This is a genomic window from Streptococcus sp. sy004 (assembly GCF_007859205.1).
GTDB lineage: Bacteria > Bacillota > Bacilli > Lactobacillales > Streptococcaceae > Streptococcus.
The window spans coordinates 1-57409 of record NZ_VOHP01000007.1 but is presented as its reverse complement, the minus strand read 5'-3'; the positions used below and the strand labels follow the sequence as shown (position 1 = coordinate 57409).

The 57409-nt window shown below is 39.5% G+C and carries 63 protein-coding genes and 1 pseudogene (1 of these 64 cut by a window edge); 62 read left to right on the top strand and 2 right to left on the bottom strand.

Annotated elements, in window-relative coordinates; genetic code table 11:
- The 15 genes from mutL to FRX54_RS06015 form a co-directional block, all read left to right on the top strand.
- Positions 1-1331, top strand: the 3' portion of a protein-coding gene (gene mutL / locus FRX54_RS06075; protein WP_146462111.1) for a DNA mismatch repair endonuclease MutL. The gene continues 616 nt to the left of window position 1, outside the view; only the last 1331 of its 1947 coding nucleotides appear in the window; its start codon lies off the left edge, out of view; its stop codon occupies positions 1329-1331.
- A gap of 19 nt (positions 1332-1350) precedes the next feature.
- The gene (gene ruvA, locus FRX54_RS06070; RefSeq protein WP_146462109.1) at positions 1351-1935 is read left to right on the top strand and encodes a Holliday junction branch migration protein RuvA; all 585 of its coding nucleotides are present in this window, start codon (positions 1351-1353) and stop codon (positions 1933-1935) included.
- 9 nt (positions 1936-1944) lie between these two features.
- The gene (locus FRX54_RS06065; protein WP_146462107.1) at positions 1945-2517 is read left to right on the top strand and encodes a DNA-3-methyladenine glycosylase I; all 573 of its coding nucleotides are present in this window, start codon (positions 1945-1947) and stop codon (positions 2515-2517) included.
- Between the two features lie 13 nt (positions 2518-2530).
- A complete protein-coding gene (locus FRX54_RS06060; protein ID WP_146462105.1) occupies positions 2531-3772 on the top strand; it encodes a competence/damage-inducible protein A in 1242 nt (413 codons plus the stop codon).
- Positions 3773-3815: 43 nt separating this feature from the next.
- The gene (gene recA / locus FRX54_RS06055) at positions 3816-5024 is read left to right on the top strand and encodes a recombinase RecA (protein ID WP_146462103.1); all 1209 of its coding nucleotides are present in this window, start codon (positions 3816-3818) and stop codon (positions 5022-5024) included.
- An 84-nt stretch (positions 5025-5108) separates the two neighbouring features.
- Entirely contained in the window at positions 5109-5507 is a 399-nt protein-coding gene (spx, locus tag FRX54_RS06050; protein WP_146462101.1) for a transcriptional regulator Spx, read from the top strand.
- A gap of 67 nt (positions 5508-5574) precedes the next feature.
- Entirely contained in the window at positions 5575-6132 is a 558-nt protein-coding gene (locus FRX54_RS06045; RefSeq protein ID WP_186652512.1) for an SP0191 family lipoprotein, read from the top strand.
- 99 nt (positions 6133-6231) lie between these two features.
- A complete protein-coding gene (locus FRX54_RS06040; protein ID WP_146462097.1) occupies positions 6232-6501 on the top strand; it encodes an IreB family regulatory phosphoprotein in 270 nt (89 codons plus the stop codon).
- A complete protein-coding gene (gene ruvX, locus FRX54_RS06035; RefSeq protein ID WP_146462095.1) occupies positions 6498-6917 on the top strand; it encodes a Holliday junction resolvase RuvX in 420 nt (139 codons plus the stop codon). Before FRX54_RS06040 ends, ruvX begins: the two co-directional genes overlap by 4 nt.
- A gap of 11 nt (positions 6918-6928) precedes the next feature.
- Positions 6929-7240 carry a DUF1292 domain-containing protein gene (locus FRX54_RS06030; RefSeq protein ID WP_146462092.1) on the top strand — a complete coding sequence of 104 codons (312 nt, stop codon included), beginning with the start codon at positions 6929-6931 and terminating at the stop codon, positions 7238-7240.
- Between the two features lie 52 nt (positions 7241-7292).
- Positions 7293-7415 (top strand): hypothetical protein, encoded by a 123-nt coding sequence (locus tag FRX54_RS06425; RefSeq protein WP_261379754.1) that lies wholly within the window; start codon positions 7293-7295, stop codon positions 7413-7415.
- Between the two features lie 42 nt (positions 7416-7457).
- A complete protein-coding gene (locus FRX54_RS06025) occupies positions 7458-9062 on the top strand; it encodes a DUF2079 domain-containing protein (RefSeq protein WP_146462090.1) in 1605 nt (534 codons plus the stop codon).
- Between the two features lie 176 nt (positions 9063-9238).
- Positions 9239-9385 carry a hypothetical protein gene (locus tag FRX54_RS06355; RefSeq protein ID WP_186652510.1) on the top strand — a complete coding sequence of 49 codons (147 nt, stop codon included), beginning with the start codon at positions 9239-9241 and terminating at the stop codon, positions 9383-9385.
- Positions 9386-9394: 9 nt separating this feature from the next.
- Positions 9395-10339 (top strand): Gfo/Idh/MocA family protein, encoded by a 945-nt coding sequence (locus tag FRX54_RS06020; RefSeq protein WP_146462088.1) that lies wholly within the window; start codon positions 9395-9397, stop codon positions 10337-10339.
- Positions 10340-10353: 14 nt separating this feature from the next.
- Positions 10354-10857 (top strand): GNAT family N-acetyltransferase, encoded by a 504-nt coding sequence (locus FRX54_RS06015; RefSeq protein ID WP_146462086.1) that lies wholly within the window; start codon positions 10354-10356, stop codon positions 10855-10857.
- Between the two features lie 15 nt (positions 10858-10872).
- Here the strand turns inward: FRX54_RS06015 and yaaA are convergent, their stop codons facing one another.
- Complete coding sequence (yaaA, locus tag FRX54_RS06010) at positions 10873-11601, bottom strand: peroxide stress protein YaaA (RefSeq protein WP_146462084.1); 729 nt, start codon at positions 11599-11601, stop codon at positions 10873-10875.
- A gap of 120 nt (positions 11602-11721) precedes the next feature.
- Here yaaA and FRX54_RS06005 point away from each other — a divergent pair, with 120 nt between their 5' ends.
- The gene (locus FRX54_RS06005) at positions 11722-16119 is read left to right on the top strand and encodes a PolC-type DNA polymerase III (protein ID WP_146462082.1); all 4398 of its coding nucleotides are present in this window, start codon (positions 11722-11724) and stop codon (positions 16117-16119) included.
- Between the two features lie 118 nt (positions 16120-16237).
- Positions 16238-17584 (top strand): glucose-6-phosphate isomerase, encoded by a 1347-nt coding sequence (locus FRX54_RS06000; RefSeq protein WP_146462080.1) that lies wholly within the window; start codon positions 16238-16240, stop codon positions 17582-17584.
- 33 nt (positions 17585-17617) lie between these two features.
- Here the strand turns inward: FRX54_RS06000 and tyrS are convergent, their stop codons facing one another.
- Positions 17618-18874, bottom strand: a complete 1257-nt coding sequence (gene tyrS / locus FRX54_RS05995; protein WP_146462077.1) for a tyrosine--tRNA ligase — start codon at positions 18872-18874, stop codon at positions 17618-17620.
- Positions 18875-18983: 109 nt separating this feature from the next.
- On the opposite strand from tyrS, the gene pbp1b reads away from it, so the two are divergent.
- The 45 genes and pseudogenes from pbp1b (at position 18984) to FRX54_RS05775 (ending at position 57211) form a co-directional block, all read left to right on the top strand.
- A complete protein-coding gene (pbp1b, locus tag FRX54_RS05990; RefSeq protein WP_146462075.1) occupies positions 18984-21287 on the top strand; it encodes a penicillin-binding protein PBP1B in 2304 nt (767 codons plus the stop codon).
- A 280-nt stretch (positions 21288-21567) separates the two neighbouring features.
- A complete protein-coding gene (gene rpoB / locus FRX54_RS05985) occupies positions 21568-25140 on the top strand; it encodes a DNA-directed RNA polymerase subunit beta (RefSeq protein ID WP_146462073.1) in 3573 nt (1190 codons plus the stop codon).
- A gap of 85 nt (positions 25141-25225) precedes the next feature.
- Positions 25226-28855: a DNA-directed RNA polymerase subunit beta' gene (gene rpoC, locus FRX54_RS05980; RefSeq protein WP_146462071.1), complete on the top strand. Its 3630-nt coding sequence runs from the start codon at positions 25226-25228 to the stop codon at positions 28853-28855.
- Between the two features lie 102 nt (positions 28856-28957).
- On the top strand, positions 28958-29320 hold the full coding sequence (locus FRX54_RS05975; protein WP_146462069.1) for a DUF1033 family protein: 363 nt from the start codon (positions 28958-28960) through the stop codon (positions 29318-29320).
- A 76-nt stretch (positions 29321-29396) separates the two neighbouring features.
- A complete protein-coding gene (gene comGA / locus FRX54_RS05970) occupies positions 29397-30350 on the top strand; it encodes a competence type IV pilus ATPase ComGA (protein WP_146462067.1) in 954 nt (317 codons plus the stop codon).
- Complete coding sequence (gene comGB / locus FRX54_RS05965) at positions 30262-31311, top strand: competence type IV pilus assembly protein ComGB (protein ID WP_146462065.1); 1050 nt, start codon at positions 30262-30264, stop codon at positions 31309-31311. The genes comGA and comGB overlap by 89 nt, the downstream gene beginning before the upstream one ends.
- A gap of 23 nt (positions 31312-31334) precedes the next feature.
- Positions 31335-31649: a competence type IV pilus major pilin ComGC gene (gene comGC / locus FRX54_RS05960; RefSeq protein ID WP_315897723.1), complete on the top strand. Its 315-nt coding sequence runs from the start codon at positions 31335-31337 to the stop codon at positions 31647-31649.
- Positions 31600-31827, top strand: a pseudogene (locus FRX54_RS06420) (competence protein); the annotation flags it as partial. The gene comGC and the pseudogene FRX54_RS06420, both read left to right, overlap by 50 nt.
- A gap of 11 nt (positions 31828-31838) precedes the next feature.
- On the top strand, positions 31839-32174 hold the full coding sequence (comGG, locus tag FRX54_RS05955) for a competence type IV pilus minor pilin ComGG (RefSeq protein ID WP_146462061.1): 336 nt from the start codon (positions 31839-31841) through the stop codon (positions 32172-32174).
- Between the two features lie 193 nt (positions 32175-32367).
- On the top strand, positions 32368-34149 hold the full coding sequence (spxB, locus tag FRX54_RS05950; protein ID WP_146462059.1) for a pyruvate oxidase: 1782 nt from the start codon (positions 32368-32370) through the stop codon (positions 34147-34149).
- A gap of 252 nt (positions 34150-34401) precedes the next feature.
- The gene (rpsJ, locus tag FRX54_RS05945; RefSeq protein ID WP_146462057.1) at positions 34402-34710 is read left to right on the top strand and encodes a 30S ribosomal protein S10; all 309 of its coding nucleotides are present in this window, start codon (positions 34402-34404) and stop codon (positions 34708-34710) included.
- A gap of 105 nt (positions 34711-34815) precedes the next feature.
- Positions 34816-35442, top strand: coding sequence for a 50S ribosomal protein L3 (gene rplC / locus FRX54_RS05940; protein ID WP_146462055.1), 627 nt, complete (start codon positions 34816-34818; stop codon positions 35440-35442).
- A gap of 25 nt (positions 35443-35467) precedes the next feature.
- The gene (gene rplD, locus FRX54_RS05935; RefSeq protein WP_146462053.1) at positions 35468-36091 is read left to right on the top strand and encodes a 50S ribosomal protein L4; all 624 of its coding nucleotides are present in this window, start codon (positions 35468-35470) and stop codon (positions 36089-36091) included.
- Positions 36091-36387 (top strand): 50S ribosomal protein L23, encoded by a 297-nt coding sequence (locus tag FRX54_RS05930; RefSeq protein WP_146462052.1) that lies wholly within the window; start codon positions 36091-36093, stop codon positions 36385-36387. Before rplD ends, FRX54_RS05930 begins: the two co-directional genes overlap by 1 nt.
- A 17-nt stretch (positions 36388-36404) precedes the next feature.
- Positions 36405-37238, top strand: a complete 834-nt coding sequence (gene rplB / locus FRX54_RS05925) for a 50S ribosomal protein L2 (protein WP_146462050.1) — start codon at positions 36405-36407, stop codon at positions 37236-37238.
- 113 nt (positions 37239-37351) lie between these two features.
- Positions 37352-37633, top strand: coding sequence for a 30S ribosomal protein S19 (gene rpsS, locus FRX54_RS05920; protein WP_000533766.1), 282 nt, complete (start codon positions 37352-37354; stop codon positions 37631-37633).
- Between the two features lie 15 nt (positions 37634-37648).
- Positions 37649-37993, top strand: a complete 345-nt coding sequence (rplV, locus tag FRX54_RS05915) for a 50S ribosomal protein L22 (RefSeq protein WP_146462048.1) — start codon at positions 37649-37651, stop codon at positions 37991-37993.
- An 11-nt stretch (positions 37994-38004) separates the two neighbouring features.
- Positions 38005-38658, top strand: a complete 654-nt coding sequence (gene rpsC / locus FRX54_RS05910; RefSeq protein WP_146462047.1) for a 30S ribosomal protein S3 — start codon at positions 38005-38007, stop codon at positions 38656-38658.
- A 3-nt stretch (positions 38659-38661) separates the two neighbouring features.
- Positions 38662-39075 carry a 50S ribosomal protein L16 gene (gene rplP, locus FRX54_RS05905; protein ID WP_146462045.1) on the top strand — a complete coding sequence of 138 codons (414 nt, stop codon included), beginning with the start codon at positions 38662-38664 and terminating at the stop codon, positions 39073-39075.
- Positions 39076-39084: 9 nt separating this feature from the next.
- Positions 39085-39291: a 50S ribosomal protein L29 gene (rpmC, locus tag FRX54_RS05900; protein ID WP_146462043.1), complete on the top strand. Its 207-nt coding sequence runs from the start codon at positions 39085-39087 to the stop codon at positions 39289-39291.
- Positions 39292-39317: 26 nt separating this feature from the next.
- Positions 39318-39578 carry a 30S ribosomal protein S17 gene (rpsQ, locus tag FRX54_RS05895; RefSeq protein ID WP_002885836.1) on the top strand — a complete coding sequence of 87 codons (261 nt, stop codon included), beginning with the start codon at positions 39318-39320 and terminating at the stop codon, positions 39576-39578.
- Positions 39579-39602: 24 nt separating this feature from the next.
- Positions 39603-39971: a 50S ribosomal protein L14 gene (rplN, locus tag FRX54_RS05890; RefSeq protein WP_146462041.1), complete on the top strand. Its 369-nt coding sequence runs from the start codon at positions 39603-39605 to the stop codon at positions 39969-39971.
- A 74-nt stretch (positions 39972-40045) separates the two neighbouring features.
- On the top strand, positions 40046-40351 hold the full coding sequence (gene rplX / locus FRX54_RS05885) for a 50S ribosomal protein L24 (RefSeq protein ID WP_146462039.1): 306 nt from the start codon (positions 40046-40048) through the stop codon (positions 40349-40351).
- Between the two features lie 23 nt (positions 40352-40374).
- Complete coding sequence (rplE, locus tag FRX54_RS05880; RefSeq protein WP_146462036.1) at positions 40375-40917, top strand: 50S ribosomal protein L5; 543 nt, start codon at positions 40375-40377, stop codon at positions 40915-40917.
- A gap of 17 nt (positions 40918-40934) precedes the next feature.
- Complete coding sequence (locus tag FRX54_RS05875) at positions 40935-41120, top strand: type Z 30S ribosomal protein S14 (RefSeq protein WP_001085697.1); 186 nt, start codon at positions 40935-40937, stop codon at positions 41118-41120.
- A gap of 71 nt (positions 41121-41191) precedes the next feature.
- Complete coding sequence (gene rpsH, locus FRX54_RS05870; RefSeq protein ID WP_146462034.1) at positions 41192-41590, top strand: 30S ribosomal protein S8; 399 nt, start codon at positions 41192-41194, stop codon at positions 41588-41590.
- A gap of 65 nt (positions 41591-41655) precedes the next feature.
- On the top strand, positions 41656-42192 hold the full coding sequence (gene rplF / locus FRX54_RS05865; RefSeq protein WP_146462033.1) for a 50S ribosomal protein L6: 537 nt from the start codon (positions 41656-41658) through the stop codon (positions 42190-42192).
- 103 nt (positions 42193-42295) lie between these two features.
- Positions 42296-42652, top strand: a complete 357-nt coding sequence (rplR, locus tag FRX54_RS05860; protein ID WP_146462030.1) for a 50S ribosomal protein L18 — start codon at positions 42296-42298, stop codon at positions 42650-42652.
- 18 nt (positions 42653-42670) lie between these two features.
- Complete coding sequence (gene rpsE / locus FRX54_RS05855) at positions 42671-43165, top strand: 30S ribosomal protein S5 (RefSeq protein ID WP_146462028.1); 495 nt, start codon at positions 42671-42673, stop codon at positions 43163-43165.
- Between the two features lie 14 nt (positions 43166-43179).
- On the top strand, positions 43180-43362 hold the full coding sequence (gene rpmD / locus FRX54_RS05850; protein WP_146462026.1) for a 50S ribosomal protein L30: 183 nt from the start codon (positions 43180-43182) through the stop codon (positions 43360-43362).
- A gap of 145 nt (positions 43363-43507) precedes the next feature.
- Entirely contained in the window at positions 43508-43948 is a 441-nt protein-coding gene (gene rplO / locus FRX54_RS05845) for a 50S ribosomal protein L15 (RefSeq protein ID WP_146462024.1), read from the top strand.
- Between the two features lie 16 nt (positions 43949-43964).
- Positions 43965-45266 (top strand): preprotein translocase subunit SecY, encoded by a 1302-nt coding sequence (gene secY / locus FRX54_RS05840; RefSeq protein WP_146462022.1) that lies wholly within the window; start codon positions 43965-43967, stop codon positions 45264-45266.
- A gap of 137 nt (positions 45267-45403) precedes the next feature.
- On the top strand, positions 45404-46060 hold the full coding sequence (locus FRX54_RS05835) for an adenylate kinase (RefSeq protein WP_146462020.1): 657 nt from the start codon (positions 45404-45406) through the stop codon (positions 46058-46060).
- A 116-nt stretch (positions 46061-46176) separates the two neighbouring features.
- On the top strand, positions 46177-46395 hold the full coding sequence (infA, locus tag FRX54_RS05830) for a translation initiation factor IF-1 (RefSeq protein ID WP_146462018.1): 219 nt from the start codon (positions 46177-46179) through the stop codon (positions 46393-46395).
- A 24-nt stretch (positions 46396-46419) separates the two neighbouring features.
- A complete protein-coding gene (rpmJ, locus tag FRX54_RS05825) occupies positions 46420-46536 on the top strand; it encodes a 50S ribosomal protein L36 (protein ID WP_146462016.1) in 117 nt (38 codons plus the stop codon).
- A gap of 17 nt (positions 46537-46553) precedes the next feature.
- A complete protein-coding gene (rpsM, locus tag FRX54_RS05820; protein WP_146462014.1) occupies positions 46554-46919 on the top strand; it encodes a 30S ribosomal protein S13 in 366 nt (121 codons plus the stop codon).
- Between the two features lie 17 nt (positions 46920-46936).
- The gene (gene rpsK, locus FRX54_RS05815; RefSeq protein ID WP_002887520.1) at positions 46937-47320 is read left to right on the top strand and encodes a 30S ribosomal protein S11; all 384 of its coding nucleotides are present in this window, start codon (positions 46937-46939) and stop codon (positions 47318-47320) included.
- A 50-nt stretch (positions 47321-47370) separates the two neighbouring features.
- Positions 47371-48312: a DNA-directed RNA polymerase subunit alpha gene (locus FRX54_RS05810; RefSeq protein ID WP_146462012.1), complete on the top strand. Its 942-nt coding sequence runs from the start codon at positions 47371-47373 to the stop codon at positions 48310-48312.
- A 14-nt stretch (positions 48313-48326) separates the two neighbouring features.
- Positions 48327-48713 carry a 50S ribosomal protein L17 gene (gene rplQ, locus FRX54_RS05805; RefSeq protein ID WP_146462010.1) on the top strand — a complete coding sequence of 129 codons (387 nt, stop codon included), beginning with the start codon at positions 48327-48329 and terminating at the stop codon, positions 48711-48713.
- A gap of 222 nt (positions 48714-48935) precedes the next feature.
- Positions 48936-50204 carry a glutamate-cysteine ligase family protein gene (locus FRX54_RS05800; RefSeq protein ID WP_146462008.1) on the top strand — a complete coding sequence of 423 codons (1269 nt, stop codon included), beginning with the start codon at positions 48936-48938 and terminating at the stop codon, positions 50202-50204.
- Positions 50205-50290: 86 nt separating this feature from the next.
- Positions 50291-51604 carry an FAD-dependent oxidoreductase gene (locus FRX54_RS05795; protein ID WP_146462006.1) on the top strand — a complete coding sequence of 438 codons (1314 nt, stop codon included), beginning with the start codon at positions 50291-50293 and terminating at the stop codon, positions 51602-51604.
- Positions 51604-53043 carry a helix-turn-helix domain-containing protein gene (locus FRX54_RS05790; protein WP_146462004.1) on the top strand — a complete coding sequence of 480 codons (1440 nt, stop codon included), beginning with the start codon at positions 51604-51606 and terminating at the stop codon, positions 53041-53043. The genes FRX54_RS05795 and FRX54_RS05790 overlap by 1 nt, the downstream gene beginning before the upstream one ends.
- Before the next feature lie 112 nt (positions 53044-53155).
- Positions 53156-54655, top strand: a complete 1500-nt coding sequence (glpK, locus tag FRX54_RS05785; protein WP_146462002.1) for a glycerol kinase GlpK — start codon at positions 53156-53158, stop codon at positions 54653-54655.
- A 9-nt stretch (positions 54656-54664) separates the two neighbouring features.
- A complete protein-coding gene (glpO, locus tag FRX54_RS05780; RefSeq protein WP_146462000.1) occupies positions 54665-56488 on the top strand; it encodes a type 1 glycerol-3-phosphate oxidase in 1824 nt (607 codons plus the stop codon).
- Positions 56489-56509: 21 nt separating this feature from the next.
- The gene (locus FRX54_RS05775) at positions 56510-57211 is read left to right on the top strand and encodes an MIP/aquaporin family protein (RefSeq protein WP_146462124.1); all 702 of its coding nucleotides are present in this window, start codon (positions 56510-56512) and stop codon (positions 57209-57211) included.
- Positions 57212-57409 lie beyond the last annotated feature (198 nt).

The window sequence follows — 57409 nt, the reverse complement described above, 5'->3', positions numbered from 1 at the left end:
GACAAGCCATTGCCGGTATTTACGGTATCAATACTGCTAAGAAAATGGTGGCAATCAGTCATAAAGACCTTGATTTTGAGGTTTCTGGTTATGTCAGTCTGCCAGAATTAACCAGAGCCAATCGCAATTACATCACGATTCTACTGAATGGGCGTTACATCAAAAACTTTCTGCTCAACAGAGCGATTTTAGATGGTTATGGATCTAAACTCATGGTGGGTCGCTTTCCATTAGCGGTGATTGATATTAAGATTGATCCGTATTTAGCTGATGTCAATGTTCATCCAACCAAGCAGGAAGTTCGGATTTCCAAAGAGAAAGAATTGATGGCTTTGATTTCACAGGCTATTGAGGAGAGTTTAAAGGCTCAGAGTTTGATTCCTGACGCTTTGGAGAATTTAGCCAAATCAAGTACTCGTAAAGCAGACAAGCCTGTCCAAACCAGTTTATCTTTACCGTCAAGTAAACTCTATTACGATAAAGAACGTCAAGATTTTTTCATGGAGCCTGCTAATCAAATAGAAGAAAGCCTACCTTTACAGGAAGTTGACAAGCTTGATAGCTCTGTCAAGGACACGACTACGGCTAGCCAAATCAAATATGCCACTCGAACAACAGCCCAATCTGACAACCACGAACATCCAGACTTAGATTTAAGCAATAAATCCCAATTCAATCGTTTAGTAGAACGTTTAGAGCATGAGGAAACTTCTAGTTTTCCTGAATTGGACTATTTTGGTCAAATGCACGGCACCTATCTCTTTGCTCAGGGTCAAGGTGGTCTGTACATCATTGATCAACATGCCGCTCAAGAACGTGTCAAATACGAGTATTATCGTGAGCATATTGGACAAGTTGACAGTAGTTTACAGCAGTTGTTAGTGCCCTATCTTTTTGAGTTTTCGCCGGCAGATTTTCTAACATTACAAGAAAAAATGCCACTGCTCAATCAAGTGGGTATCAATCTTGAACCTTATGGCGAACACACTTTTATTTTACGTGAGCATCCCATTTGGTTTAAGGAAGAAGAAATTGAATCAGGCGTCTATGAGATGTGTGACATGTTGCTTTTGACCAATGAGGTGTCCATAACAAAATATCGTGCAGAATTAGCCATTATGATGAGTTGTAAACGTAGCATCAAGGCCAATCATCGTTTAGATGATTATTCGGCTAGGGACTTATTGGTTCAGCTATCTCAGTGTCAAAACCCGTATAACTGCCCACACGGTCGTCCAGTTTTGGTGAATTTTTCTAAATCAGATATGGAAAAAATGTTCCGTCGTATTCAGGAAAATCATACCAGTCTGCGTGAATTAGGCAAGTATTAAAAATTCCAAGGAGTAAATCATGTATGATTACATTAAAGGCATATTAACCAAGATTACAGCCAAATATGTTGTTGTTGAAACTGGAGGATTAGGTTACATGATTCATGCTGCCAATCCATATAGTTTTTCTGATCAAGTTAATCAGGAAGTACAAATCTACCTTCATCAAATTGTCAGAGAGGATGCTCAGCTACTTTATGGTTTCAAAACGGAGGCAGAAAAAGAGATTTTTCTGAATCTGATTTCGGTTTCAGGTATTGGTCCGATGACAGCCTTGGCCATTATTGCTGTTGATGACAATGAAGGCTTGGTTCGAGCGATTGATGAAAATAATATCACTTATCTGACCAAATTTCCAAAAGTGGGCAAAAAAACAGCTCAGCAGATGATTTTAGATTTGGCTGGTAAGTTTGTTCCAGTTGAACCCAAGGTTCAAGAACAAACTAAGGTGGCAGGTAATCCAGCTCTTGATGAGGCGATGGAGGCCTTGCTTGCCCTAGGCTATAAGGCCAATGAATTGAAGAAAATCCGTGCCTTTTTTGATAATACCAATGACAGCACGGAAAATTACATTAAATCAAGTTTGAAATTGTTGATGAAGTAGGAGATGGTGATGCAACGTTGCTCTTGGGTCTCAGTAGATAATGACCTTTATTGTCGTTACCATGATGAAGAATGGGGACGCCCTATTTATGATGACCAGTCCTTGTTTGAAATGCTCTGTTTAGAATCGTATCAATCTGGTCTATCTTGGTTGACCGTCTTGAAAAAACGACCAGCTTTTAGACAGGCTTTTCATGATTATGACATTGCTAAGGTAGCTGCCATGACTGAGGTTGATTTGGAAGAATTATTGACCAACCCAGCCATCATCCGTCATCGAATGAAACTAGCTGCAACCATCAACAATGCCAAAGCTCTGCTAATCTTGCAGCAAGAACGCTCTTTTAGTGATTACCTTTGGCAATTTGTTGGTGGTAAAAGCCAAGACAATCAAGTGACAGATTATCGTCAACTTGCCAATCAAACAGAAGTTTCAAAAGCTTTGGCAAAAGACTTAAAAAAGCGAGGATTCAAGTTTTTAGGACCAACAACGATTTACTCTTTTATGCAGGCAGTCGGTATGGTTAATGACCATGAAATCACTTGTTTTTGTCATAATCAAGTAAAATTAGCGAATAAATAGATGAGGTGACAAGATGAAGGCAGAAATTATTGCGGTTGGAACAGAGATTCTGACTGGTCAGATTGTGAATACCAACGCACAATTTTTAGCTGAAAAATTGGCAGAGCTAGGAATTGACGTCTATTTTCAAACAGCAGTTGGTGACAATACAGAGCGTTTATTGGCTGTTCTTGATATTGCTCGTCAACGCAGTGATTTAGTGATTTTATCTGGTGGTTTAGGGCCAACTGATGATGATTTGACCAAACAAACTTTGGCAAGATTTTTGCGACGTGATTTGGTAGTGGATTTGCAAGCTCAGGCTAAGTTAGATGATTTTTTTGCTCAGCGTCCAAGTCATTCTCGTACTCCAAATAATGCTCGACAAGCCTTAATTTTGGAAGGTAGTCAGCCCTTAGCCAATCCTCGTGGTCTAGCCATAGGTTCTTTATTGACCGTGGATAAGGTTACTTACATTCTCTTACCAGGGCCACCAAATGAACTAAAAGCCATGTTTAAGCAAGAGGTCATGCCTCGTTTGCGTTCTGGTAGTCGTCTTTATTCTCGAGTCATGCGTTTCTTTGGTGTGGGTGAGAGCCATCTAGTAACCATACTAGATGATTTGATTAAACACCAAACCGATCCGACCCTAGCTCCTTATACCAAACTTGGTGAAGTCACCTTAAGATTATCGACAAAGGCCAGTAATCAAGACGAAGCTAATCAACGCTTAACGAGTCTGGAAAAAGAAATTCTTTCAAAAAAAGAGGTTGCAGCAGCCTTTTATGGTTATGGTGAAGAAAATTCCTTGGCTCAGGTGGTTGTGAGCTTACTGAAAGAGAAAAATAAGACGGTGACAGCAGCTGAAAGTTTAACAGCTGGGCTTTTGCAAGCTAATCTGGCTGAGTGTTCAGGGCTATCTCAGGTTTTCGAGGGAGGCTTGGTAACTTATAGCAGAGCTCAAAAGTCTAGTTTGTTAGGTATTCCATTGGAAGATTTGAAGCAACATGGAGTTGTGAGTGCCTTTACGGCTGAAAAAATGGCAGAGCAGGTTAGATTGAAAATGGGTGCAGATATTGGTCTGTCTTTAACAGGGGTAGCTGGGCCAGCTAGCTTAGAGAATCAGCCAGTTGGACGTGTTTTCATTGGTTTAGCAATTGCTGATTATACTAAGGTTATTCAATTAAATCTAGGTAAGCGAAATCGTGAAGAGATTCGTCAGTTAGCAGTTCTTCATGCCCTTGATCTAGTTCGCAGAACTTTATTAACCTCATAAAATTTGTTAAAATTGTAAAAGAAGAAAGCTAAAGGAGAAAATTGTGGCGAAGAAAAAAACGAAAAAATTAGAAGACATCACCAAAAAATTTGGTGAAGAACGTGAAAAAGCCTTAAATGATGCCTTAAAATTGATTGAAAAAGATCATGGTAAGGGGGCCATCATGCGTCTTGGAGAGCGAGCTGAACAGAAAGTTCAAGTCATGAGTTCAGGTAGTTTGGCTCTCGATATTGCTTTGGGAGCGGGTGGTTATCCAAAAGGACGGATCGTTGAAATCTATGGGCCAGAAAGCTCAGGTAAGACGACGGTTGCTCTTCATGCTGTAGCAGAAGCTCAAAAAAATGGTGGCATTGCAGCCTTTATCGATGCTGAACACGCTCTTGACCCTGCTTATGCACAAGCCTTGGGTGTCAATATTGATGAACTGTTGCTATCACAGCCTGATTCGGGAGAACAAGGCTTGGAGATTGCAGGTAAATTGATTGAGTCTGGAGCAGTGGATTTGATTGTTGTCGATTCAGTAGCAGCACTTGTCCCACGAACTGAGATTGATGGTGAAATCGGAGATAGTACCGTTGGTTTACAGGCGAGAATGATGAGTCAAGCCATGCGTAAATTATCAGCGTCTATCAATAAAACGAAAACGATTGCTATTTTCATCAACCAATTGCGTGAAAAAATCGGTGTGATGTTTGGTAGCCCTGAAACAACGCCAGGTGGCCGTGCCCTTAAGTTCTACGCTTCAGTTCGTCTTGATGTGCGTGGTACGTCTAATAAGGTTGAAGGAACAGGTGAGCAAAAAGGTGTGATTCTTGGACGTGAAACCAAGATTAAAGTCGTTAAAAACAAGATTGCTCCGCCATTTAAGGAAGCCTTGGTTGAAATTATGTATGGCGAAGGTATCTCAAAAGCTGGAGAATTGGTTAAGATTGCGACTGATTTAGAGATTATTAAAAAAGCTGGTGCTTGGTATTCTTATAATGATGAAAAAATCGGTCAAGGTTCAGAAAATGCCAAGAAGTATTTATTGGACCATCCAGAAATTTTTGAAGAGATTGATGCCAAAGTTCGTGAACATTATGGCATGACAACGAATGCAGAAGAAGTAACAACCGAAAATGACGACTCTACTACAAAGACTAAGAAAAAATCAACTAAGTCTGAAACGGCTGAAGAAGTTAGTGATTCAAAAGATACACTTGACTTGGACGAATTGGTGTTGGATTTAGAAGATATTGAAATTGAAGAATAAAAATAGGCCTCAAGACCGACTTTCTGATTGACAGAATTGTGTTATAATAATAACGTACCTTGATATAGAAAGTGAGAGTTGGACATGATTAAGATTTACACCATTTCAAGTTGTACCAGTTGTAAAAAAGCTAAAACATGGCTCAATGCCCATCATCTGCCTTATAAAGAGCAGAATTTAGCTAAAGAATCCCTCACAAAAGAAGAAATTATGACCATTTTAATGAAAACCGAAAGCGGTGTTGAGAGTATTGTTTCCTCAAAAAATCGTTATGCTAAGGCTCTAAATTGTAATTTGGACGATTTGAGTGTTAGTCAGGTCATTGATATTATTCAAGCCAATCCGCGTATTTTGAAAAGTCCGATTTTGATTGATGAAAAACGACTACAAGTGGGTTATAAGGAAGACGATATCCGTGCTTTCTTGCCACGTTCAATCCGTAATGTAGAAAATGAAGAGGCTCGCTTGCGAGCAGCTCTGTAAGCATAAAAGATGGGACAAGATTGTCTCATCTTTTCTTGTTTTGATAAATAAAATCAAAGGAATAGAGATGAAAAAAATTTTTCTGCCCTTGTTAGTCTTGCTTAGTTTTTTCATGGTGTCTTGTTCACAAGAGGCAAACACGACTAAATCTAATCCAACCCCTTCTTCGTCTGAGGTCACTAAACTTGAAAAAGTCGTTACAGAAACTTATCAATATCAAGAGGATTTGGATGGTCAGCTAAAAACAATGACTGAGACAATCACCTATCAAGGTGAGCAGTTTCTTAGTCTGGATCTCTTGATCGAAGAGCCTTTGGATGAAGAAACGCAAGCCATTCTTGCTGAGCAGGACTTTGCTAACATTAAGGACGAGATTATTCGCCAAATCGAGAATGACAGTAGTTTTTCCAAGTTGAAGTCCTTAAAGGGTGTAACAACTAGCCTAGATTTGCGTGATGACTATGTTTTTGTGGTGCGTGTCATTATTGATATGCAGGTGGTTGACTTTGATCAATTATTGCAAGTACCAGGACTACCAGAAACCTTTGCTGATTTTAAGGTTTTGAAACCTCAAGACTATATCATTAGTTTAATTGCTCAAGGAGCGACTCAACTAAAGGAATAGGTTGATGAATAAATCATGAAAATAAGTGATTGTCCTTGTGAAATAGTTGAAAATAAGATATAATTAAACGTAAGATTATTAGGAGAGAAGGTGGATTTTATGGGATTTACAGATGAAACAGTTCGCTTTAAGCTAGATGATGGCAACAAAAAGGAAATTGGCGAAACTTTAACTTCAGTTTACCATTCACTTGATGAAAAAGGCTATAACCCAATCAATCAGATTGTTGGCTATGTGCTAAGTGGGGATCCAGCCTATATTCCTCGTTATAATGATGCGCGTAATCAGATTCGTAAATATGAGCGAGATGAACTAGTGGAAGAGTTGGTTCGCTACTACCTCAAAGGAAATGGAATTGATAACCTATGAGAATTATGGGGCTAGATGTTGGTTCTAAAACGGTTGGTGTAGCCATTAGTGATCCACTTGGCTTTACAGCACAAGGTTTAGAAATCATCCCTATCAATGAAGATAAGGAAGAATTTGGTTTTGAACGGTTGGAAGAGTTGATTAAGACTTATCAAGTGGATAAGGTTGTGGTCGGCTTACCGAAGAACATGAACAATACCAGTGGTCCTCGAGTTGAGGCAAGTTTAGCTTATGGTCAACAAGTAGAAGAACGTTTTAAGTTGACGGTTGACTACCAAGATGAACGCTTAACAACTGTTCAGGCTGAACGCATGTTGGTTGAACAAGCAGATATCAGCCGCAATAAACGTAAGAAGGTTATTGATAAATTAGCTGCCCAGTTAATTTTGCAAAATTATTTAGATCGTATGTTTTAAGGAGAAAAGAGATGACAGAACAACACGAACACAATCATGATCATGAAGTGATTACCTTAGTTGATGAAGCTGGTAATGAAACGCTTTTTGAAATTCTTTTGACGATTGATGGTCAAGAAGAATTTGGTAAAAACTATGTTCTTTTAGTACCAGTTGGTGCCGAAGAAGACGAAGCAGGTCAGGTTGAAATTCAAGCCTATTCATTTGTTGAAAATGAAGATGGTACAGAAGGTGATTTACAACCTATTCCAGAAGATGCAGAAGCTGAATGGAATATGATTGAAGAAGTTTTTAATAGCTTTTTAGATGAAGAACAAGACTAATTAAACTGGGCAATTGTCCAGTTTTTTTCATACAAATGACGAATAAATAAGTATGAAACAAGAATTAACCTTGGAAGAAAGAGAATTTTTACGGGTTTATCATCGTCAAGTTTACCATCGTTTTAGGGATCTGGTTCGTTATGTGAGACTTCTTGAAAAATTGACTAAACAGTGAAATCTGCTATACTGGAAGTAAGCGTAAATAAAGGAGTGACGAATGAAATATAATGAAAGAAGTCAGGATATGACTGATTTTTCTCAGACAGATGTGACTAGACATTATAGTCGAACTGCGAAGTTAAACGAAGAGAAAACCATAGGTAAACCATCGCCTTACAAGGTGTCTATATCGGGTAAACACCGTTTTTACTTGTTTATCTTTAGTTTATTAGTAGGGGCAATCAATGTTGGCTTACCAGTCTTGAACAGCTTAGCCAATCTTACGCAATCTCAGCATCTTTATACAGGCTTAATGTTGACCAAGGGCTTGTTGCCTTATGGTGATATTTTTGCGACAGGAGGCATTTTGTACTATGCCTTGGTGGCAGCTAGTTATGTTTTAGGATCAAGTGCATGGCTGACCGTGGTTCAGGTACTTGCTTTTTATGTGTCAGGAGCTTATTTTTATCGCTTGGTTGCCTATTTGACACATAAGCAAGATTTGGCTTTAGTGGCTAGTTTGAGTTTTTACTTGCTCAATCTTAGTATGGGTTTTGGTGGCTTGTATCCCGTGCAATTTGCCTTACCTTTTGTTTTAATCGGCCTTTGGTTCTTAACGAAATATTTTCATCAAAGCACCCCTGATGAATCCTTTATGTTGTATGGCTTTCTTGGGGCTATCAGTATTTTACTTGAACCTAGGACTTTGACTTTTTGGTTTTTGTCAGCAGTCTTTGTGTTTATTGTCAATCTTAGACGTAAGGAAAAAGCCAAGGGAGTTTATCAACTACTTTGTTTGATTTTTGGTAGTATTTTAGTGTTTTATAGTGGGGCTTATTTTTTAATCAATCTACAGATTTTAAGCCCTTATTTTTCTCAAGCTATTATCTATCACTTGAGTGTATTAGTTCGAGGAACAGCTGATTTGTGGCAAAGTTTAGGTGCTCAGTTACTGCTAGCTCTTTTTGGTGGTCTATTGCTTGGTTTACTTGGATTTCTTAAAAAATTTGAGCCAGAAGCGACAAAATCGTCACCACTCGTACGAGGCTTTCTTTTTCTAATGCTCCTTGTATCACTACCTTATGCCTTGGGAGCTCAGACCTTTGAGCCATACGCTTTATTGGATGGTTTGATTTATGGTTTATTATTAACTGTGCTTTGGTTAAATCAAAGACAAGAAAAAGTCAAACAATCGCATTCTCATAGACGTGTTAAAGCAGGGCAAGTTGATGGTAGATTGTTTGCTAAGTTACTGAAATCTCATTTATACCTGCCTATTTTGGTTTTTGTATTTGGTATTGCTTATCCAATTTGGCAGGCCTTTGATCAGCAAAAATTCGTTGCAGATCGTATTCGCATTGCCCAATATTTGAAAAAGACAGTGACAGAAGATGAGAAAATCTATGTTTGGGATAATCAGCCAAAGATTTATGCGGATAGCCAATTGACGCCAAGTTCTCAATTGATTTTGCCAGTAGGCTATGCGTCAAGTTCAATGAATAACAAAACCTTAGAAGATGAGTTGTTGCAAAATCAAGCTAATTATATTGTAGTTAATAAGCAGATGAAACTATCTGATGACTTGAAAAAAGATTTGCAAACGAATTATAAGGCTCTAAGTGTGGCTAAGGTGTCTAATTTTACAGTCTATCAATTAAAATAAAATCGATACCTTGTGTTAGTAGCACAGGGTATTTATGTTGATTCCCCAACAGCTAATTTTAAAAGGGTGTTTAACGGTTGTGAGTAAGCGGATGTTCTTTCTTTATGGTAGAATAGTAGCGTTAACAACTTCCTTTAGGCATTTTTACAGGTTGGTATATTTGAAAGGAGAACAAAATGGGAAAATATCAATTAGATTATAAGGGTCAAGCACAGGTAGAGAGGTTTCACGAGAAACATTCCAAGGTGAAAAGTGATAAAAAGGCACGCGTGCAAGACTTGAAAGCAAGATTTTTGGATAAGGTAAAGCAGCAAGGTAAATAGGAGAATATGATGCAGGCAATTGGACTGGTTGGGTTGGGAGCAATCGCACAAAAGGCATATTTACCCTTTATGCGACAAATCAAAGATGTTCACTGGCATTTATTTACACGAAATCAAGATGTCTTAACAGAAGTGGCTAGCTGCTTTGGGCATCAAACCATCTATACGAGTTTGGAATCTTTGGCAGCGGCCAATTTAGATGGTGTCTTTATTCATGCGGCAACAAAGGCTCATGTGGAAATCGCCCAGATTTTTTTGAAAAAGGGGATTCCTGTTTATATGGATAAACCAGTCGCCGAAACTTATGATGAGGTACTTGGTTTATATCGTTTGGCAAAAGACCACCAAACCTTTTTGATGACAGGCTTTAATCGTCGTTTTGCTCCTAAGGTGTTGACTATGAAAGAGCAAGAGAAGAAAAAGCGGATTTTAGTGGAAAAAAACGACCTTAATCGTCCAGGAGATAAGCAGTTTAAGTTATTTGATTTTTTTATCCATCCCTTAGATACGGCTTTATTTTTGTGTGATGATCGCCCAAAATCTGCCTATTATCGTTATCATCTGGACCAAGGTCAATTAAGTCAAGTAAGTGTGACTTTAGAAACACAGACGGCAACGGTGGTTGCTAGCATGAATTTGCAATCAGGTAGCCGTAGGGAGGTTATGGAAGTACAAACTGCAGAAGCAACTTATCATTTGGAAAATTTAGATGAGTTGACGATTTATAAGAGCAATCAAGTCGTCAAAGATATGTTTGGTTCTTGGGAAACGACTCTTTATAAGCGAGGCTTTGAAAGTATCATTTTAGCATTTTTAGAAGCAGTTAAGACAGGAGAAAATCCAGTATCTCCTAAGAGTAGTTTGCTGAGTCATTACCTGTGTCATCAAATCAATCAGGCGACAAAAGAACAAGGAATGTTAGACGTGAAACTTATAGATATTATCAAAGAGTAAAAAGGAGGTTTGTTATGGAGTTAAGACGACCAACTCTAATGGATTGTCAAGCTGTTTTAGAAATGATGGCGGAATTTACTCAACAGAAGTCGGCATCAGATGGCGGTTTTTGGCCACAGGAAGACTTTAATTACTCAGATTGGTTACAATCCAATTTGGCTGCTGAACAAGGCTTGAATCTTCCAGAAGGTTTTGTGCCTGCTATTCAGTTTGTTTCTTTTGACGAGGCAGGTCAAGCTCTTGGCTTTTTACATCTACGATTGAGATTAAATGATGCCTTATTGGAACAAGGTGGGCATATTGGTTATTCTATCCGACCAAGCCAAAGGGGTCAAGGCTATGCTAAGGAGCAACTACGGTTGGGACTTAAAGAATGTTTTTCTAAAAATATTTATCGAGTGTTATTGACTTGTGATGTAACTAATGAAGCCAGTCGCAGAACTATCTTGGCCTGTGGTGGCGTCTTGGAAGATGTTAGACAAGGTACCGAACGCTATTGGATTGATTTGAAAGATTAAAGAAAAGAGATTAAGCTAGGGCTTAATCTCTTTTTTAACAAAAACGAGAGTTGATTGATCAGATAGTTGAGGCTGGTAAGTAAATTGATTAAAGGTTAGTTTTTTGATCTGTTCAAGTTCTTGTACTTGTTGTTGGATAACTTGATTGAGAAACTGCCCACGAGCCTTTTTTGAAATCGTCGAATGGGTTTTTAATTGACCGTTTTTTTCTTCATGGAAACGAATCTTAATCAGTCGTTGGGTTAATCTTTTAGAAAAGACCTGTTCAAATTCACTAGATAAAAGTGAGATAATGGGTTCTTGACCAATAAATTGATCATAGTCTTGTCGCCAGTAAGTTTTGAGTGATTGATTGTCAACTTTAAGGGGACAGTTAAAATCCAAGCGATGTGGTTGAATAGGATGAGTGGCATTGATTATACCGTAAAGAGCAGTTGTGATAAAAACCTGTTTCTGGATAAAATCAGCTCCATCTATCAAGGTTTTCTCGTCAATCTGGCGATACATCAACCCATTAAATAACTCAATGGCAGAATAAGAAAGGGCCTCTCCAGTTTGAATGGCTCTTAGTCTGTCTTGTTCTTTGAGGGCGGCTTCTGTTTTTATCTTGTAGAGTTTAGCCAAGCCGTCTAAGTCATAGTGTAAGAGTTGGTCAATGATTGCTTGACTTTTGACCGAAAGGGGTTGGTTAGCTTTTGGCTGGCCTAGTTTCATTTCTTTAGCAGTGGGAATTAAGAATTTCATATCTCTATTTTAGGGTCTTATGGGATAAAGTCAAGTATTCGCTTTATAGCAGGCTTTTTGATTTCTGACGCAGGTGGTCTTTTTTGGTATAATAAACCTACTACCTACAAGGAGAAGTTTATGTCAGGCTTGTTTCAACAATTGATGGATCAGATTGAATTGCCCTTGGAGTTGAAAAACTCCCAGCATTTTTTGTCTGCTGAGATTGGCGAGGTTAAGGTGCATGCCAAATCTCGTTGGTGGGAATTTGAACTAAAATTTCCAGAAATTTTACCAGTGGCAAGTTATCGAACGTTGCGTATTGCCTTGTCTGATGCCTTTGACAAGGCAGATATTAGGGCAAGTTTAACCATAGCTGTTCAAAATCCTGTTTTTTCTGATGACCTACTTCAAGCCTATTATCAAGAGGCTTTTGAGCAAGAGCCTTGTAATGACGATAGTTTTCGTGCTTCATTTGCTCAGTTATCAGTGACCTATGATGGAAAACAAGTTAGTATTCTAGGACCAGACTTTGTCAATAATGACCATTTTCGGAAAAACCATCTCCCCAAATTGAGTCAGATGTTTGTGCGTTTTGGTTTTGGTCAACTTAACTTTGACATTGTATCAGATAATCAAATGACGCAAGCCATCAAGGCAGATGTCGAAGCGAGTAAGCAAGAAGTGATGGAGAAGGCTAGCCAAGAAGCTGCTCAAATTAGAGCTTCTCTTGAAGCCAGTATGCCACCTGTTGAAGAAAAATCAAATGGAACGAAGTTTGATTTTCAGCGCCAGACAAGTCAACGTCAAGCTAGTTTTGATAAGGCAGAAATAACACCGATGATTGAAGTTGAAACTGAAGAAAATCGTGTGGTCTTTGAGGGTTTGGTGTTTGATGTAGAAAAGAAAACCACTCGTTCAGGTCGTCATATCATCAATTTCAAGATGACAGATTATACTTCGTCATTTGCCATGCAACGTTGGGCTAAGGATGAGGAAGAACTCAAAAAATTTGACATGGTTAGCAAGGGAAACTGGCTTCGAGTACGAGGTAATATTGAACACAATCCCTTCACCAAGTCATTGACCATGACAGTTCAAGATATGAAAGAAATTGTTCATCAAGAACGCCAAGATCTCATGCCAGAAGGGCAAAAACGGGTGGAATTTCATGCCCATACCAATATGTCAACCATGGACGCCTTACCAACGGTTGAAAAGTTGATTGACCAAGCTGCCAAGTGGGGTCATCCAGCCATTGCCATTACGGATCATGGAAATGTTCAAAGTTTCCCACATGGTTATCATCATGGTAAAAAAGCTGGGATTAAGGTTATCTTTGGTTTAGAGGCCAATATCGTTGAGGATCGTGTGCCGATTACTTATCATGAAAAGGAACTTGAACTAAAAGAAGCGACCTATGTTGTGTTTGACGTGGAAACAACAGGTTTATCTGCAGTGAACAATCATTTGATTCAGATTGCAGCTTCTAAGATGTACAAGAATAATATCATTGAACAGTTTGATGAGTTTATTGACCCAGGTTATCCCTTGAGTCAGTTTACAACAGACTTGACAGGGATTACGGATAATCATTTGAAGGGGGCTAAGCCTCTGGAGCAGGTATTAAGAGAATTCCAAGCCTTTTGCGAAGGGACGGTCATGGTTGCCCATAATGCCACCTTTGACATCGGTTTTATGAATGCTAATTATGAGCGTCATGGTTTACCGAAAATTTCGCAACCTGTTATTGATACCCTAGAATTTGCTCGAAACTTGTATCCAGACTTCAAGCGTCATGGTTTAGGGCCATTGACTAAACGTTTCCAAGTTAGCCTAGAACATCATCATATGGCCAATTATGATGCGGAAGCGACAGGTCGTCTCCTCTTTATTTTTATCAATGATGTCATTGAAAAACACGGGATAACGCATCTGCATCAATTAAACACCGATCTGGTTGATGAAGAGTCATATAAGAAGGCGAGAACCAAACATGTCACGATTTACGTTAAAAATCAAAAGGGATTAAAAAATCTCTTTAAGCTAGTTTCTCTATCAAATGTGAAATATTTTTCTGGGGTGGCAAGAATCCCAAGGACTGTTTTAGAACAACATCGTGAGGGCTTGATTTTGGGGACAGCTTGTTCTGATGGTGAAGTCTTTGACACGCTTCTTTCCCAGGGTTTAGAAGCAGCTCTTGAAGTGGCTGACTATTATGATTTTATCGAAGTTATGCCACCAGCCCTTTATCAACCTTTAGTGGCGCGTGAGATGATTAAGGATCAAGCCGGCATTGAGCAAATTATCAAAGATTTGATTGAAGTGGGACGTCGTTTGAATAAGCCTGTGTTGGCGACAGGAAATGTTCACTATCTTGAGCCTGAAGATGCCATTTATCGTGAAATTATTGTTCGTAGCTTAGGTCAAGGTGCCATGATTAACCGTCCGATTGGTCGGGGAGAAAATGCCCAACCCGCTCCACTTCCAGAAGCACATTTTCGTACGACCAATGAAATGCTGGATGACTTTGCCTTCTTAGGGCAAGAGTTGGCTTATGACTTGGTTGTGACGAATCCCAATAAGATTCTAGAGGTGTTTGAGGATGTTGAAGTGGTCAAAAAAGACCTTTATACGCCGTTTATCAAGGATGCTGAAGAGCAAGTGGCTCGCATGACTTATGAAAAAGCTTTTGAAATTTATGGTAATCCCTTACCAGATATTATTGATTTACGCATTGAAAAAGAATTGACGTCGATTTTGGGAAATGGCTTTGCCGTGATTTATCTCGCCTCGCAGATGTTGGTTCAACGTTCCAATGACCGTGGTTATTTGGTGGGAAGTCGTGGATCTGTTGGGTCTAGTTTTGTGGCAACCATGATTGGTATTACTGAGGTTAATCCTATGCCTCCGCATTACGTTTGTCCGCAGTGTCAGCAGTCGGAATTTATCACAGACGGTTCTTATGGGTCAGGCTTTGATTTGCCTAACAAAAACTGCCCAAAATGTGAGATTTTATATAAGAAAGATGGTCAAGATATTCCCTTTGAAACCTTCCTTGGCTTTGATGGGGATAAGGTGCCAGATATTGACCTTAACTTTTCTGGTGAGGATCAGCCTAATGCTCACTTAGATGTTCGTGATATTTTTGGTGCAGAGAACGCCTTTCGTGCAGGGACAGTTGGTACAGTTGCTGACCGCACAGCTTATGGTTTTGTCAAGGGCTATGAGCGAGATTATGGGAAATTCTACCGTGATGCCGAAGTTGATCGTTTAGCCATGGGGACAACCGGTGTCAAACGAACGACAGGTCAGCACCCAGGGGGAATTGTTGTTATTCCAAACTATATGGATGTGTATGACTTCACACCGGTTCAGTACCCAGCAGATGATTTGTCAGCCAGTTGGCAGACGACCCATTTTAACTTCCATGACATTGATGAAAATGTCCTGAAGCTAGATGTACTAGGCCATGATGATCCAACCATGATTCGTAAGTTACAGGATTTATCTGGTATTTCACCAATGGACATTCCTATGGATGACCCTGATGTCATGAAACTCTTTTCAGGAACAGATGTTATGGGAGTAAGTTCTGAACAGATTGGAACGTCAACAGGGATGCTAGGTATTCCTGAGTTTGGGACTAATTTTGTGCGTGGCATGGTTGATGAAACCCATCCAACTACTTTTTCTGAATTGTTGCAACTGTCAGGATTGTCGCATGGAACAGATGTTTGGTTAGGGAATGCTCAAGATTTGATTAAGCGTGGCATTGCCAATCTATCAACGGTTATTGGTTGTCGGGACGACATCATGGTTTATCTCATGCACGCCGGTCTTGAGCCTAAAATGGCATTTAACATTATGGAACGAGTGCGTAAGGGGCTGTGGTTGAAAATTTCTGAAGAAGAAAGAAACGGCTACATTCAAGCCATGCAAGATAATCAAGTACCTGACTGGTATATCGAATCTTGTGGTAAGATTAAGTACATGTTTCCGAAAGCCCATGCGGCTGCCTATGTGATGATGGCCTTGCGTGTTGCCTATTTCAAGGTGCATTATCCAATTTATTACTACTGTGCTTATTTCTCAATCAGAGCCAAGGCCTTTGACCTTAAAACCATGAGTGGTGGTTTGATAGCTGTTAAGGCTAAGATGGTAGAAATTACCGAGAAACGCAAAAACAATCAAGAAACCAAGGTGGAAATGGATCTCTTTACGACCTTAGAACTTGTGAATGAGATGTTGGAGCGTGGTTTTGTATTCGGTCAGCTAGATATTTATCGTAGCCACCCAACCGAATTCTTGATTGAGGGAGATACCTTGATTCCACCACTGATTGCCATGGATGGATTGGGTGAGAGTGTGGCCAAGCAATTTGCTAAGGCTAGAGAAGAAGGCGAGTTCTTATCTAAGACTGAGCTACGCAAACGAGGAGGTCTGTCAACGACCCTAGTGGAAAAATTGGATGAGATGAACATCTTGGGCAATTTACCAGAAGACAATCAACTTAGCTTATTTGATGATTTTTTCTAAGTTTCTTGCTGCAATTACTCGATTTGTTAAAAATTTCGCTAATTGTGATAAAAACCATTGAAAAAAAAGAAAGAAAGCGTTATTATAATAAAGACTTTGAAATTATGGAGGCTTTTTAATGGCACATATTACATTTGATTATTCAAAAACCTTAGATTTTATCAGCCAACATGAGTTGGATTATTTACAAACCCAAATTAGTGCAGCTGACCAAGCACTTCGTCAAGGAACTGGGCAAGGTGCCGAAATGACGGGTTGGTTGGATTTGCCAGAAAACTATGATAAGGAAGAATTTGCCCGTATTCAAGAAGCGGCTAAGGAAATTCAAGCGAACAGTGATGTCCTAGTTGTGATTGGGATTGGTGGTTCTTATCTTGGTGCTCGTGCAGCGATTGATTTTCTAAATCATTCGTTTGTTAATTTGCAAAGTAAAGAAGAGCGTCAAGCTCCACAAATTCTTTATGCAGGTAACTCAATTTCTTCAAATTATCTAGCAGATTTAGTGGATTATGTGGCTGATAAGGATTTCTCAATCAATGTGATTTCTAAATCAGGAACAACCACTGAGCCAGCTATTGCCTTTCGTGTCTTTAAGGAATTGTTGGTGAAAAAATATGGTAAGGAAGAAGCCAACAAACGCATTTATGCAACAACAGACCGTGCAAAAGGTGCAGTTAAGGTTGAAGCAGACGCTAATGGTTGGCAGACCTTTGTTGTGCCAGATAATGTTGGCGGACGCTTTAGTGTGTTGACAGCGGTAGGTTTATTACCAATCGCAGCGTCAGGAGCAGACATTACTGCCTTGATGGAAGGGGCTAATGCAGCTCGTGTGGCCTATGCTTCAGACCAATTAACTGAAAATGAAGCTTATCAATATGCAGCAGTTCGTACCGCCCTTTATCGTAAGGGTTATATCACTGAGATTTTTGCAGACTATGAGCCATCATTGCAGTATTTTGCTGAATGGTGGAAGCAGTTGGCAGGTGAGTCAGAAGGCAAGGATCAAAAAGGGATCTACCCAAGTTCAGCTCATTTCTCAACAGATTTGCATTCTTTAGGCCAATATATCCAAGAAGGTTATCGCAATCTCTTTGAAACGGTTGTTCGTGTCGATAAGCCACGCAAAAACATTGTGATTCCAAGTGAAGAGTTGGATTTGGATGGTTTAGGTTATCTGCAAGGTAAGGATGTAGATTTTGTTAATAAAAAAGCTACAGATGGTGTTTTGTTAGCTCATACAGATGGTGGTGTGCCTAATATGCACTTGACCCTACCAGCTCAAGATGAGTTCACTTTGGGTTATACGATTTATTTCTTTGAATTGGCGATTGCCATTTCAGGCTACCTTAATGGTGTCAATCCTTTTGACCAACCAGGTGTTGAAGCCTATAAGAAAAATATGTTTGCCCTTCTTGGTAAACCAGGTTTTGAAGACTTATCAAAAGAATTGAACGCAAGACTATAAAAAAATAAGCTAGGTATGATACCTAGCTTATTTTTAGTAAGTCAAGACAAAGTAGTTTTTCTTACCACGACGGACAACAGTGAGTTGTGATTCAATCTTATCTTCTTCTGAGAGTTGATAAGTCACATCTTGAACACGTTCACCATTGATGTAGATGGCACCATTTTGAACGTCCTCACGAGCTTGACGTTTCGATGGTGAAATGCCAGCTGTTACTAAGATGTCAACAATGTTTAAATTGTCTTCTTCTTGTACGGTGTAGTTTTTAACGTGGTTAAGACCTTGTTTGAGTTCCTTGGCTGACAGAGCTTTGATATTGCCGGCAAAGAGTTGCTCGGTAATATTAAGTGCTTGTTCGTAGGCTTCTTGACCGTGAACCAAGGTAACCACTTCTTTTGCTAGTACTTTTTGAGCCAAGCGTTCATGGCGTGCAGCGTTGAAGTCTGCTTCGATTTTAGCAATTTCTTCTAATGGAAGGAAGGTGAAGATTTTCAAGAAACGAATGGCATCATCGTCCATGACATTGAGCCAAAATTGGTACATTTGGTAAGGAGAAGTTTTGTCAGCATTGAGCCAAATGGCATTGCCTTCAGATTTGCCGAATTTTTTACCAGTAGCGTCAGTAATCAATGGAACGGTAATGACATGAGCAGTTTTACCAGCCTTGCGACGAAGTAATTCTGTTCCGGCGGTCATGTTGCCCCATTGATCGCTTCCACCGATTTGTAAGGTGACATCATGACGACGATTGAGTTCATAGAAATCATAACCTTGCATGATTTGATAAGCGAACTCGGTATAAGAAATCCCTGTTTCAATCCGTTTTTTCACAGATTCTTTGCTCATCATGTAGTTGACAGTGAAGTATTTACCAACATCACGCAAGAAATCAATAAAGCTGATTGATTCAAACCAATCATAGTTGTTAGTCATCACAGCGGCATTATCTTTATTGTCAAAATCTAAGAATTGTTCCATTTGAGCCCGAATCTTCGTAACCCACTCTTGAACGGTTTCCTTGGTTTGTAGGCTACGTTCATCATCCTTGAAAGACGGATCACCAATTAGACCGGTTGCACCACCGACTAGGGGATAAGGTTTGTGACCAGCTAGTTGGAGATGACGGCAGACTAAAAGTGGCACAAGGTGTCCGAGATGCAGACTATCAGCCGTCGGGTCGCACCCTAGATAGAAACTAAGGGTTTCTTCTGTTAATGCCTTGACCAAGGCTTCTTCATCCGTGGTTTGAAAAATAAGACCACGGGCTTTTAACTCGTCAAAAATATTCATATCAAGCTCCATTCATAAGTCTAATGTCCTATCATTATATCAAAAATGAGGAAATTTGCCATTATGCAACTTTTTCTTAATTTTGATATAATAATAATTGAGGTATATTATGTTGAAACGTCAGAAAAAAAAGAAGAGAGTAGTCAAAAGTAATCAACCGTGGAGCATTTTTGATCTTGGTGCCGTATTTTTACGCACGGTCAAACTCATGTCAGAATTTGCCTATATTTTGGTGATTTTACTAGGCATGATTGGTCTGGGTGCTGGCTTTGGTTATTTGGTGAGTCAGATTGAGTCCGTCAAGGTGCCAAGTAAGGAGAGCCTCATCAGCCAAGTGAGTGCCGTTAGTGCCATTTCAGAGATGAGATATGCTAATGGAGAATTGATTGCTCTTGTTGATAGTGATTTGTTGCGTACGACCGTAGATAGCTCTGCCATTTCAGATAATGTCAAAAAAGCTATTGTGGCCACTGAAGATGAAAATTTCCAAGAACATAATGGGGTCGTGCCTAAGGCAGTTTTCCGTGCCACTTTGGCTTCTCTTTTGGGTTTGGGTGAAACCAGTGGTGGTTCAACCTTGACTCAGCAGTTGTTGAAACAGCAGATTTTGGGAGATGACCCAACGTTTAAGCGTAAATCAAAAGAAATTATTTATGCCTTGTCTTTGGAACGGTATTTGGATAAGGACAGTATTCTTACAGACTACCTGAATATTTCACCATTTGGTCGCAATAACAAGGGGCAAAATATTGCAGGTATTGAAGAAGCAGCTCAGGGAATCTTTGGTGTTTCTGCTAAAGATTTGACCATTCCACAGGCAGCTTACCTAGCAGGTCTGCCTCAGAGTCCGATTGTCTATTCGCCTTATACGGCAGATGGTCAATTTAAGTCAGCAGAAGAGATGACCTATGGTTTGACAAGGGCTAAGAATGTCCTTTATAACATGTATCGTACAGGGGTACTATCCAAGGATGATTATGAAAATTATCTCACTTATGATGTTTCTCAAGATTTTAAGCAACCCGAAACGGTAACAGCAGACAGTCATGATTATCTTTATTATACGGTTTTTGATGAAGCACAAGCAATCATGTATGATTATCTGATTAAGCGTGATGAAGTTTCTGAAAGTGATTTGAAAAACGAAGAAACACGACAAGCCTATCAAGAATTGGCCATCCAAGAGCTGCGTCTAGGTGGTTACCAGATTACAACGACTCTCAACCAAGGTATTCATCAAGCCATGCAAAATGCAGCACTTCAATATGGCGGTCTTTTAGATGACGGAACGGGTCAAGTGCAAATGGGTAACGTCTTGATGGATAATGCTACAGGAGCAGTTTTAGGCTTTGTAGGTGGTCGAGATTATGCCAGCAACCAAAACAATCATGCTTTTGATACGGTTCGTTCACCAGGGTCTAGTATTAAGCCCATGCTTCCTTATGGTATTGCCATTGATCAAGGCTTGATGGGTAGTGCTAGTGTCTTGTCTAACTATCCAACAACTTTTTCTAGTGGGCAAAAAATCATGCACGGTGAAGAAGAAGGAACAGCCATGATGAATCTCCAAGACGCCCTCAATACCTCTTGGAATATTCCAGCTTTCTGGACGTATCAGCTACTACAAAATCAGGGCGTTGATTCAGAAAATTACATGACCAAGCTAGGCATTAACATTGCAGACTACAACATTGAAAGTCTGCCTCTAGGTGGAGGAATCGAAGTGTCAGTCGCTCAGATGACCAATATCTATCAAATGTTGGCAAATGGTGGTGCTTACCAAGAAAAACATGTAGTTGATAGCATTACAGCTAAAGATGGTACGGTCATTTACCAGTTTGATAATCAAGCTACGCAAGTTGTTTCAAAAGCAACAGCAAGTATCATGCAAGAATTGTTACGAGGGCCAATCAATTCAGGAATTACAACCAGCTTTAAGAATCGTTTACAGGCGATCAATCCTAATTTGGCTAATAATGTGGACTGGATTGGTAAGACAGGAACGACCAATGATTTTGCTGATGCTTGGTTGATGCTAGCAACACCAAAAGTATCTCTAGGTAACTGGGCAGGTCATGATGATAACCGTTCTTTACAGTCAATGACTGGTTATAATAACCATGCTAATTATGTAGCCAATCTAGTGAATGCAATCAGTCAAGTTGATCCAAGTCTGTTTGACGCAAGCAAGTTTAGTTTGGATGATAGTGTGATTCGAGCAACCGTTCTAAAAGCGACTGGCTTAAAACAAGGCCCTGTTCAATACAATGGTCGTGTTTATACCTATAATGGTGCCACAACAACAAGTTACTGGGCTCAAGGTGGGCCAGAAGCCATGACCTATAAGTTTGCTATCGGTGGAACAGATAGTGATTATCAAAAAGCTTGGAATAGCTTAATTGGTGGCAATTAAACTTGTCAAACTAGGACAGATTTGATATAATGGTAGAAATTATTTGTCGTCTGTCTTGGTTGAAATCTTGTCCAACTAAGACTTACAGCAGTTAAATCAAACGACACTTGTCAGATTTAGCTGCTCTTTTTGTGCCTATTTTTAGTTTTCTTAGCAAGTGTAATCAATCCTTAAAGAAACTAAAAATTCTGACAAATACAGCCTATGGCGTGATTTTACTGTAAACAACACTGGGTGACAGCAGTTACCCCTAGATATTTCAATAAAAAGGAGCTAAATTTTGGCAGGACATGACGTTCAATACGGGAAACATCGTACCCGTCGTAGCTTTTCAAGAATCAAGGAAGTTCTTGATTTACCAAACTTAATTGAAATCCAAACTGACTCGTTTAAGGATTTCTTAGATAGTGGCTTAAAAGAAGTTTTTGAAGATGTACTTCCAATTACCAACTTTACCGACACCATGGAGTTGGAATTTGTTGGTTATGAGCTTAAACAACCAAAATACACTTTGGAAGAAGCACGTTCCCATGATGCTCATTATTCAGCACCGATTTTTGTCACCTTCCGTTTGGTTAATAAAGAAACTGGCGAAATTAAAACACAAGAAGTTTTCTTTGGTGATTTCCCATTGATGACAGAGATGGGAACATTCATCATCAACGGTGCAGAGCGTATCATCGTTTCTCAGTTGGTGCGTTCGCCAGGTGTTTATTTCAATGATAAGGTTGATAAAAATGGTAAAGTCGGCTATGGTTCAACAGTGATTCCTAACCGTGGAGCATGGTTGGAGTTGGAAACAGATGCCAAAGATATTGCCTATACTCGTATTGACCGTACGCGTAAGATTCCATTTACGACCTTGGTTCGTGCCCTTGGCTTTTCTGGTGATGATGAGATTATGGATATCTTTGGTGATAGCGAATTGGTTCGTAACACCATTGAAAAAGACATTCATAAAAATCCAAGTGATTCTCGTACTGATGAAGCTCTTAAAGAAATTTACGAACGTTTGCGTCCAGGTGAACCTAAGACAGCAGAAAGTTCACGCAGTCTTTTGATTGCTCGTTTCTTTGATGCGCGTCGTTATGATCTGGCTTCTGTGGGTCGCTATAAACTCAACAAAAAACTTAATGTTAAAACACGTTTGCTCAATCAAACCATCGCTGAAAACTTGGTAGATGCTGAAACTGGTGAAATTTTGGTTGAAGCAGGTACTGTCATGACTCGTAGTGTGATTGATAGCATTGCGGAACATTTGGATGGTGACTTGAACAAATTTATCTACACGCCAAATGATTTTGCTGTGTTGACAGAACCAGTTATCCTACAAAAATTCAAGGTTGTTGCACCAAAAGATCCAGATCGTGTGGTGACAATCGTCGGTAATGGTAATCCTGATGACAAGGTACGTGCCTTGACTACGGCTGACATTTTGGCTGAAATGAGTTATTTCCTCAATCTTGCTGAAGGTCTTGGTAAGGTTGACGATATTGACCACTTAGGTAACCGTCGTATCCGTGCAGTTGGTGAGTTGTTGGCTAACCAATTCCGTGTTGGTTTGGCTCGTATGGAACGTAATGTTCGTGAGCGTATGTCTGTTCAAGACAATGAAGCCCTAACACCACAACAAATCATTAACATTCGTCCAGTTACTGCAGCAGTCAAAGAATTCTTTGGTTCATCTCAATTATCACAATTCATGGATCAGCACAACCCATTGTCAGAGTTATCTCACAAGCGTCGTTTGTCAGCCTTAGGACCTGGTGGTTTGACGCGTGACCGTGCGGGTTATGAAGTTCGTGACGTGCATTACACTCACTATGGTCGTATGTGTCCGATTGAAACACCTGAGGGACCAAACATTGGTTTGATTAACAACTTGTCATCTTATGGTCATCTCAATAAATATGGTTTTATCCAAACACCATATCGCAAGGTTGACCGTGAAACAGGTGTCGTAACTAACGAAATCGTGTGGTTGACAGCTGATGAAGAAGATGAATACACTGTTGCCCAAGCTAATTCTAAATTGAATGAAGATGGTACATTTGCTGAAGAAATCGTCATGGGTCGTCATCAAGGTAACAACCAAGAGTTCCCTGCTAATATTGTTGACTATGTCGATGTATCGCCAAAACAGGTAGTTGCCGTTGCGACAGCATGTATTCCATTCTTGGAAAATGACGACTCAAACCGTGCCCTTATGGGTGCCAACATGCAACGTCAGGCAGTTCCATTGATTGATCCACATGCTCCTTATGTTGGAACAGGTATGGAATATCAAGCCGCTCATGATTCGGGAGCAGCTGTGATTGCACAACATGATGGTCGAGTGACTTATTCTGATGCGGATAAGGTCGAAGTTCGTCGTGAAGATGGTAGTCTTGATGTTTATCATATTACGAAATTCCGTCGTTCAAACTCAGGAACTGCTTACAACCAACGTACCTTGGTTAAGGTGGGTGATTTGGTTGAAAAAGGTGACTTTATCGCAGATGGCCCATCTATGGAAAATGGTGAAATGGCACTTGGTCAAAACCCAATCGTTGCCTACATGACATGGGAAGGTTACAACTTCGAGGATGCGGTCATCATGAGTGAACGCTTGGTTAAAGAAGATGTTTATACGTCTGTTCATTTAGAAGAATATGAAAGTGAAACGCGTGATACCAAGTTAGGCCCTGAAGAAATTACTCGTGAAATTCCAAATGTGGGTGAAGATGCCCTGAAAGATTTGGATGAGATGGGGATTATCCGTATTGGTGCCGAAGTTAAAGAAGGTGACATCCTAGTTGGTAAGGTCACACCTAAGGGTGAAAAAGATCTTTCAGCTGAAGAGCGTTTGCTTCATGCCATTTTTGGTGACAAATCACGCGAAGTGCGTGATACGTCATTGCGTGTTCCACATGGTGGTGACGGGATTGTCCGTGACGTTAAAATCTTTACTCGTGCTAACGGAGATGAACTTCAATCAGGTGTCAACATGTTAGTTCGTGTTTACATCGCTCAAAAACGTAAGATTAAGGTCGGCGATAAGATGGCGGGACGCCACGGAAACAAGGGTGTCGTGTCACGTATTGTTCCAGTCGAAGACATGCCATATCTACCAGATGGCACACCAGTTGATATCATGTTGAACCCGCTTGGTGTACCATCACGGATGAATATCGGTCAGGTTATGGAACTTCACTTGGGAATGGCAGCTCGTAACCTAGGTATTCATATTGCAACGCCAGTCTTTGACGGTGCAACATCAGAAGATCTTTGGGCAACTGTTAAAGAAGCCGGTATGGATAGCGATGCCAAGACTATTCTTTATGACGGTCGTACTGGTGAACCATTTGAAAACCGTGTGTCTGTCGGTGTCATGTACATGATCAAACTTCACCACATGGTTGATGATAAACTTCATGCTCGTTCAACTGGACCATACTCATTGGTAACGCAACAACCACTTGGTGGTAAAGCACAATTTGGTGGTCAACGTTTCGGTGAGATGGAGGTTTGGGCGCTTGAAGCCTACGGTGCTTCAAATGTCTTGCAAGAAATCTTGACTTACAAGTCAGATGATGTGACGGGTCGTCTTAAAGCATACGAGGCTATTACTAAAGGTAAACCAATTCCAAAACCAGGTGTACCAGAATCCTTCCGTGTCCTTGTAAAAGAATTGCAATCATTAGGTCTTGACATGCGTGTCCTAGATGAGGACAACTTAGAAGTTGAACTTCGTGACCTAGATGAAGGTGAAGATGATGATGTCATGCACGTTGAAGAATTGGAAAGAGCTCGTGAGCGTCAAGTTCGTGAATTAGCTCAAGCTGATCAACAAGAAGAAACTAATGAAGTATAGGATAAGTTAGTCTTATCTAGAAAAATAATCAAGGATGAGAACTTTCTCATTCTTGGTCTTTGATTTAAGAAGAAAGGTAAATCTAGTGGTTGATGTAAATCGTTTTAAAAGTATGCAGATTACTTTAGCTTCGCCAAACAAGGTCCGCTCGTGGTCTTACGGTGAGGTTAAAAAACCTGAAACCATTAACTATCGTACCCTAAAACCAGAACGTGAAGGACTCTTCGATGAGGTCATCTTTGGTCCAACAAAAGACTGGGAATGTGCTTGTGGTAAGTACAAACGCATTCGCTATAAGGGGATTGTCTGTGACCGTTGTGGTGTCGAAGTGACTCGCGCCAAGGTTCGTCGTGAACGTATGGGGCATATCGAATTAAAAGCTCCTGTTTCACATATTTGGTATTTTAAGGGTATTCCAAGCCGTATGGGCTTGACGCTTGATATGAGTCCACGTGCCTTAGAAGAAGTGATCTACTTTGCTGCTTATGTGGTTATTGATCCTATGGAAACACCGCTTGAGCCAAAATCTCTGTTAACTGAACGTGAATACCGTGAAAAACTAATGGAATACGGTCATGGTTCTTTTGTAGCTAAGATGGGTGCTGAAGCCATTCAAGATTTGTTAAAACGTGTTGATTTAGAAGCTGAAATTGCGAGTTTGAAAGAAGAGCTTCGTACAGCTTCAGGTCAAAAACGAATCAAGGCGATTCGCCGCTTGGATGTTCTGGATGCCTTCCATAAATCAGGTAACAAACCTGAATGGATGATTTTGAATATCTTGCCTGTCTTACCACCAGACCTACGTCCTATGGTGCAGTTAGATGGTGGTCGTTTTGCAGCTAGTGACTTGAATGATCTTTATCGTCGTGTCATCAATCGTAACAATCGTTTGGCTCGTCTTTTGGAGTTAAATGCTCCAGGCATTATCGTTCAAAATGAAAAACGGATGCTTCAAGAAGCTGTCGATGCCTTGATTGACAATGGTCGTCGTGGTCGTCCAATTACGGGTCCAGGTAGCCGTCCACTGAAATCTTTAAGCCATATGCTTAAAGGGAAACAAGGACGTTTCCGTCAAAACTTGCTTGGTAAACGTGTCGATTTCTCAGGTCGTTCGGTTATCGCCGTTGGTCCAACTCTAAAAATGTACCAATGTGGTGTTCCGCGTGAGATGGCGATTGAATTGTTCAAACCATTTGTGATGCGTGAGATTGTTGCGCGTGAATATGCAGGTAACGTCAAGGCAGCCAAGCGTATGGTTGAGCGTGGTGATGAGCGTATTTGGGACATTTTAGAAGAAGTGATTAAAGAACATCCAGTTCTTCTTAACCGTGCCCCTACCCTTCACCGTTTGGGTATTCAAGCTTTTGAACCAGTTCTAATTGATGGTCGAGCGTTGCGTTTGCACCCACTGGTTTGTGAGGCCTACAACGCCGACTTTGATGGTGACCAAATGGCGATTCACGTGCCATTGTCTGAAGAAGCACAAGCAGAAGCACGCCTATTGATGTTGGCGGCTGAGCATATCCTTAACCCTAAAGATGGAAAACCAGTTGTTACACCGTCACAGGATATGGTTTTGGGTAACTACTATTTGACAATGGAAGATGCTGGTCGTGAAGGTGAGGGCATGGTCTTTAAGGATCGTGATGAAGCAGTTATGGCTTATCGCAATGGTTATGTTCATCTTCATAGCCGTGTGGGTATCGCTGTTGACAGTATGCCAAATAAACCTTGGACTGATGAACAACGTCATAAGATTATGATTACGACGGTTGGTAAAATTCTCTTTAATGATATTATTCCAGATGAATTACCATATCTCCAAGAACCAACAAATGCCAACTTGACTGATAAAACACCGGACAAGTACTTCTTGACGCCAGGAGCGGATATTAAATCAGCTATCGCAGAACTTGAGCTTAATTTGCCGTTCAAGAAGAAAAATCTTGGAAATATCATCGCAGAAACCTTCAAGCGTCTAAGAACAACGGAAACATCAGCCTTCCTTGACCGTTTGAAAGATTTGGGTTACTACCATTCAACCTTGGCAGGTTTGACAGTAGGTATTGCAGATATTCCCGTTATTGATAACAAGCAAGAAATTGTTGACATTGCTCACCATAAGGTAGAAGAAATTAACCAATCTTTCCGTCTAGGTTTGATGACAGAAGATGATCGCTACTTAGCCGTTACAGGAACTTGGCGTGATGCTAAAGAAGAGTTGGAAAAACGCTTGGTAGAAACGCAAGATCCGAAAAATCCAATCGTTATGATGATGGACTCAGGAGCCCGTGGTAACATCTCTAACTTCTCTCAATTAGCGGGGATGCGTGGTTTGATGGCTGCACCAAATGGACGTATCATGGAGTTGCCAATCCTATCTAACTTCCGTGAAGGTTTGTCTGTTTTGGAAATGTTCTTCTCAACCCATGGTGCTCGTAAAGGGATGACTGATACGGCCCTTAAGACAGCCGATTCAGGTTACTTGACACGTCGTTTGGTTGATGTGGCTCAAGATGTTATTATCCGTGAGGACGACTGTGGTACTGATCGTGGTTTGAGCATTACCTCAATTACTGATGGTAAAGAAGTCACTGAAACATTGGAAGAGCGTCTGCAAGGTCGTTATACTAAGAAGTCAGTTAAACATCCAGAAACAAACGAAGTCATTATTGGAGCTGATCAGTTGATCACTGAAGATATGGCAGCAACGATTGTTAATGCAGGTGTAGAAGAAGTGACTATCCGTTCAGTCTTTACATGTAAAACACGCTATGGTGTTTGTCGTCATTGTTATGGTATCAACTTGGCGACAGGTGATGCTGTTGAAGTTGGTGAAGCAGTTGGTACGATTGCTGCGCAATCTATCGGTGAGCCAGGTACTCAGTTGACCATGCGTACTTTCCATACCGGAGGGGTTGCCTCAAATACCGACATCACTCAAGGTTTACCTCGTATTCAAGAGATTTTTGAAGCTCGTAATCCAAAAGGTGAGGCAGTCATCACTGAGGTTAAAGGTGAAGTGATTGATATTGAAGAAGATTCATCAACTCGTACCAAGAAAGTTTACGTTAAAGGTGACACTGGAATGGGTGAATACGTCGTGCCATTTACTGCCCGCATGAAAGTGGAAGTCGGTGATATGGTCCAACGTGGTTCGGCGTTAACAGAAGGTTCAATTCAGCCGAAACGTTTGTTAGAAGTTCGTGACATGTTGTCTGTTGAAACCTATCTATTGGCTGAGGTGCAAAAAGTTTACCGTAGCCAAGGGGTAGAAATCGGTGACAAACATATCGAGGTAATGGTTCGTCAAATGTTGCGTAAGGTTCGTATCATGGATCCAGGTGACACTGATTTACTTCCAGGTACCTTGATGGATATTTCTGACTTTACAGATGCCAATAAAGATATTGTAATTTCTGGTGGTATTCCAGCGACAAGTCGTCCTGTCTTGATGGGAATTACCAAGGCATCTCTTGAAACTAACTCCTTCCTATCAGCAGCATCCTTCCAAGAAACAACTCGTGTCTTGACCGATGCAGCTATCCGTGGTAAGAAAGATCATCTTCTTGGTCTTAAAGAAAATGTTATTATCGGTAAGATTATCCCAGCGGGTACTGGTATGGCTCGTTACCGTAACATTGAACCACAAGCCGTCAATGAAATGATTGAAAACGTTGATGCTGAAACAGAAGTTGAAGTGGTATCAGAATAAGCTAAAAACAACTAGGGGGACACCTAGTTGTTTTTTGATGAGCAAGTTAGTTTATTTATTGGAAAAGACAAGGTATAATGGGACAAATAAGAAGGGGGAAGTATGTATCAAGTTATAAAAATGTATGGTAATATGGAACCTTGGTGGTTTTTTGAGGACTGGAAAGAGAATATTGTTGCGGTTAAAGAATTTGAAAACTATTACCAAGCACTGAAATATTACAAGAAAGAATGGTTTAGTTTATTTCAAAAGAAGTCCTACTTTAATAGTAGAAATTCCATTATGTCAGCTTTTTGGGATCAGACAGATAATATTTGGTGTACGGATTGTAACGATTATTTGCAACAGTATCATTCAGTTGTCTTATTGAAAGATTGGAAGGAAATTCCTAAAGCTTGGAAACGCCCAGGTTATGAAATGGCTGGCAGAACCTCTCATTACAATGTCTATCTCAACAATAATTAAAAGATTGGTTTTGACCAATCTTTTTTATTTGCTTAAATCACAGCTTCTTTACGAATAGATAGATAAGGAGGTCAAGATGGTACAAAAATTAGCACAAGAAATCATCCAAGAAGCAGTTAAGCAACAAGTGCAAGATCTTTATCTGTTACCCCAAAATACCAGTTATGAGCTTTATTTTAGAATAAAAGATCGGCTTTCTTTTCAAAGCAACTACCCAAAGGAGCAAACTCAAGCCTTAATCAGTCATTTTAAGTTTCTAGCAGGGATGAATGTGGGTGAACGCCGACGGATTCAACTGGGCTCTTGTGACTATGATTATGGAGGTCAACGCCTAGCTTCTTTAAGGTTATCTACAGTTGGTGATTATTGTGGGCGAGAAAGTTTGGTTATTCGTTTACTTTTTGATGGTCTGCGTCAGTTAGTTTATCATTTTGATGGCATAGCAGAATTGTTGCCACAAATCAAAGAACGTGGCTTGTATCTTTTTTCGGGACCTGTTGGTTCAGGTAAAACCACCTTGATGTATCAGTTGGTAGCAGAGAAATTTCCAGATCAGCAAATCATCACGATTGAAGATCCTGTTGAAATTAAACAAGACCAGATGTTGCAACTGCAATTAAATGAGAGTATTGGCTTAACTTATGACAATTTAATTAAGTTATCCTTACGACATCGACCGGATGTGTTGATTATTGGTGAAATTAGGGATAGTCAGACTGCTCGAGCAGTGGTTCGAGCGAGTTTAACAGGGGCTATCGTGTTTTCTACCGTTCATGCTAAAAGCATTGCTGGTGTTTATAGTCGCTTGTTAGAATTAGGTGTTTCTCGTGATGAATTGGAAAATGCCTTATGTGGCATTGCCTATCAGCGTTTGATTGGGGGAGGAGGTGTTATTGATTTTGCAACTAAGGACTTTGAAACTCACGATTCTAGCCAATGGAATGAGAAAATTCAACAACTCTATCAGGCAGGTCTTATTTCTCAAACAGAAGCAGAGAGAGAAAAAATTACCGCTGAAGCAACAACGTAAGGTTATCCAACTTTTCCACAACCTGTTGATAAGTGGGTTTACATTAACGGAAATTGTTGATTTTTTAGGCCGTAGTCAACTGTTGAAAGGTTATCATATTGAGCAAATGCGTCAGGGACTTCTAGCTGGAGGTAACCTTTCTAATATTATGGCTAATTTGGGGTTTTCAGATAATGTTGTGACTCAATTGTCCTTGGCTGATTATCATGGTGATGTTCAAGCTAGTATGTCAAAAATAGAGCGTTATTTAGCCAATTTACTCTTGGTAAGAAAGAAGATTATAGAAGTAGCGACTTATCCCATTATTTTATTACTTTTTTTGACACTGATAATGTTAGGTTTGAAAGAATACTTGTTACCACAACTGGCAGAGAATTCAGATAATATTGCCATGACATTACTTAACAATTTTCCGACTATCTTTTTAAGTTTGATGTTATGTTTGATGGTTAGTGTTTTTTTACTTTGTTTTTACAGTAGAAAAATACCTAAAATAATGCTAGTTAGCAAAATTAGTCACTTACCTTTTATTGGTTTGTTAACAAAGTATTATTTAACGGCTTATTATGCAAGGGAATGGGGAAATCTGATTGGTCAAGGATTAGAGTTGGTTCAGTTGGTCAGCATCATGCAAGAACAAAAATCTCAGCTTTTTCGTGAAATTGGGAGAGATTTAGAAAAACGCTTAGTGGCAGGGGAGAGTTTTCATCATATTGTGCTAAGTTATCCTTTCTTTTTAACAGAGTTGTCGCTCATGATTGAATATGGACAAGTGAAGTCTAAGTTGGGTACGGAATTAACAATTTATGCTGAAGAAATTTGGGAACGATTTTTCAGTAAACTACATCGTGCGACCCAGTTGATTCAACCGCTTGTCTTTATCTTGGTAGCTGTAGTGATTATTATGATTTATGCTGCCATGCTTTTACCAATGTATCAAAATATGGAGGTTAATTTTTAATGAAAGATAATGTGAATAAATTTGTGAATAAGTTATTGAAACTGAAAGCTAGAGGGTTCACTCTTGTGGAAATGTTAATCGTGCTGGTTATTATTAGTGTGTTACTCTTACTTTTTGTCCCCAACCTTAGTCAACAAAAAGATAAGATTAAAGATACTGGTAATGCAGCTGTTGTTAAGGTTGTTGAAAGTCAGGCGGAGCTTTATGAACTAACAGCCAGCGACCAAGCCAGCTTAGGAAAGTTGGTTGATACGGGTCACATTACTCAAAAGCAGGCGGAGTCTTATAATGATTATTATCGTAAAGCTGACCAAGGCATTCGTAAAGTGCCGAACTAGAGCCTTTACTTTGTTAGAAAGTTTGTGTGTCTTGTTGGTGACTAGTTTTTTGTTGATTAGTTTGTCTGGTTCAGTTAAGGGAGTTTTTACTCGTGTGCAAGAAGAACTGTTTTTTCTATCTTTTGAGCAGTTATATCGACAGACTCAAAATTTATCAATTAGTCGACAGAAGGAAATGCTCTCTTGTTGATGGCGATTTTTGCCCAGTTGTTACAATTTTATTTGAATCAGGCTTTGGCGAGTCAAAAACAGTACCAAGCCTTGTTAAATAATAGTAAGGCATATATTATGGCAGAACTGGCTAAAAATATCGATCAAGATAATGGCGATATACAATTTACAACAGGACAGGTCACTTATCAAACCCACCAAGAAAAAAAGACCGTTACCGTCACGCTAACCAACCAAGACGTTTACAATTATCAGTTTTTGAGACAAGCTAATCAGTCGAGTAAGGAAAAAACGATTATTGAGCAAAAAGAGGCGACAAAAGATGTTCAACCAAGTAGTGAAGCTTCAAATTAGTTACAACCTGTGGCTTATTTAATGCTTAGTGGAGTATAACTAATCATAATAGAAAAAGTTACTGTGTATTTTTAAGAGTTATTAGTGTATTTTTTTAATAAAATATGGTATGATATTCATGTAGGGTTCTACAAGCGTTTTCAAGTTTGAGAGAGCCGTAACACTTTTATTATTTTTAAAGAGGAGACTTTCTATGAGTCAAGGTAAAATCACTGCTTCTGCAGCTATGCTCAATGTCTTAAAGACTTGGGGTGTTGACACAATCTATGGTATTCCTTCAGGAACATTGAGTTCACTGATGGATGCTCTTGCTGAAGATAAAGATATCCGTTTCTTGCAAGTTCGTCATGAAGAAACTGGTTCTCTTGCAGCATTGATGCAAACTAAATTTGGTGGATCAATTGGTGTCTGCGTGGGTTCTGGTGGACCAGGTGCAACTCACTTGATTAACGGTATCTACGATGCAGCTATGGATGCCACTCCAATGCTTGCTATTCTTGGTTCACGTCCAGTTACTGAGTTGAACATGGATGCTTTCCAAGAGTTGAACCAAAACCCAATGTACAATGGTGTTGCAGTTTACAACAAACGTGTTGCTTATGCTGAGCAATTACCAAAAATAATTGACGACGCTTGCCGTGCTGCGATCGCTAAAAAAGGTCCAGCAGTTGTTGAAATTCCTGTTAACTTTGGTTTCACAGAAATTGATGCAGATTCATACTACGGTTCAGGTACTTACGACCGCACATTTGTTGCTCCAGCTTTGAATGAAGTTGAAATCAATAAAGCAGTTGAAATCTTGAACAACGCTAAACGTCCAGTTATTTATTCTGGTTTCGGTGGTGTTGGTGCTGGTGAAGTTGTTACTGAACTATCTCGTAAAATTAAAGCACCAATCATTACAACTGGTAAAAATTTTGAAGCTTTCGAGTGGAACTATGAAGGTTTGACTGGTTCTGCTTACCGTGTTGGTTGGAAATCAGCTAACGAAGTTATCTTTGAAGCTGACACAGTCCTTTTCATGGGTTGTAACTTCCCATTCTCAGAAGTTTACAACACATTCAAGAATGTTGAAAAATTCATCCAAGTGGATATTGATCCTTACAAACTTGGTAAACGTCATGCACTTGATGCGTCTATCCTTGGTGATGTGAAAGAAGCAGCTCAAGCAATTCTTGACAAAGTTAATCCAGTAGAATCAACACCATGGTGGAGAGCTGTTGTTAAAAACAACCAAAACTGGCGTGATTACATGAACAAGCTTGAAGGTAAAACGGAAGGCGAATTGCAATTGTATCAAGTTTACAATGCAATCAACAAATACGCTGATGAAAATGCAATCTACTCAATTGATGTTGGTAACTCAACACAAACATCTACTCGTCACTTGCACATGACACCTAAGAACATGTGGCGTACTTCTCCATTGTTCGCAACAATGGGTATCGCTCTTCCTGGTGGTATTGCTGCTAAGAAAGACAATCCAGATCGTCAAGTATGGAACATCATGGGTGACGGTGCATTCGGTATGTGCTACCCAGACGTGATTACTAACGTTCAATACAACCTTCCAGTAATCAACGTTGTCTTCTCAAATGCTGAGTATGCCTTCATCAAGAACAAATATGAAGACACAAATAAACACTTGTTTGGTGTTGACTTCACAAACCCAGACTACAAGATGATTGCTGAAGCACAAGGTGCAGTAGGCTTTACAGTAAACCGTATTGAAGATATTGATGCTGTAGTTAAGGAAGCTGTTGAGTTGAACAAACAAGGTAAGACTGTTGTGATTGATGCTCGCATCACTCAACATCGTCCAATTCCAGTAGAAGCACCTGAAATGAAATTAGAACCAAAAGCATTCTCTGCTGAAGAGATTGCAGCCTTCAAAGAAAAATATGAGGCAGAAGAATTGGTACCATTCAGTGCTTACTTGGCTGAAGAAGGACTTGAGTCACGTAACTACAAATAAGCCTACATATTATGATATTTAAAGTCTGAGAGTTTTCTCAGGCTTTTTTTGTTTTAATAAATTTTGTTAAAAACCAAATATATCTCTTGCAATGTCATATAGAATGTGTTATTCTATATAAAGTGCTGTAAAAAACAGCCTTAGCTTTGATGCAAGAGGTTGCGACACGCTCGGTTGCATTGCCACGCAACGCTGTCGGTTTTCTTGTGGAGCTAGCCTATTATCTTAAATAGACGAAAAAAGGAGACAAAGATGGCAAACAAAAAAATCCGTATCCGTTTGAAAGCTTACGAACATCGTACGCTTGATACAGCGGCAGCTAAAATTGTAGAAACAGCTACACGCACAGGTGCAACAGTTGCTGGACCAGTTCCACTTCCAACTGAACGTAGCCTTTATACAATTATTCGTGCGACTCACAAATATAAAGATTCTCGTGAGCAATTTGAAATGCGTACTCACAAACGTCTTATTGATATTGTGAATCCAACTCAAAAAACAGTTGACGCCCTAATGAAGCTTGATCTTCCAAGTGGTGTTAACGTAGAAATCAAACTTTAATTTTGATTGAGAGCATGAAAAACGCTCGTTAAAAACTTTTTTGAGCATAAAAAACGCTCATAAAAAACTTTTTGCAATAAAAATAAGTAAAGGAAATATTTTCTCATGACAAAAGGAATCTTAGGGAAAAAAGTGGGAATGACTCAAATCTTCACTGAAGCTGGTGAATTTATCCCTGTAACTGTCATTGAAGCAACTCCAAACGTGGTTCTTCAAGTGAAAACTGTTGAAACTGATGGCTACCAAGCTGTTCAAGTTGGTTTTGATGACAAACGTGAAGTATTGAGCAACAAACCTGCCAAAGGCCATGTCGCTAAAGCAGACACAGCTCCTAAGCGCTTCATTCGTGAATTCAAAAACATCGAAGGCTTGGAAGTTGGTCAAGAAATTACTGTAGAAACATTCGCAGCTGGAGATGTTGTTGACGTTACTGGAACATCTAAAGGTAAAGGTTTCCAAGGTGTTATCAAACGCCACGGTCAATCACGCGGGCCAATGGCTCACGGTTCTCGCTACCATCGTCGTCCAGGTTCTATGGGACCTGTTGCACCTAACCGTGTTTTCAAAAACAAACGTTTGGCAGGACGTATGGGTGGTAACCGTGTGACTATCCAAAATCTTGAAGTTGTTCAAGTTGTTCCAGAAAAAAATGTTATTCTTATCAAAGGTAACGTGCCTGGTGCTAAGAAATCTCTTATCACTATCAAATCAGCAATTAAAGCTGGTAAATAATTAAGGAAAGGGGAAAACAGTTAAAATGGCAAACGTAAAACTATTTGACCAAACTGGTAAAGAAGTTAGCACAGTTGAACTTAATGACGCTATCTTCGGTATTGAACCAAACGAATCAGTGGTCTTTGATGTTGTAATCAGTCAACGTGCTAGCCTTCGTCAAGGTACACATGCCGTGAAAAATCGTGCAGCAGTATCAGGCGGTGGTCGCAAGCCATGGCGTCAAAAAGGAACTGGTCGTGCACGTCACGGTTCAATCCGTTCACCGCAATGGCGTGGTGGTGGTGTTGTCTTTGGACCAACTCCACGTTCATACGGCTACAAACTTCCACAAAAAGTACGTCGTCTTGCATTGAAGTCAGTTTACTCAGCAAAAGTTGCTGAAGATAAATTTGTAGCAGTTGAAGCACTTTCATTTGCAGCACCAAAAACTGCTGAATTTGCAACAGTTCTTTCAGCTCTTAGCATCGATTCAAAAGTACTTGTTATTCTTGAAGAAGGAAATGAATTTGCAGCACTTTCTGCACGTAACCTTCCAAATGTTAAAGTTGCAACAGCAACAACTGCAAGTGTTCTTGATATCGTAAACGCAGATAAACTTCTTGTTACTAAAGAAGCAATCTCTACTATCGAGGAGGTTCTTGCATAATGAACTTGTATGATGTAATTAAAAAACCTGTTATCACAGAAAAATCTATGATTGCTCTTGAATCAGGTAAATATACTTTTGAAGTAGATACACGTGCACATAAATTGTTGATCAAACAAGCAGTGGAAGCTGCATTTGAAGGCGTTAAGGTTGCAAGTGTTAACACAGTTACTGTAAAACCAAAACAAAAACGTGTTGGACGTTTTGTTGGTTTCACAAACAAAACTAAAAAAGCTATCATCACTCTTACAGCTGATTCAAAAGCAATCGAGTTGTTTGCAGCTGAAGCGGAATAATCTAAGGAGGAACTATCGTGGGTATTAAAGTATATAAACCAACGACAAATGGCCGTCGTAACATGACTTCTTTGGATTTTGCTGAAATCACTACAAGCACTCCAGAGAAATCATTGCTTGCTCCATTGAAAAGCAAAGCTGGTCGTAACAACAACGGTCGCATCACTGTTCGTCACCAAGGTGGTGGACACAAACGTCATTACCGTTTGATTGACTTCAAACGTAACAAAGATGGTGTTGAAGCAGTTGTTAAGACAATCGAGTATGATCCAAACCGTACAGCTAACATCGCTCTTGTACATTACACTGACGGTGTTAAAGCTTACATCATTGCACCAAAAGGTCTTGAAGTAGGTCAACGTATCGTTTCAGGTCCAGATGCGGATATTAAAGTCGGAAATGCACTTCCACTTGCAAATATCCCAGTTGGTACAGTGATTCACAACATTGAGTTGAAACCAGGTAAAGGTGCTGAGTTGGTTCGTGCTGCTGGCACATCTGCTCAAGTGTTGGGTCAAGAAGGTAAATACGTTCTTGTTCGCCTTCAATCAGGTGAAGTTCGTATGATTCTTGGTGCTTGTCGTGCGACTGTTGGTACAGTTGGTAACGAGCAACAATCACTTGTTAACATTGGTAAAGCTGGTCGTAACCGTTGGAAAGGCGTTCGTCCTACTGTCCGCGGTTCTGTAATGAACCCTAACGATCACCCACACGGTGGTGGTGAAGGTAAAGCGCCAGTTGGTCGTAAGGCACCATCTACTCCATGGGGCAAACCTGCTCTTGGTCTTAAAACTCGTAACAAGAAAGCTAAATCAGACAAACTTATTGTTCGTCGTCGTAACGAGAAATAATTTTATAGGTGCTTAAAAACATCTAACATCCGCCAGCTCGGTAGGGTAGATAAGATGTTAGTCTTATTTATCCAAGCCGTTGTGGTACAGATTTTAAAGGAGAATACTAATTCATGGGACGCAGTCTTAAAAAAGGACCTTTCGTCGATGAGCATTTGATGAAAAAAGTTGAAGCTCAAGCTAATGACGAAAAGAAAAAAGTAATTAAAACTTGGTCACGTCGTTCAACGATTTTCCCAAGTTTCATTGGTTATACAATCGCAGTTTATGATGGACGTAAACATGTGCCTGTTTACATTCAAGAGGACATGGTAGGTCACAAACTTGGTGAATTTGCACCAACTCGTACTTACAAAGGTCACGCAGCAGACGACAAGAAAACACGTCGTAAATAATAGGAGGAGGACACAATGGCAGAAATTACTTCAGCTAAAGCAATGGCTCGTACAGTCCGTGTTTCACCTCGTAAAACACGTCTTGTTCTTGATCTCATTCGTGGGAAACACGTTGCTGATGCAATCGCAATCTTGAAATTCACACCAAACAAAGCTGCACGCGTTATTGAGAAAACATTGAACTCAGCAATCGCAAATGCAGAAAACAACTTTGGCTTGGAAAAAGCTAACTTGGTAGTGTCTGAAACTTTCGCTAACGAAGGACCAACAATGAAACGTTTCCGTCCACGTGCTAAAGGTTCAGCTTCACCAATCAACAAACGCACAACACACATCACAGTAGTTGTGTCAGAAAAATAGGAGGTAAAATCGTGGGTCAAAAAGTACATCCAATTGGTATGCGTGTCGGAATCATCCGTGACTGGGATGCGAAATGGTATGCTGAAAAAGAATACGCGGATTACCTTCATGAGGATCTTGCAATCCGTAAATTCATCAACAAGGAATTGGCTGATGCGTCAGTTTCTACAATCGAAATCGAACGTGCAGTAAATAAGGTTATCGTATCACTTCACACTGCTAAACCAGGTATGGTTATCGGTAAAGGTGGTGCTAACGTTGATGCACTTCGTGCTAAGTTGAACAAAATGACTGGAAAACAAGTTCACATCAACATCGTTGAAATCAAGTCTCCAGATTTGGATGCTCACCTTGTTGGTGAAAGCATTGCTCGTCAATTAGAGCAACGTGTTGCTTTCCGTCGTGCACAAAAACAAGCAATCCAACGTACAATGCGTGCAGGAGCTAAAGGAATCAAAACTCAAGTATCAGGTCGTTTGAATGGTGCAGATATTGCCCGTGCAGAAGGTTACTCTGAGGGAACTGTTCCACTTCATACGCTTCGTGCAGATATTGATTACGCTTGGGAAGAAGCGGATACTACTTACGGTAAACTAGGTGTTAAAGTTTGGATTTACCGTGGAGAAGTTCTTCCAGCTCGTAAAGACACTAAAGGAGGCAAATAACAAATGTTAGTACCTAAACGTGTTAAACACCGTCGCGAATTCCGTGGAAAAATGCGCGGTGAAGCTAAAGGTGGTAAACAAGTTGACTTTGGAGAATTTGGTCTTCAAGCAACAACAAGCCACTGGATTACTAACCGCCAAATCGAAGCTGCCCGTATCGCTATGACGCGTTACATGAAACGTGGTGGTAAAGTTTGGATCAAGATCTTCCCACATAAATCATACACCGCTAAAGCTATCGGGGTACGTATGGGATCTGGTAAAGGGGCACCTGAAGGTTGGGTAGCACCAGTTAAACGTGGTAAAGTAATGTTTGAAGTTGCAGGGGTTTCTGAAGAAATCGCTCGTGAAGCACTTCGTCTTGCAAGCCACAAATTGCCAGTAAAATGCAAATTCGTAAAACGTGAAGCAGAATAAGGAGAAGACATGAAACTTAAAGAAATTAAAGATTTTGTTAAAGAGCTTCGTGGCTTGTCTCAAGAAGAGCTTGCTAAAAAAGAAAACGAACTCAAAAAAGAATTGTTTGACCTTCGTTTCCAAGCAGCAGCAGGCCAACTTGATAAAACTGCACGTTTGGACGAAGTTAAAAAACAAATTGCACGTGTTAAAACTGTGCAATCTGAAATGAAATAATAGATTGGGAAAGGAGTATTCTAATAATGGAACGTAATCAACGTAAAACCCTTGTTGGACGTGTTGTATCTGACAAAATGGATAAAACCATCACAGTTGTAGTAGAAACAAAACGTAACCACCCAGTCTATGGTAAACGTATCAACTACTCTAAAAAATACAAAGCACATGATGAAAACAATGTCGCTAAAGAAGGCGATATCGTACGTATCATGGAAACTCGCCCACTTTCAGCTACAAAACGCTTCCGTCTTGTAGAAGTTGTGGAAGAAGCTGTTATTATCTAATAAAACTAAAAGGAGACAATTGAGATGATTCAACAAGAAACTCGCTTAAAAGTTGCTGATAATAGCGGTGCTCGTGAAATCTTGACTATCAAAGTTCTTGGTGGTTCAGGACGTAAATTTGCTAACATCGGCGATGTTATCGTTGCTTCTGTAAAACAAGCAACACCAGGTGGAGCAGTTAAAAAAGGTGATGTTGTCAAAGCTGTTATTGTTCGTACAAAAACAGGTGCTCGTCGTCCAGACGGTTCATACATCAAATTTGATGACAATGCTGCGGTTATTATCCGTGAAGATAAAAACCCACGTGGTACTCGTATCTTTGGCCCAGTTGCACGTGAATTGCGTGACGGTGGTTACATGAAGATTGTATCACTTGCTCCAGAAGTACTTTAATCAAAAACAAACTCAGTCCCCTGTCTGTTAAGGCAGGGTGCCCTTAGGGCGTAAGAAAATATCAGGAGAAAATCATGTTTGTAAAAAAAGGCGACAAAGTTCGCGTAATTGCTGGTAAGGACAAAGGTGTTGAAGCTGTTGTTCTTAAAGCACTTCCAAAAGTAAATAAAGTTGTTGTCGAAGGTGTGGCTATGGTTAAGAAACATCAAAAACCAAATAGCGTAAACCCTCAAGGAGCTATTGTAGAGCAAGAAGCAGCAATCCACGCTTCAAATGTTCAAGTATTGGACAAAAACGGTGTTGCTGGTCGTGTAGGCTACAAGTTTGTTGACGGCAAAAAAGTTCGTTACAACAAAAAATCAGGCGAAGTGCTTGACTAATCACGAAGGAAAGGAGAAGTATAATGGCTAATCGCTTAAAAGAAAAATACACTAATGAAGTTGTCCCTGCTTTGACAGAGAAATTCAACTACACTTCTGTAATGGCTGTACCAAAAGTTGAGAAAATCGTTCTTAACATGGGTGTTGGTGATGCTGTATCAAATGCTAAAAACTTAGAAAAAGCTGCAGCTGAATTGGCACTTATCTCTGGTCAAAAACCATTGATCACTAAAGCTAAGAAATCAATCGCCGGCTTCCGTCTTCGTGAAGGTGTTGCCATCGGTGCTAAAGTTACCCTTCGTGGTGAGCGTATGTATGAATTCTTGGATAAATTGGTATCAGTTTCATTGCCACGTGTTCGTGACTTCCATGGGGTTCCAACAAAATCATTTGACGGACGTGGTAACTACACACTAGGTGTTAAAGAACAACTTATCTTCCCAGAAATCAACTTCGATGATGTTGATAAAGTTCGTGGTATGGATATTGTTATCGTTACTACTGCAAATACTGACGAAGAGTCACGCGAATTGCTTAAAGGCCTTGGTATGCCTTTTGCAAAATAACATAGGAGGTAAATATAATGGCTAAAAAATCTATGATTGCTAAGAACAAGCGTCCAGCTAAGTTCTCTACGCAAGCTTACACTCGTTGCGAGAAATGTGGCCGTCCACACTCAGTTTATCGCAAATTCAAACTTTGCCGTGTTTGCTTCCGTGAGTTAGCATACAAAGGTCAAATCCCAGGCGTTACTAAAGCGTCTTGGTAAGAATATGCCATCAGGCAAATATTAACTAGCAAGTGAACTATTCAAACTACTAGTATAGGAGAAAATAAATCATGGTTATGACAGACCCAATTGCAGATTTTTTAACACGCATTCGTAATGCTAATCAAGCAAAACATGAAGTGTTAGAAGTTCCTGCTTCAAATATTAAAAAAGGGATTGCTGAAATCCTTAAACGTGAAGGTTTTGTAAAAAACGTTGAAGTTGTTGAAGATGACAAACAAGGTGTTATTCGTGTATTCTTGAAATATGGACAAAACGGAGAACGTGTTATCACAAACTTGAAACGTGTTTCTAAACCAGGTCTTCGTGTTTACGCTAAACATGAAGAACTACCAAAAGTCCTTAACGGACTTGGTATTGCAATCGTTTCAACATCAGAAGGTCTTTTGACAGATAAAGAAGCTCGTCAAAAGAACGTTGGTGGAGAAGTTGTTGCTTACGTTTGGTAATAAACGCTACCCCGTGAAAACTAGTCCATATTGGGCTTGATAATTTAACAGGAGAAAATAAAAATATGTCACGTATTGGTAATAAAGTGATTACATTGCCTGCTGGTGTTGAAATCAGCAACAATGACAATGTGGTTACTGTTAAAGGACCTAAAGGTGAGCTTACTCGTGAGTTCAACAAAAACATTGAAATTAAAATTGAAGGAACAGAAGTAACCCTTCATCGTCCAAATGATTCTAAAGAAATGAAAACAATCCATGGAACATCTCGTGCAAACTTGAACAACATGGTTGTGGGTGTTTCTGAAGGATTCAAAAAAGAACTTGAAATGCGTGGTGTCGGTTACCGTGCTCAACTTCAAGGTAACAAACTTGTCCTTTCAGTTGGTAAATCTCACCAAGATGAAGTAGTGGCACCAGAAGGTGTTACATTTGAAGTACCTTCTCCAACAACAATTAATGTTTTTGGAATCAACAAGGAAGTTGTTGGTCAAACAGCAGCTTATGTTCGTAGCCTTCGTTCACCAGAACCATACAAAGGTAAAGGTATTCGCTACGTTGGTGAATTCGTTCGCCGTAAAGAAGGTAAAACAGGTAAATAATCGTATAGGAGTTTTGTTGCAAGCTGTTTATCAGCTTGCAACAACTTACTATCGACAGCACAGCATTTGCCCTTGGGCAAAATATATTTAAGAGGTGAAAATTGTGATTTCGAAACCAGATAAAAACAAAATCCGCCACAAACGTCATAAACGCGTTCGCGGCAAACTTTCTGGAACTGCTGACCGCCCACGTTTGAACGTTTTCCGTTCTAATACAGGCATCTACGCTCAAGTAATTGATGACGTAGCGGGTGTAACGCTCGCAAGTGCATCAACTCTTGACAAAGAAGTTTCAAAAGGAACTAAAACTGAACAAGCCGTTGTTGTCGGCAAACTTGTTGCTGAACGTGCAGTAGCTAAAGGTATTTCTGAAGTGGTGTTTGACCGCGGTGGATATCTCTATCACGGACGTGTTAAAGCGTTGGCTGATGCAGCTCGTGAAAACGGATTGAAATTCTAATAGGGAGGACACTTAATAATGGCATTTAAAGATAATGCAGTTGAACTTGAAGAGCGCGTAGTTGGGATTAACCGCGTTACTAAGGTTGTTAAAGGTGGACGTCGTCTTCGTTTTGCAGCCCTTGTAGTTGTTGGTGATCGTAACGGTCGTGTTGGTTTCGGTACAGGTAAAGCTCAAGAAGTACCAGAAGCAATTCGCAAAGCAGTTGAAGACGCTAAGAAAAACTTAATCGAAGTTCCAATGGTTGGTACAACAATTCCTCACGAAGTACACTCAGAATTTGGTGGTGCTCGTGTCTTGATGAAACCAGCTGTTGAGGGTGCTGGAGTTGCCGCAGGTGGTGCTGTTCGTGCCGTTGTGGAATTGGCAGGTATTGCTGATATTACTTCAAAATCTCTTGGTTCAAACACACCAATCAACATTGTTCGTGCAACTGTTGAAGGTTTGAAACAATTGAAACGTGCAGAAGAAGTTGCTGCTCTTCGTGGCATTTCAGTTTCTGACTTGGCATAAGAAAGGAGATTCACATGGCTCAAATTAAAATTACTTTGACTAAGTCTCCAATCGGTCGTATCCCTGCACAACGTAAAACAGTTGTTGCTCTTGGACTTGGTAAATTGAATAGCTCAGTTGTTAAAGAAGACAACCCAGCAATTCGTGGTATGATTAACACAGTATCTCATTTGGTTACTGTTGAAGAAGTGAACTAAGCTAGTTTACGGATTAAATTAAGTTAATAAAGAGATGGGTTGGGCAGAGTCTCAACCTTATCTTGCAAAAAAATAAGCGAGTTGAGGTTTGGGGTTCCTTCCCCAAACAATCAGCGCTAGCAATGATATTTAAGGAGAAAATTAAATGAAACTTCATGAACTTAAACCTGCAGAAGGTTCTCGTAAAACTCGTAACCGTGTTGGTCGTGGAACATCATCAGGTAATGGTAAAACTTCTGGTCGTGGTCAAAAAGGTCAAAAAGCTCGTAGTGGCGGTGGCGTTCGTCTAGGTTTTGAAGGTGGACAAACACCGTTGTTCCGTCGTTTGCCAAAACGTGGATTCACTAACGTTAATACAAAAGAGTATGCTTTGGTTAACCTTGATCAATTGAATGTCTTTGAAGATGGTACAGAAGTAACACCAGTTGTTCTTAAGGAAGCAGGAATTGTTCGTGCTGAAAAATCAGGTGTGAAAATTCTTGGAAATGGTGAGTTGACTAAGAAATTGACTGTCAAAGCAGCTAAATTCTCAAAATCTGCTGAAGCAGCAATCACTGCAAAAGGTGGTTCAGTAGAAGTCATCTAATTGAGGAGGACGACTAATGTTCTTTAAGTTACTCAAGGATGCTTTACGGATTAAAAATCTCCGTAAAAAAATTCTATTTACCATTTTTATTATTTTTGTATTTCGTTTAGGGACGCATATCACGGTTCCTGGCATTAATGCCCAAAGTTTGGCTCAGCTAAGTGATTTGCCCTTTTTGAACATGTTTAATTTGGTTAGTGGTAATGCTATGAAAAACTTTTCAGTATTTTCAATGGGAGTTAGTCCTTTCATTACCGCATCCATCGTTGTTCAGCTCTTACAAATGGACATTATGCCTAAATTTGTTGAGTGGGGTAAGCAAGGTGAAGTTGGTCGTCGTAAGTTGAATCAAGCGACTCGCTATATTGCTTTGGTACTTGCCTTTATTCAATCAGTAGGTATCACCGCAGGTTTTAACAGCTTGTCTGGAGCAGCTTTGGTGAAAAATCCGAATATGCAAACCTATCTCTTGATTGGTTCAATTCTAACAGCAGGTAGTGTGATTGTTACTTGGTTAGGTGAGCAAATTACAGATAAGGGGTACGGTAATGGGGTGTCAATGATTATCTTCTCAGGTATTGTTTCATCTTTACCAGGTGCAATTAGTGCAATTTATGAAGATTATTTTGTCAATGTTCGCTCAAGTGATATTAAAAACTCGCTTATTTATGTAGGAATTTTAGTCTTGGCCGTTCTGTTGGTTGTTTTCTTTACGACCTTTATTCAACAAGCGGAGTATAAGATTCCGATTCAATACACTAAATTAGCTCAGGGTGCGTCTTCAAACTCTTACTTGCCTTTGAAAGTTAATCCAGCAGGAGTTATTCCGGTTATCTTTGCTAGTTCGATCACTAGCATTCCAAGTACAATTTTACCATTTCTTGGAGGAACAGACCGACCGTGGTTAACGACTTTACAGAGCTTATTTGATTTTAGAACGCCTGTAGGAATGCTAGTCTATGCTGTTCTGATTATCCTGTTTTCATTCTTTTACACTTTTGTTCAGGTTAATCCAGAAAAAACAGCAGAAAACTTGCAAAAGAGTTCAGCTTATATTATCGGGGTTCGTCCAGGGCCTGAAACAGAAAAATATATGTCTGGTCTTTTGAAACGTTTAGCAACTATTGGTTCGATTTTCTTGGCTTTTATTGCCCTCAGTCCGATTGTGGCTCAACAAATTTTTGGTCTATCTTCGGGCTTGGCTTTAGGGGGAACCAGTCTGTTAATCCTAATTTCGACAGGTATTGATGGTATGAAACAACTTGAAGGTTATCTCTTGAAGCGTAAGTATGTAGGCTTTATGAATACATCAAAATAAAAATGTTAAACAAAATAGGATGGGAAACTATCTAAATAGGGATTGTTAGGAGGCTATCCACAATCCCTTCTATTTTGTTTTTTAATAAGTCTGTCAAATGTGGCAGCTTTATTTGAAAACAAAATAAGGAGAGAAACATGAATCTTTTAATCATGGGCTTACCAGGTGCTGGTAAAGGAACGCAAGCAGCTAAGATGGTTGAACAATTTAACCTAATCCATATTTCAACAGGTGATATGTTCCGTGCAGCTATGGCAAATCAAACAGAGATGGGGAAGCTAGCCAAATCATATATTGATGCAGGTAATCTTGTTCCAGATGAAGTGACAAATGGTATTGTCAAAGAACGTTTAGCACAAGCAGATGTTGCTGAAAATGGTTTCTTGTTGGACGGTTATCCACGAACAATTGAACAAGCTCAGGCCTTAGATAAAACCTTGTTAGAGTTGGGCTTGACGCTGGATGGTGTGATTAACATTGAGATTGATCCAAGTATTTTGGTAGATCGTCTAAGTGGTCGCTACATGTGTCGTCCTTGTGGTGCGACCTATCATAAGGTTTTCAACCCAACTAAGGTGGAAAATGTTTGTGATACTTGTGGAGCAAGTGAGTTCTACCAACGTGAAGATGACAAGCCAGAAACGGTTAAAAATCGCTTAGAAGTCAATATTGCTCAAGGTGAGCCAATTATTGCTCATTATCGTGAGCTTGGCTTGGTATCAGATATTGAAGGCGATCAAGAAATCGCAAATGTTTTTGCTGATATTGAAAAAGCAGTTGATTCAATCAAGTAATTAGTGATTTTCACTTGCATATCTAAAAGAATCATGCTAAAATAGTCTAGTCTGACTATAATTGTTACCTCTCTATGGAGAGGGCATCAAATCGAAATTTAAAGGGGGACTTTTGTGTGGCAAAAGAAGATGTGATTGAAATTGAAGGTAAGGTTATTGAAACCATGCCTAACGCCATGTTTACCGTTGAATTGGAAAATGGGCATCAAATTTTAGCAACAGTATCAGGGAAAATCCGCAAGAATTATATTCGTATTTTAGTGGGTGATCGCGTAACTGTTGAGTTGAGTCCGTACGATTTGACACGTGGACGCATCACATACCGCTTTAAATAACGAAATAATTGGAGGGATTAAAACATGAAGGTAAGACCATCGGTTAAACCAATTTGCGAATATTGCAAAGTTATTCGTCGTCACGGTCGTGTTATGGTAATTTGTCCAACAAATCCAAAACACAAACAACGTCAAGGATAAAATAGAAAGGAGAAGATATGGCTCGTATTGCTGGAGTTGACATTCCAAATGATAAACGCGTAGTGATTTCATTGACTTATGTTTATGGTATCGGACTTGCAACATCTAAAAAAATCTTGGCAGCAGCTGGAATTTCAGAAGATGTTCGTGTAAAAGATTTGACACCAGATCAAGAAGATGCAATCCGTCGTGAAGTGGATGCGATCAAGGTTGAAGGTGACCTTCGTCGTGAAGTAACTTTGAACATTAAACGTTTGATGGAAATCGGTTCATACCGTGGAATCCGTCACCGTCGTGGACTTCCTGTCCGTGGACAAAACACTAAAAACAACGCTCGCACTCGTAAAGGTAAAGCTGTTGCGATTGCAGGTAAGAAAAAATAAAATAGGAGGTAAAAAAATTGGCTAAACCAACACGTAAACGTCGTGTGAAAAAGAATATCGAGTCTGGTATTGCACATATTCACGCTACATTTAACAACACAATTGTTATGATTACAGATGTGCATGGTAATGCAGTTGCATGGTCTTCAGCTGGTGCACTTGGTTTCAAAGGTTCACGTAAATCAACACCATTTGCAGCTCAAATGGCGTCGGAAGCAGCAGCTAAATCTGCACAAGAACATGGTTTGAAAACAGTTGAAGTAACTGTAAAAGGCCCTGGTTCAGGTCGTGAGTCAGCTATTCGTGCTCTTGCAGCGGCAGGTCTTGAAGTGACTGCTATCCGCGATGTGACTCCTGTGCCACATAATGGTGCTCGTCCTCCAAAACGTCGTCGTGTGTAATCATAATTAAACCTAATACACAAGATTCGTTTGTCGAGGGAGTATAGAAAATGATTGAGTTTGAAAAACCAATAATAACAAAAATTGATGAAAATAAAGATTATGGCAAGTTTGTCATCGAGCCCTTGGAACGTGGTTATGGTACAACTTTAGGTAATTCACTTCGTCGTGTCTTGTTGTCATCTTTACCAGGTGCAGCAATTACATCAATCAAAATTGATGGCGTTTTACATGAGTTTGATACAGTACCAGGTGTTCGTGAAGACGTGATGCAAATTATCCTTAATATTAAAGGACTTGCTGTAAAATCTTACGTCCAAGACGAAAAAGTGATTGAACTTGATGTTCAAGGTCCAGCAGAAGTAACTGCCGGAGATATCTTGACAGATAGTGATATTGAGATTGTTAATCCAGATCATTATCTTTTTACCATTGCAGAAGGAGCTAGTTTCAAAGCTAGTATGACTGTGGCAACTGACCGTGGTTATGTTCCTGCTGAGATGAATAAAAAAGAACATGCTCCGATTGGCACTTTGGCAGTAGATTCAATCTATACGCCAGTTAAGAAAGTTAATTATCAAGTTGAACCAGCTCGCGTTGGTAGCAATGATGGTTTTGATAAATTGACTATCGAAATTATGACAAATGGAACAATCATTCCGGAAGACGCCCTTGGTTTATCTGCTCGTGTTTTAATGGAGCATCTTAATCTCTTTACTAATCTGACTGAAGTGGCTATGAATGCTGATGTGATGAAAGAGACTGAAAAAACCAATGACGACAAAGTACTTGAACGTACGATTGAGGAACTTGATTTATCTGTTCGTTCATATAACTGTTTGAAACGTGCAGGAATCAATACTGTACTTGATTTAACAGAAAAATCTGAACCTGAAATGATGAAGGTTCGTAACTTAGGTCGTAAGAGTCTTGATGAAGTTAAGATTAAATTGACTGAACTAGGACTCAGCCTTAGAAACGATAAAAAATAATAGAGGAGGACAAAATGGCTTACCGTAAACTAGGACGCACTAGCTCACAACGTAAAGCAATGCTTCGCGATTTGACAACTGATCTTTTGATTAACGAATCAATCGTGACAACTGAAGCTCGTGCTAAAGAAATCCGTAAAACAGTTGAAAAAATGATTACTCTTGGTAAACGTGGTGATTTGCATGCTCGTCGTCAAGCAGCAGCTTTTGTACGTAACGAAATTGCAGCTGAAAACTATGATGAAGCAACAGATACTTACACATCTACAACTGCGCTTCAAAAACTTTTCTCAGAGATTGCTCCGCGTTATGCTGAACGCAATGGTGGATACACTCGTATTCTTAAAACAGAACCACGTCGTGGTGATGCTGCACCAATGGCAATCATTGAATTAGTATAATATCATCAATTTTGTTGAGTGTTATGATGTTGGAGACTTGTCTCTTAGTCTAGCTCTGGTCAACCGCTGAGCTTTTGCTCAGCGGGAACACTCATCATATAGAATTGAGCTTAACGCTTGTTTACGAAATATCTCTAATTTAGAAATATGTCGTAAGCAGGCGTTTTACTTTTTTCAAAAATTTGATATAATAGTGAGAAAATTATAAAAGAGGTAAAGTTGATGACTAGACCTGAAATAGAGCTTTTGAAAAAAGCCTACTTGGAGCATTTGAAAGATAATCCAAAACTTTATCTTGGAATTGAGTTAGAGTTTCCGATTGTTAATCTGAGTAGTCAAGCTACGGATATTCAAGTAACAAAAAAATTATTGGTTCATCTGGCAGATTGTTTGGGTTTTGACATTATTCAAAGAGATGTTAACGGCAACCCAATCCAGCTCTTAGATTCTGTTAGTCAGGATCAAATATTATTTGAGGTTTCTTACAATATTTTAGAAATTGCCTTTGGACGTTCAGAGGCGATACAGCAGGTGGAAGAACGTTTCCAGCAATACATGAAGGTGATTCAAGGTTTTTTAAGAAAACATCATCATGCTTTACAGGGGCAAGGTATTCATCCAAGCTGGGAAATAAATGATAATCGTTCGGTTGACACACCACGTTATCAAATGCTAACACAATATTTAAGTATGTCTAGTTGTTATCCACAACAAAATTTTCATCCTTATAGAGATTATGGTGGCTTTATTTGTGGCAGTCAAGTCCAATTAGATGTTTCAAAGACTAATTATTTGCGAGTGCTAAATGCTTTTAATCAACTTGAAGCCGTCAAGGCCTACTTATTTGCTAATTCATCGTTTATTCATGAGGGGTTGCAACTGTCACTGGCAAGAGATTATTTTTGGGAAGCGTCTATGCATGGTTTTTTCAAGGAAAATATTGGTCTTTATCCACAATCTTTTCAATCTGAGCATGATTTTCTTAATTATCTCAGCCAATCAAGTTTATTCTATGTGATGCGCGAGGGAGAAATCTACTATTTTCCACAAATTCAAGTTAAAGATTACTTACATCAAAAATATATTGACGTCTTTGATTTGACAGGAAAAAAACATCAGATAAAACCGTTACCAGAGGATTTGGAGCATCATCGTAGTTATCACTATCAACTCCTAATTCGACGTGGCACAGTTGAGTTTCGAAGTGTTTGTTGTCAATCTTTTAATCGAACTTTTGCATCGGCTGCTTTTCATCTAGGTCTTTTGGTTAACTTAGATCAGTTGGAGCAGATTTTAGATGAACACCAAAAATCAATTTCACAGGTGAAAAGTTTACGAACCAAGGTAGCTAATAATAACTTGGATTCTCAAGAAGAATCCAACTTGAAAGCTTTTGCTCTGAGATTGCTGCAATGTGCTAGGGAAGGGTTAGTGATAAGAGGAAACCAAGAAGAGTCGTATTTGACTACGTTAATAGATCCTTTAATATAATAAGTCCTGAGAGGGACTTGTTTTTTATTTCTTTATTTTTATATGACATTCTGATATAGTTAAAGTGAAAGAAGGTGGGAGAAACTATGGTTCAAATTGTGATAATTGGAGGTTCTTTTGCAGGAATTGCTGCAGCTTTAAAAGCAAAAGAACTATATCCTAAAGCAGAGGTTAGTGTGATTGAACGTCAAGAAAAACTGGCCTATATGCCCAATTCTTTTAGTTGGTCTTTGAAAAATCAGATGGCTAGTGACAATCAAGAGTTTTTTAATAAGAAAGTTGTCGAAAATTCGGGAATCAAGTTGTACTTAGGACAGGAAGTTATCGATATTGATGCCAGTCATCAAAGGTTACTATTGGATAATGGTCATTGTCTTGTGTATGATCGTCTTATTTTGGCTATGGGTTCTCGTCAAATGTCAGACTATATCAAGGGAAGTCATTTGCCGGGTGTTTTATCTTGTAAGACCTATCAAGAAAGTCAAGAAGCTAAGACTTTATTGGCTAAAGCAGAACGAATTGCAGTTATTGGAGCTGGTCAGATTGGTATTGAAACCAGTGAAACTTGTTTGAAGCTAGGTAAAAAGGTCTATCTTTTTGAGGCACAGGAGAGTTTAGATTTTAATTTTTTTGATGCCGATTTTTTAAGTCCCATGTTAAACGATATGAAGAAGGCAGGGTTAAATCTGTTTTGTCAAGAACGCGTGCATACGATTGAGCAAGTTGATTCTGGCTTGAGATTGGTAACGGATTGTCAATCGGTAACTGTTGACTTGATTTTATTATGTGCCGGTTTCCGTCCTAATAGTACTTTAGTTAAGCAGTTGCCCATTTTATCACCTGATCAAACCATTGAAGTCGATACCTATTTAAGAACAGCCATACCAGAAATTTTCGCAGTTGGTGATTTAATTCGAGTTCCTTTGTTGTCAGAAAATAATTTGGTCTATCGGCCTTTAATCAATACAGCTTTGAAAACAGGGAGTTTAGCGGCTTATAATTTGTGGGAATCTACTTATAGCTTGCCACTCTCTACTCAATTGGTCGCCCATAAACAGTATGGTTGGTATCGAGCAGCCTTGGGCTTGACAGCAGAAGAGGCTATTTTTGAACAAGACATCGCTTGTATTGATTACCAAGCTTCCTTTTCTTCTCATGTGACTGATCAGATTTTTATTAGATTAGTTGTGGCAAAAGAAACAGGTCGTCTTTTGGGAGCACAAGCTCTTTCTAAACAAAATTGTTTAACCTTATTTCAACCTTTGGTATTGGCAATGGCAGAGCAAAAAACAGACGAAGATTTGGTCTTTCAAGATTTTCTGTTTAGCTTAGGACAGACTGAGCTATTTTATCATCTTCATCAAATTATGCTAAAAAGTTTAGTGGAACGGAGGAGCTAATGCAAATTGTTGACTTAATGGAAAAAGCAGATGCTGGTAGTTATCGTATGCTATGTCATTTGAGAAATTGTGCAGCACCATTGACCCTCAAGGAGTTATCACAAGCAGTATCTTTATCAAAATCAACCATTCGTAAGTACATTGACAGTTTTCACGAGCAAGTTTTACTGGATACGCTAGCCATCCACATCACTTTAAAAGAAGATTATTGTCAACTTGAGTTACCAGTCAATTTAGAGTGGTCAGAGTTATTGAACTCTTTTTTAACGCGTTCGATTAAATATCAAATCATCAATTATTTATTGGAACAGAATAGTTTTAGTATTCAAGAATTATGCCAGACCTTGTCAATTAGTGAGGCGACTCTACATCGTCATTTGGCAGGCTTGAACGAGCTTTTAGCCGAATTTAATTTGAATATTTCTAACGGTCACTGGCAAGGTTCAGAACATCAGATTAGATATTTCTACTGGTTGCTATATTCACAAACTTGGTCGTTAAGTAAACAACAAATCATATCAAGCTCAGTTACCATCCAAAGAGAAGTCCAACTGATTGAACGTTTGTGTCAGTCTAGTTTGACTGCTGAAGCAAAGCAAGATTTAAGTTTGTGGTTTTATATTAGCCATAAGCGTTGGCCAGGTGGTAAAAAAGATAGTCGTGTGTTAACAAATCTTCTGATTCCTTATCAGCAGAATATATTTTTTCAACGATTGGAAAAGGCTTGTCTGCGTTATTTTAGTCGCTATGCTGTGGAATTAGATCAAGTTGAAGCTTACTCCTTATTTGCCTTTCTTGTTTCCAAGGGAATACTTCCTCGCCATAACATGAATTTTTTACTAGGCTTTGGAGGACCCGTGGTTGACCAATTAACTAAATTGATTCACTGTCTAAGAAAGGAAGAAATTTGTGGTTGGCCCTTGCCAGATGTCGTTAATGATGTTTTAAGCCAACTGTTGCACCAAGCTTATTTTTTCAAGGGAAGTTTGTGGTTGTTTACCCAAGAGTATGATGTAAATCAGTCTTATTTTATTTCTCTTATTAAGCCAAGTCATCTCCAACTGGCGCAAGAATTTTTTCCAGATGATGAAGGACAAAGAGAAGAAGTCTTGTGTTATCGTTGGCATTTCTTGGCCTTGCTAGCATATTTAACCAAGCCAGTTCAAAAAGTTTATCGTTTAGGACTGGCCCTAACGGGTGATTCACTTATGCTTGACTTAGTTAAGTTGGTGCTGAAAGAGGAATTGGCTAGTTTTCCTTATCTGGATGTCTTGTCTTATGAAAAAGATCAGGTCTATGATGGTCTAGTAGTTAGTTCAACTTTTTGTGAATCTGTCCCTTATCCAATTTATCGTTTGCCTGCTACATTTCAGTCAGCAGATCGAGAAAAAATTGCTTATTGGTTGCAAGAAGAAGTGACAAAGAAAAGAAGTTTGTGAAAATCTATCAATATTTTTTAATGTCTTTAAAAAAGATGATAGCTTGCGCTTTTCTTTTTTTGATAAAATGAAAGCGTAAACAATAAATCACATGAAACAAGGAGGGTTTCAGATGACTGAAGAAAAATACATTATGGCAATTGACCAAGGAACAACTAGTTCACGTGCTATTATCTTTAATAAAAAAGGTGAAAAGGTTAGTTCAAGTCAAAAAGAATTCACACAAATTTTCCCGCAAGCCGGTTGGGTAGAACATAATGCTAATGAAATTTGGAATTCTGTTCAGTCTGTTATTGCAGGTGCTTTTATTGAAAGTGGTGTTAAACCATCACAAATTGAAGCGATTGGAATTACTAACCAGCGTGAAACGACAGTAGTTTGGGATAAGGAAACGGGCCTACCAATTTATAATGCGATTGTTTGGCAATCTCGTCAAACAGCTCATCTAGCTGACCAGTTGAAAAAAGACGGCTATGAAGAACTATTTCATAAAAAAACAGGGTTGGTCATTGACGCCTACTTCTCTGCTACCAAGGTTCGTTGGATTTTAGACCATGTAGAAGGTGCTCAAGAACGTGCTGAAAAAGGTGAGTTACTTTTTGGTACGATTGATACTTGGTTGGTTTGGAAATTAACAGATGGCAAATCTCATGTGACGGATTATTCAAATGCAGCACGAACAATGCTGTATAACATCGAAGAACTTAAATGGGATGATGAGATTCTGGAAATTCTTAATATTCCTAAAGCTATGTTGCCTGAAGTGAAATCAAATTCAGAAATTTATGGTCACACAGCACCATTCCACTTCTATGGCGGTGAAGTGCCAATCTCAGGTATGGCAGGGGATCAACAAGCAGCCCTATTTGGTCAGCTTGCTTTTGAACCAGGTATGGTTAAAAATACCTATGGCACAGGTTCTTTCATCGTGATGAATACTGGCGAGAAAATGCAGATTTCTGAAAATAAACTGTTGACCACAATTGGTTATGGCATCAACGGCAAGGTTTATTATGCTTTGGAAGGTTCAATCTTTATTGCAGGAAGTGTAGTGCAATGGTTGCGTGATGGTTTGCGAATGGTGAGTGCTTCACCAGAGTCAGAAGGCTTAGCTCGTTCATCAAGCAGTGACGATGAAGTTTATGTCGTACCAGCCTTCACTGGATTGGGTGCTCCGTATTGGAATTCAGACGCACGCGGCTCAGTCTTTGGCCTAACTCGTGGAACAAGTAAGGAAGATTTTGTCAAAGCAACCTTGCAATCAATCGCTTATCAAGTCCGTGATGTTATTGATACCATGCGTGTGGATTCTGGTATTGACATTCAAGTGCTTAAAGTTGATGGTGGTGCAGCCATGAATAGTTTCTTGATGCAATTCCAGTCTGATATTTTGGGTATTGATATTGCGCGTGCTAAGAATTTGGAAACAACAGCTTTAGGTGCGGCATTCCTAGCAGGTTTGGCTGTTGGGTATTGGAAAGATATGGAAGAATTGAAAGCCCTTAATGAAACAGGCGAACTCTTTACACCAAGTATGAATGATTCACGCAAAGAACAGCTGTATAATGGATGGAAAAAAGCAGTTAAAGCGACTCAAGTTTTTGCAGAATAGGAGAAGCCTATGGAATTTTCAAAAACAACACGTCAATTATCCCTAAAAAAAATGCAAGAGCGAACTCTAGACCTATTGATTATCGGTGGAGGGATTACCGGTGCTGGCTTAGCTTTGCAAGCAGCAGCTAGTGGTTTGGACACAGGTCTGTTGGAAATGCAAGATTTTGCTCAAGGAACAAGTAGTCGTTCAACCAAACTTGTTCACGGAGGTCTGCGTTACCTAAAACAATTTGATGTTGAAGTGGTGGCAGATACGGTTTCTGAACGAGCAGTGGTGCAACGCATCGCCCCACATATTCCTAAACCGGATCCTATGCTTTTGCCAGTTTATGAAGAGGAAGGCTCAACATTTAGTTTGTTCCGTCTTAAAGTTGCCATGGATCTTTATGATTTATTAGCAAATGTGAATAATACTCCTCTTGCTAATAAGGTGCTTAGTCGCGAAGAAGTGTTAGAACGTGTGCCTCATTTGAAAAAAGAAGGTTTATTGGGAGGCGGTGTTTATCTCGATTATCGTAATAATGACGCTCGTCTAGTTATTGAAAATATCAAGCGGGCTAATCGAGATGGTGCTTTGATTGCTAATCATGTTAAGGTAGAAGATTTCCTTTATGATGGCGATAAGGTCGTTGGTGTTGTCGCACGAGATTTATTAACAAATGAAACTTTAGAAGTGAAAGCTCGTTTGGTAATCAATACGACAGGACCTTGGAGTGATGAAGTCCGTAATCTATCTAAACAAGAAAAAGTCTATAAGATTCGTCCAACTAAAGGTGTGCATTTAGTTGTCGATCAAAGTCGTTTACAAGTGCCACAACCAATTTATTTTGACAGTGGGCTTAATGATGGTCGGATGATTTTTGTTCTTCCAAGGGAAGATAAGACCTACTTCGGAACAACAGACACTGATTATAAAGGTGACTTAGCTCACCCACAAGTGAGTCAAGAAGATGTAGATTATCTACTTGAAATTGTCAATAATCGTTTCCCAGAATCTCAATTGACCATGGACGATATTGAAAGTGCTTGGGCAGGTTTACGTCCGCTTCTATCTGGTAATAGTGCTTCTGATTATAATGGTGGTAACAGTGGCAAAATGACTGATGAGAGTTTTGATCAGTTAGTTGGAGCAGTTCAGGATTACCTAGCTCATGAAAAGACTAGAGAAGAAGTAGAAACAGTTGTCACTCGCTTGGAAGGTAGTTTATCAGAAAAAGCACTGGATCCATCAGCAGTTTCTCGTGGTTCAAGTTTGGAGCGTGATGCTAATGGTTTAATTACTCTCTCAGGTGGAAAAATCACGGACTATCGTAAGATGGCCAAAGGAGCAATGGAGTTGATTTTAGAATTGCTTGCCAATGAACAAGGTCGTCAGTTTAACTTGATTAACTCAGAAACCTATCCTGTTTCAGGGGGAGAACTCAATTCCAATAATGTCGAAAAAGAGCTAGAAGCCTATGCACAACTAGGTGTATTAAAGGGCCTTAGTCCAGAAGAAGCACGCTACCATGCTAATCTTTATGGTTCAAATGCACCAAAAGTTTATGCTTTAGCTGAAACAGTGAAACAAGCAAATGGTCTAACCTTGTCAGAAACCTTGTCTTTGCATTATGCCATGCGTCATGAAATGGCACTTAGTCCAGTGGATTTCTTCTTACGTCGAACAAATTACATGCTCTTCATGCGTGAAAAGATGACATCATTAGTCGCACCAGTCTTGGAGGAAATGGCTCGTTACTATGACTGGAGTGTAGAAGAAAAAGAAGCAATGGCAGCTGCATTAAATCAAGCTATTTCTGAAAATGATTTAGTTCATTTAAAAAATAAATAGAAACGGAGTGTATTGATGGGAATGGATGTATTTGGAGAATTTTTAGGAACAACCTTATTAGTTTTACTTGGTAACGGAGTTGTTGCAGGTGTCGTTCTACCAAAAACTAAAAATAATAATGCCGGTTGGATTGTTATTACAGCAGGTTGGGCATTTGCAGTTATGATTGCGGCTTATATCTCAGGGAATCTAGGGCCAGCTCATTTGAATCCTGCTGTTTCATTAGCATTTGCAGTTAAAGGTGATATCAGTTTTGGTACATTCTTCACCTATACTATTGTTCAAATGCTTGGCGCTATGCTAGGAACAACTCTAGTTTGGTTGATGCATAAACCTCATTACGAAGAAGCAAGTCAAGATCCAGCAGGTATGTTAGCAACTTTTGCTACAGGTCCAGCTATTAGAAGTACAGGTACGAATCTTCTCAGTGAAATCTTAGGAACATTTGTTTTAGTATTAGCTATTCTAAGTTTTGGATTCTATGATATGGTCAATGGTTTAGGGACTATTTGTGTAGCGTTCACTATTTGGGGATTAGGTTTATCTTTAGGAGGAACCACTGGTTATGCTCTTAATCCAGCGCGTGATTTAGGTCCTCGTTTGATGCATGCAATACTGCCACTTAAAGGAAAAGGTGATTCGGATTGGTCATATTCTTGGATTCCTGTAGTAGGTCCTCTTGTAGGGGCAGTATTAGCTGTACTTTTATATAATATGATGTAAACAAAAAACTCCTAAAATTTAGGAGTTTTTTCTAATCATGTTATTAAAAATAATGCTTTTAAATTTTTTTTTTAATTTTTTTTTGACAAAGTAGTTGACAGGGGATGTATAGTTTGATAGAATGTAATAGTTGTCGCCTGAGAGGTGACGTTAAGACCTTTGAGAACTGAATAAGACGAACCAAGTGCGGGTTATGAA

Excerpts from the sequence above, each read along its gene's own strand:
- FRX54_RS05775 (WP_146462124.1), top strand. The coding sequence starts at position 56,510 with ATGGATGTATTTGGAGAATTTTTAGGAACAACCTTATTAGTTTTACTT.
- FRX54_RS05975 (WP_146462069.1), top strand. The coding sequence starts at position 28,958 with ATGTATCAAGTTATAAAAATGTATGGTAATATGGAACCTTGGTGGTTT.
- FRX54_RS05930 (WP_146462052.1), top strand. The coding sequence starts at position 36,091 with ATGAACTTGTATGATGTAATTAAAAAACCTGTTATCACAGAAAAATCT.
- FRX54_RS06060 (WP_146462105.1), top strand. The coding sequence starts at position 2,531 with ATGAAGGCAGAAATTATTGCGGTTGGAACAGAGATTCTGACTGGTCAG.
- FRX54_RS06025 (WP_146462090.1), top strand. The coding sequence starts at position 7,458 with ATGAAATATAATGAAAGAAGTCAGGATATGACTGATTTTTCTCAGACA.
- rplF (WP_146462033.1), top strand. The coding sequence starts at position 41,656 with ATGTCACGTATTGGTAATAAAGTGATTACATTGCCTGCTGGTGTTGAA.
- rpmC (WP_146462043.1), top strand. The coding sequence starts at position 39,085 with ATGAAACTTAAAGAAATTAAAGATTTTGTTAAAGAGCTTCGTGGCTTG.
- FRX54_RS06015 (WP_146462086.1), top strand. The coding sequence starts at position 10,354 with ATGGAGTTAAGACGACCAACTCTAATGGATTGTCAAGCTGTTTTAGAA.
- FRX54_RS05795 (WP_146462006.1), top strand. The coding sequence starts at position 50,291 with ATGGTTCAAATTGTGATAATTGGAGGTTCTTTTGCAGGAATTGCTGCA.
- comGB (WP_146462065.1), top strand. The coding sequence starts at position 30,262 with ATGAGAAAATTCAACAACTCTATCAGGCAGGTCTTATTTCTCAAACAG.
- FRX54_RS05875 (WP_001085697.1), top strand. The coding sequence starts at position 40,935 with ATGGCTAAAAAATCTATGATTGCTAAGAACAAGCGTCCAGCTAAGTTC.
- rpsJ (WP_146462057.1), top strand. The coding sequence starts at position 34,402 with ATGGCAAACAAAAAAATCCGTATCCGTTTGAAAGCTTACGAACATCGT.
- yaaA (WP_146462084.1), bottom strand. The coding sequence starts at position 11,601 with ATGAAATTCTTAATTCCCACTGCTAAAGAAATGAAACTAGGCCAGCCA.
- rplN (WP_146462041.1), top strand. The coding sequence starts at position 39,603 with ATGATTCAACAAGAAACTCGCTTAAAAGTTGCTGATAATAGCGGTGCT.
- FRX54_RS06045 (WP_186652512.1), top strand. The coding sequence starts at position 5,575 with ATGAAAAAAATTTTTCTGCCCTTGTTAGTCTTGCTTAGTTTTTTCATG.
- FRX54_RS05810 (WP_146462012.1), top strand. The coding sequence starts at position 47,371 with ATGATTGAGTTTGAAAAACCAATAATAACAAAAATTGATGAAAATAAA.
- ruvX (WP_146462095.1), top strand. The coding sequence starts at position 6,498 with ATGAGAATTATGGGGCTAGATGTTGGTTCTAAAACGGTTGGTGTAGCC.
- rplO (WP_146462024.1), top strand. The coding sequence starts at position 43,508 with ATGAAACTTCATGAACTTAAACCTGCAGAAGGTTCTCGTAAAACTCGT.
- FRX54_RS06030 (WP_146462092.1), top strand. The coding sequence starts at position 6,929 with ATGACAGAACAACACGAACACAATCATGATCATGAAGTGATTACCTTA.
- FRX54_RS05790 (WP_146462004.1), top strand. The coding sequence starts at position 51,604 with ATGCAAATTGTTGACTTAATGGAAAAAGCAGATGCTGGTAGTTATCGT.
- FRX54_RS06355 (WP_186652510.1), top strand. The coding sequence starts at position 9,239 with ATGGGAAAATATCAATTAGATTATAAGGGTCAAGCACAGGTAGAGAGG.
- FRX54_RS06065 (WP_146462107.1), top strand. The coding sequence starts at position 1,945 with ATGCAACGTTGCTCTTGGGTCTCAGTAGATAATGACCTTTATTGTCGT.
- FRX54_RS06040 (WP_146462097.1), top strand. The coding sequence starts at position 6,232 with ATGGGATTTACAGATGAAACAGTTCGCTTTAAGCTAGATGATGGCAAC.
- rpsS (WP_000533766.1), top strand. The coding sequence starts at position 37,352 with ATGGGACGCAGTCTTAAAAAAGGACCTTTCGTCGATGAGCATTTGATG.
- rpsE (WP_146462028.1), top strand. The coding sequence starts at position 42,671 with ATGGCATTTAAAGATAATGCAGTTGAACTTGAAGAGCGCGTAGTTGGG.
- glpO (WP_146462000.1), top strand. The coding sequence starts at position 54,665 with ATGGAATTTTCAAAAACAACACGTCAATTATCCCTAAAAAAAATGCAA.
- tyrS (WP_146462077.1), bottom strand. The coding sequence starts at position 18,874 with ATGAATATTTTTGACGAGTTAAAAGCCCGTGGTCTTATTTTTCAAACC.
- rpsQ (WP_002885836.1), top strand. The coding sequence starts at position 39,318 with ATGGAACGTAATCAACGTAAAACCCTTGTTGGACGTGTTGTATCTGAC.
- FRX54_RS06000 (WP_146462080.1), top strand. The coding sequence starts at position 16,238 with ATGGCACATATTACATTTGATTATTCAAAAACCTTAGATTTTATCAGC.
- comGA (WP_146462067.1), top strand. The coding sequence starts at position 29,397 with ATGGTACAAAAATTAGCACAAGAAATCATCCAAGAAGCAGTTAAGCAA.
- FRX54_RS06005 (WP_146462082.1), top strand. The coding sequence starts at position 11,722 with ATGTCAGGCTTGTTTCAACAATTGATGGATCAGATTGAATTGCCCTTG.
- rplX (WP_146462039.1), top strand. The coding sequence starts at position 40,046 with ATGTTTGTAAAAAAAGGCGACAAAGTTCGCGTAATTGCTGGTAAGGAC.
- rplE (WP_146462036.1), top strand. The coding sequence starts at position 40,375 with ATGGCTAATCGCTTAAAAGAAAAATACACTAATGAAGTTGTCCCTGCT.
- spx (WP_146462101.1), top strand. The coding sequence starts at position 5,109 with ATGATTAAGATTTACACCATTTCAAGTTGTACCAGTTGTAAAAAAGCT.
- FRX54_RS05835 (WP_146462020.1), top strand. The coding sequence starts at position 45,404 with ATGAATCTTTTAATCATGGGCTTACCAGGTGCTGGTAAAGGAACGCAA.
- comGG (WP_146462061.1), top strand. The coding sequence starts at position 31,839 with ATGGCGATTTTTGCCCAGTTGTTACAATTTTATTTGAATCAGGCTTTG.
- spxB (WP_146462059.1), top strand. The coding sequence starts at position 32,368 with ATGAGTCAAGGTAAAATCACTGCTTCTGCAGCTATGCTCAATGTCTTA.
- FRX54_RS06020 (WP_146462088.1), top strand. The coding sequence starts at position 9,395 with ATGCAGGCAATTGGACTGGTTGGGTTGGGAGCAATCGCACAAAAGGCA.
- rpsM (WP_146462014.1), top strand. The coding sequence starts at position 46,554 with ATGGCTCGTATTGCTGGAGTTGACATTCCAAATGATAAACGCGTAGTG.
- ruvA (WP_146462109.1), top strand. The coding sequence starts at position 1,351 with ATGTATGATTACATTAAAGGCATATTAACCAAGATTACAGCCAAATAT.
- rpmJ (WP_146462016.1), top strand. The coding sequence starts at position 46,420 with ATGAAGGTAAGACCATCGGTTAAACCAATTTGCGAATATTGCAAAGTT.
- rplP (WP_146462045.1), top strand. The coding sequence starts at position 38,662 with ATGTTAGTACCTAAACGTGTTAAACACCGTCGCGAATTCCGTGGAAAA.
- rpsH (WP_146462034.1), top strand. The coding sequence starts at position 41,192 with ATGGTTATGACAGACCCAATTGCAGATTTTTTAACACGCATTCGTAAT.
- rplC (WP_146462055.1), top strand. The coding sequence starts at position 34,816 with ATGACAAAAGGAATCTTAGGGAAAAAAGTGGGAATGACTCAAATCTTC.
- FRX54_RS05800 (WP_146462008.1), top strand. The coding sequence starts at position 48,936 with ATGACTAGACCTGAAATAGAGCTTTTGAAAAAAGCCTACTTGGAGCAT.
- rplD (WP_146462053.1), top strand. The coding sequence starts at position 35,468 with ATGGCAAACGTAAAACTATTTGACCAAACTGGTAAAGAAGTTAGCACA.
- secY (WP_146462022.1), top strand. The coding sequence starts at position 43,965 with ATGTTCTTTAAGTTACTCAAGGATGCTTTACGGATTAAAAATCTCCGT.
- glpK (WP_146462002.1), top strand. The coding sequence starts at position 53,156 with ATGACTGAAGAAAAATACATTATGGCAATTGACCAAGGAACAACTAGT.
- rplQ (WP_146462010.1), top strand. The coding sequence starts at position 48,327 with ATGGCTTACCGTAAACTAGGACGCACTAGCTCACAACGTAAAGCAATG.
- rpmD (WP_146462026.1), top strand. The coding sequence starts at position 43,180 with ATGGCTCAAATTAAAATTACTTTGACTAAGTCTCCAATCGGTCGTATC.
- rplV (WP_146462048.1), top strand. The coding sequence starts at position 37,649 with ATGGCAGAAATTACTTCAGCTAAAGCAATGGCTCGTACAGTCCGTGTT.
- FRX54_RS06425 (WP_261379754.1), top strand. The coding sequence starts at position 7,293 with ATGAAACAAGAATTAACCTTGGAAGAAAGAGAATTTTTACGGGTTTAT.
- pbp1b (WP_146462075.1), top strand. The coding sequence starts at position 18,984 with ATGTTGAAACGTCAGAAAAAAAAGAAGAGAGTAGTCAAAAGTAATCAA.